This window comes from Streptoverticillium reticulum (genome assembly GCF_047456005.1).
Taxonomy (GTDB): Bacteria; Actinomycetota; Actinomycetes; order Streptomycetales; family Streptomycetaceae; genus Streptomyces; species Streptomyces reticulum.
This window is the reverse complement of record NZ_CP179755.1, coordinates 2329408-2385321: the sequence shown is the minus strand read 5'-3', so window position 1 is coordinate 2385321 and position 55914 is coordinate 2329408. Positions and strand designations below refer to the sequence as shown.

Annotated in this window: 51 protein-coding genes and 1 riboswitch (2 of these 52 cut by a window edge); of the genes, 36 read left to right on the top strand and 15 right to left on the bottom strand. The window is 72.7% G+C overall.

Going from position 1 to position 55914, the window contains the following annotated elements; all coding sequences use genetic code 11:
- The 3 genes in view from ACMATS_RS10630 to ACMATS_RS10620 are tightly spaced (at most 28 nt apart) and all read left to right on the top strand, a layout consistent with a single transcriptional unit that may run on beyond the window.
- On the top strand, positions 1 to 345 hold the 3' portion of the coding sequence (locus tag ACMATS_RS10630; protein WP_390778388.1) for a DUF1453 domain-containing protein. The gene continues 144 nt to the left of window position 1, outside the view; 345 of the gene's 489 nt are visible here — the last part of the coding sequence; its start codon lies off the left edge, out of view; the stop codon is at positions 343 to 345.
- Positions 346 to 373: 28 nt separating this feature from the next.
- Positions 374 to 1537, top strand: coding sequence for a sensor histidine kinase (locus tag ACMATS_RS10625; RefSeq protein ID WP_414170693.1), 1164 nt, complete (start codon positions 374 to 376; stop codon positions 1535 to 1537).
- The gene (locus tag ACMATS_RS10620; protein WP_414167788.1) at positions 1534 to 2262 is read left to right on the top strand and encodes a response regulator; all 729 of its coding nucleotides are present in this window, start codon (positions 1534 to 1536) and stop codon (positions 2260 to 2262) included. Before ACMATS_RS10625 ends, ACMATS_RS10620 begins: the two co-directional genes overlap by 4 nt.
- A gap of 18 nt (positions 2263 to 2280) precedes the next feature.
- Here ACMATS_RS10620 and ACMATS_RS10615 read toward each other — a convergent pair whose 3' ends face one another.
- Both ACMATS_RS10615 and ACMATS_RS10610 read right to left on the bottom strand, forming a co-directional pair.
- Complete coding sequence (locus tag ACMATS_RS10615; RefSeq protein ID WP_414167787.1) at positions 2281 to 2961, bottom strand: response regulator; 681 nt, start codon at positions 2959 to 2961, stop codon at positions 2281 to 2283.
- Entirely contained in the window at positions 2958 to 4568 is a 1611-nt protein-coding gene (locus ACMATS_RS10610) for an ATP-binding protein (protein ID WP_391150636.1), read from the bottom strand. Before ACMATS_RS10610 ends, ACMATS_RS10615 begins: the two co-directional genes overlap by 4 nt.
- Before the next feature lie 325 nt (positions 4569 to 4893).
- Here ACMATS_RS10610 and ACMATS_RS10605 point away from each other — a divergent pair, with 325 nt between their 5' ends.
- The 3 genes from ACMATS_RS10605 (at position 4894) to ACMATS_RS10595 (ending at position 7758) form a co-directional block, all read left to right on the top strand.
- Entirely contained in the window at positions 4894 to 5745 is an 852-nt protein-coding gene (locus tag ACMATS_RS10605; RefSeq protein WP_414167786.1) for an ABC transporter ATP-binding protein, read from the top strand.
- The gene (locus ACMATS_RS10600; protein ID WP_414167785.1) at positions 5735 to 6604 is read left to right on the top strand and encodes an ABC transporter permease; all 870 of its coding nucleotides are present in this window, start codon (positions 5735 to 5737) and stop codon (positions 6602 to 6604) included. The genes ACMATS_RS10605 and ACMATS_RS10600 overlap by 11 nt, the downstream gene beginning before the upstream one ends.
- Before the next feature lie 92 nt (positions 6605 to 6696).
- On the top strand, positions 6697 to 7758 hold the full coding sequence (locus ACMATS_RS10595; protein WP_390778382.1) for an ABC transporter substrate-binding protein: 1062 nt from the start codon (positions 6697 to 6699) through the stop codon (positions 7756 to 7758).
- Here ACMATS_RS10595 and ACMATS_RS10590 read toward each other — a convergent pair.
- Both ACMATS_RS10590 and ACMATS_RS10585 read right to left on the bottom strand, forming a co-directional pair.
- Positions 7722 to 8666, bottom strand: coding sequence for a sucrase ferredoxin (locus ACMATS_RS10590; protein ID WP_390778381.1), 945 nt, complete (start codon positions 8664 to 8666; stop codon positions 7722 to 7724). The two genes, ACMATS_RS10595 and ACMATS_RS10590, sit on opposite strands and share 37 nt — an antisense overlap.
- A 44-nt stretch (positions 8667 to 8710) precedes the next feature.
- A complete protein-coding gene (locus ACMATS_RS10585) occupies positions 8711 to 9979 on the bottom strand; it encodes a citrate/2-methylcitrate synthase (protein ID WP_414167784.1) in 1269 nt (422 codons plus the stop codon).
- Between the two features lie 88 nt (positions 9980 to 10067).
- Here ACMATS_RS10585 and ACMATS_RS10580 point away from each other — a divergent pair, with 88 nt between their 5' ends.
- Both ACMATS_RS10580 and ACMATS_RS10575 read left to right on the top strand, forming a co-directional pair.
- Positions 10068 to 11216: a citrate synthase/methylcitrate synthase gene (locus ACMATS_RS10580; RefSeq protein ID WP_390778379.1), complete on the top strand. Its 1149-nt coding sequence runs from the start codon at positions 10068 to 10070 to the stop codon at positions 11214 to 11216.
- A gap of 29 nt (positions 11217 to 11245) precedes the next feature.
- Complete coding sequence (locus ACMATS_RS10575; RefSeq protein ID WP_414167783.1) at positions 11246 to 12283, top strand: CobW family GTP-binding protein; 1038 nt, start codon at positions 11246 to 11248, stop codon at positions 12281 to 12283.
- A gap of 158 nt (positions 12284 to 12441) precedes the next feature.
- Here ACMATS_RS10575 and ACMATS_RS10570 read toward each other — a convergent pair whose 3' ends face one another.
- Positions 12442 to 14898 (bottom strand): DNA topoisomerase (ATP-hydrolyzing) subunit A, encoded by a 2457-nt coding sequence (locus tag ACMATS_RS10570; RefSeq protein WP_390778377.1) that lies wholly within the window; start codon positions 14896 to 14898, stop codon positions 12442 to 12444.
- A 225-nt stretch (positions 14899 to 15123) separates the two neighbouring features.
- On the opposite strand from ACMATS_RS10570, the gene ACMATS_RS10565 reads away from it, so the two are divergent.
- The 4 genes from ACMATS_RS10565 (at position 15124) to ACMATS_RS10550 (ending at position 19933) form a co-directional block, all read left to right on the top strand.
- Positions 15124 to 16485: a M16 family metallopeptidase gene (locus tag ACMATS_RS10565; protein ID WP_390778462.1), complete on the top strand. Its 1362-nt coding sequence runs from the start codon at positions 15124 to 15126 to the stop codon at positions 16483 to 16485.
- Between the two features lie 44 nt (positions 16486 to 16529).
- Entirely contained in the window at positions 16530 to 17897 is a 1368-nt protein-coding gene (locus ACMATS_RS10560; RefSeq protein ID WP_414170692.1) for a M16 family metallopeptidase, read from the top strand.
- Positions 17898 to 18102: 205 nt separating this feature from the next.
- A riboswitch (cyclic di-AMP (ydaO/yuaA leader) is annotated at positions 18103 to 18259 on the top strand.
- A 13-nt stretch (positions 18260 to 18272) separates the two neighbouring features.
- Positions 18273 to 19076, top strand: a complete 804-nt coding sequence (locus ACMATS_RS10555) for a M23 family metallopeptidase (protein WP_336412756.1) — start codon at positions 18273 to 18275, stop codon at positions 19074 to 19076.
- A 140-nt stretch (positions 19077 to 19216) separates the two neighbouring features.
- On the top strand, positions 19217 to 19933 hold the full coding sequence (locus tag ACMATS_RS10550) for a GntR family transcriptional regulator (RefSeq protein WP_414167782.1): 717 nt from the start codon (positions 19217 to 19219) through the stop codon (positions 19931 to 19933).
- A 271-nt stretch (positions 19934 to 20204) separates the two neighbouring features.
- Here the strand turns inward: ACMATS_RS10550 and ACMATS_RS10545 are convergent, their stop codons facing one another.
- Positions 20205 to 20486, bottom strand: a complete 282-nt coding sequence (locus ACMATS_RS10545) for an HPr family phosphocarrier protein (RefSeq protein WP_336412754.1) — start codon at positions 20484 to 20486, stop codon at positions 20205 to 20207.
- A gap of 125 nt (positions 20487 to 20611) precedes the next feature.
- Between ACMATS_RS10545 and ACMATS_RS10540 the strand changes: the two genes are divergently transcribed.
- The 4 genes from ACMATS_RS10540 (at position 20612) to ACMATS_RS10525 (ending at position 26603) form a co-directional block, all read left to right on the top strand.
- Positions 20612 to 24016, top strand: coding sequence for a GNAT family N-acetyltransferase (locus tag ACMATS_RS10540; RefSeq protein ID WP_414167781.1), 3405 nt, complete (start codon positions 20612 to 20614; stop codon positions 24014 to 24016).
- Between the two features lie 58 nt (positions 24017 to 24074).
- On the top strand, positions 24075 to 24662 hold the full coding sequence (locus ACMATS_RS10535; protein ID WP_336412752.1) for a DUF5998 family protein: 588 nt from the start codon (positions 24075 to 24077) through the stop codon (positions 24660 to 24662).
- A complete protein-coding gene (locus tag ACMATS_RS10530; RefSeq protein WP_390778374.1) occupies positions 24662 to 25870 on the top strand; it encodes an alkaline phosphatase family protein in 1209 nt (402 codons plus the stop codon). The genes ACMATS_RS10535 and ACMATS_RS10530 overlap by 1 nt, the downstream gene beginning before the upstream one ends.
- A 70-nt stretch (positions 25871 to 25940) precedes the next feature.
- Positions 25941 to 26603, top strand: a complete 663-nt coding sequence (locus ACMATS_RS10525) for a thymidine kinase (RefSeq protein ID WP_414167780.1) — start codon at positions 25941 to 25943, stop codon at positions 26601 to 26603.
- A 12-nt stretch (positions 26604 to 26615) separates the two neighbouring features.
- Here the strand turns inward: ACMATS_RS10525 and ACMATS_RS10520 are convergent, their stop codons facing one another.
- The gene (locus ACMATS_RS10520) at positions 26616 to 27410 is read right to left on the bottom strand and encodes a VOC family protein (RefSeq protein WP_390778372.1); all 795 of its coding nucleotides are present in this window, start codon (positions 27408 to 27410) and stop codon (positions 26616 to 26618) included.
- A 282-nt stretch (positions 27411 to 27692) separates the two neighbouring features.
- Between ACMATS_RS10520 and ACMATS_RS10515 the strand changes: the two genes are divergently transcribed.
- The gene (locus tag ACMATS_RS10515) at positions 27693 to 28553 is read left to right on the top strand and encodes a sulfurtransferase (RefSeq protein WP_414167779.1); all 861 of its coding nucleotides are present in this window, start codon (positions 27693 to 27695) and stop codon (positions 28551 to 28553) included.
- Positions 28554 to 28738: 185 nt separating this feature from the next.
- Here the strand turns inward: ACMATS_RS10515 and sepH are convergent, their stop codons facing one another.
- Positions 28739 to 29767: a septation protein SepH gene (gene sepH / locus ACMATS_RS10510; protein ID WP_390778370.1), complete on the bottom strand. Its 1029-nt coding sequence runs from the start codon at positions 29765 to 29767 to the stop codon at positions 28739 to 28741.
- A 385-nt stretch (positions 29768 to 30152) separates the two neighbouring features.
- Between sepH and ACMATS_RS10505 the strand changes: the two genes are divergently transcribed.
- Positions 30153 to 31190 (top strand): hypothetical protein, encoded by a 1038-nt coding sequence (locus ACMATS_RS10505; protein ID WP_414167778.1) that lies wholly within the window; start codon positions 30153 to 30155, stop codon positions 31188 to 31190.
- A gap of 3 nt (positions 31191 to 31193) precedes the next feature.
- Here the strand turns inward: ACMATS_RS10505 and ACMATS_RS10500 are convergent, their stop codons facing one another.
- Positions 31194 to 32537, bottom strand: a complete 1344-nt coding sequence (locus tag ACMATS_RS10500) for a D-arabinono-1,4-lactone oxidase (RefSeq protein WP_391150667.1) — start codon at positions 32535 to 32537, stop codon at positions 31194 to 31196.
- Positions 32473 to 33768 (bottom strand): MFS transporter, encoded by a 1296-nt coding sequence (locus ACMATS_RS10495; RefSeq protein ID WP_390778367.1) that lies wholly within the window; start codon positions 33766 to 33768, stop codon positions 32473 to 32475. The genes ACMATS_RS10500 and ACMATS_RS10495 overlap by 65 nt, the downstream gene beginning before the upstream one ends.
- Before the next feature lie 141 nt (positions 33769 to 33909).
- On the opposite strand from ACMATS_RS10495, the gene ACMATS_RS10490 reads away from it, so the two are divergent.
- Positions 33910 to 35037: a ferrochelatase gene (locus ACMATS_RS10490; protein WP_390778366.1), complete on the top strand. Its 1128-nt coding sequence runs from the start codon at positions 33910 to 33912 to the stop codon at positions 35035 to 35037.
- Positions 35038 to 35051: 14 nt separating this feature from the next.
- Positions 35052 to 35885, top strand: a complete 834-nt coding sequence (locus ACMATS_RS10485; protein WP_414167777.1) for an inositol monophosphatase family protein — start codon at positions 35052 to 35054, stop codon at positions 35883 to 35885.
- A 210-nt stretch (positions 35886 to 36095) separates the two neighbouring features.
- Here the strand turns inward: ACMATS_RS10485 and ACMATS_RS10480 are convergent, their stop codons facing one another.
- Positions 36096 to 36260, bottom strand: coding sequence for a hypothetical protein (locus ACMATS_RS10480; protein WP_171083094.1), 165 nt, complete (start codon positions 36258 to 36260; stop codon positions 36096 to 36098).
- Between the two features lie 257 nt (positions 36261 to 36517).
- Between ACMATS_RS10480 and ACMATS_RS10475 the strand changes: the two genes are divergently transcribed.
- The 4 genes from ACMATS_RS10475 (at position 36518) to ACMATS_RS10460 (ending at position 39956) form a co-directional block, all read left to right on the top strand.
- Positions 36518 to 37171 (top strand): response regulator transcription factor, encoded by a 654-nt coding sequence (locus ACMATS_RS10475; RefSeq protein ID WP_171083092.1) that lies wholly within the window; start codon positions 36518 to 36520, stop codon positions 37169 to 37171.
- 6 nt (positions 37172 to 37177) lie between these two features.
- On the top strand, positions 37178 to 38446 hold the full coding sequence (locus tag ACMATS_RS10470) for a sensor histidine kinase (protein ID WP_414167776.1): 1269 nt from the start codon (positions 37178 to 37180) through the stop codon (positions 38444 to 38446).
- A gap of 396 nt (positions 38447 to 38842) precedes the next feature.
- Positions 38843 to 39139: a DUF4193 domain-containing protein gene (locus tag ACMATS_RS10465; protein ID WP_109284094.1), complete on the top strand. Its 297-nt coding sequence runs from the start codon at positions 38843 to 38845 to the stop codon at positions 39137 to 39139.
- A gap of 13 nt (positions 39140 to 39152) precedes the next feature.
- Entirely contained in the window at positions 39153 to 39956 is an 804-nt protein-coding gene (locus tag ACMATS_RS10460; protein WP_390778364.1) for a hypothetical protein, read from the top strand.
- On the opposite strand, the gene ACMATS_RS10455 is transcribed toward ACMATS_RS10460, so the two are convergent.
- Positions 39940 to 40389, bottom strand: a complete 450-nt coding sequence (locus tag ACMATS_RS10455) for a DUF3093 domain-containing protein (protein WP_414167775.1) — start codon at positions 40387 to 40389, stop codon at positions 39940 to 39942. The genes ACMATS_RS10460 and ACMATS_RS10455 overlap by 17 nt on opposite strands.
- A 59-nt stretch (positions 40390 to 40448) precedes the next feature.
- Between ACMATS_RS10455 and ACMATS_RS10450 the strand changes: the two genes are divergently transcribed.
- From ACMATS_RS10450 to kdpC, 7 genes are all read left to right on the top strand, one after another.
- A complete protein-coding gene (locus tag ACMATS_RS10450; RefSeq protein WP_390778362.1) occupies positions 40449 to 41033 on the top strand; it encodes a PaaI family thioesterase in 585 nt (194 codons plus the stop codon).
- The gene (dut, locus tag ACMATS_RS10445; RefSeq protein WP_390778460.1) at positions 41030 to 41530 is read left to right on the top strand and encodes a dUTP diphosphatase; all 501 of its coding nucleotides are present in this window, start codon (positions 41030 to 41032) and stop codon (positions 41528 to 41530) included. Before ACMATS_RS10450 ends, dut begins: the two co-directional genes overlap by 4 nt.
- A gap of 1 nt (position 41531) precedes the next feature.
- Positions 41532 to 42299 carry a DUF3710 domain-containing protein gene (locus ACMATS_RS10440; protein ID WP_414167774.1) on the top strand — a complete coding sequence of 256 codons (768 nt, stop codon included), beginning with the start codon at positions 41532 to 41534 and terminating at the stop codon, positions 42297 to 42299.
- A gap of 323 nt (positions 42300 to 42622) precedes the next feature.
- The gene (gene kdpF / locus ACMATS_RS10435; RefSeq protein WP_116214304.1) at positions 42623 to 42712 is read left to right on the top strand and encodes a K(+)-transporting ATPase subunit F; all 90 of its coding nucleotides are present in this window, start codon (positions 42623 to 42625) and stop codon (positions 42710 to 42712) included.
- A gap of 8 nt (positions 42713 to 42720) precedes the next feature.
- On the top strand, positions 42721 to 44412 hold the full coding sequence (gene kdpA / locus ACMATS_RS10430) for a potassium-transporting ATPase subunit KdpA (RefSeq protein ID WP_414167773.1): 1692 nt from the start codon (positions 42721 to 42723) through the stop codon (positions 44410 to 44412).
- Positions 44409 to 46517 (top strand): potassium-transporting ATPase subunit KdpB, encoded by a 2109-nt coding sequence (gene kdpB / locus ACMATS_RS10425; protein ID WP_390778359.1) that lies wholly within the window; start codon positions 44409 to 44411, stop codon positions 46515 to 46517. Before kdpA ends, kdpB begins: the two co-directional genes overlap by 4 nt.
- Positions 46518 to 46521: 4 nt before the next feature.
- Complete coding sequence (gene kdpC / locus ACMATS_RS10420; protein WP_414167772.1) at positions 46522 to 47169, top strand: potassium-transporting ATPase subunit KdpC; 648 nt, start codon at positions 46522 to 46524, stop codon at positions 47167 to 47169.
- Positions 47170 to 47232: 63 nt separating this feature from the next.
- On the opposite strand, the gene ACMATS_RS10415 is transcribed toward kdpC, so the two are convergent.
- Entirely contained in the window at positions 47233 to 47769 is a 537-nt protein-coding gene (locus ACMATS_RS10415; RefSeq protein ID WP_390778357.1) for a GNAT family N-acetyltransferase, read from the bottom strand.
- A 184-nt stretch (positions 47770 to 47953) separates the two neighbouring features.
- Here ACMATS_RS10415 and ACMATS_RS10410 point away from each other — a divergent pair, with 184 nt between their 5' ends.
- The 4 genes from ACMATS_RS10410 (at position 47954) to ACMATS_RS10395 (ending at position 52849) form a co-directional block, all read left to right on the top strand.
- The gene (locus ACMATS_RS10410; RefSeq protein ID WP_414167771.1) at positions 47954 to 50506 is read left to right on the top strand and encodes an ATP-binding protein; all 2553 of its coding nucleotides are present in this window, start codon (positions 47954 to 47956) and stop codon (positions 50504 to 50506) included.
- A gap of 103 nt (positions 50507 to 50609) precedes the next feature.
- Positions 50610 to 51299, top strand: a complete 690-nt coding sequence (locus ACMATS_RS10405; RefSeq protein WP_171086978.1) for a response regulator — start codon at positions 50610 to 50612, stop codon at positions 51297 to 51299.
- 431 nt (positions 51300 to 51730) lie between these two features.
- Complete coding sequence (locus ACMATS_RS10400; protein ID WP_336412729.1) at positions 51731 to 52129, top strand: OB-fold nucleic acid binding domain-containing protein; 399 nt, start codon at positions 51731 to 51733, stop codon at positions 52127 to 52129.
- A gap of 3 nt (positions 52130 to 52132) precedes the next feature.
- Positions 52133 to 52849, top strand: coding sequence for a DUF3159 domain-containing protein (locus ACMATS_RS10395; RefSeq protein WP_390778355.1), 717 nt, complete (start codon positions 52133 to 52135; stop codon positions 52847 to 52849).
- A gap of 142 nt (positions 52850 to 52991) precedes the next feature.
- Here the strand turns inward: ACMATS_RS10395 and ACMATS_RS10390 are convergent, their stop codons facing one another.
- Both ACMATS_RS10390 and ACMATS_RS10385 read right to left on the bottom strand, forming a co-directional pair.
- Positions 52992 to 53663: a potassium channel family protein gene (locus tag ACMATS_RS10390; RefSeq protein WP_390778354.1), complete on the bottom strand. Its 672-nt coding sequence runs from the start codon at positions 53661 to 53663 to the stop codon at positions 52992 to 52994.
- Positions 53660 to 54328: a potassium channel family protein gene (locus ACMATS_RS10385; RefSeq protein WP_390778353.1), complete on the bottom strand. Its 669-nt coding sequence runs from the start codon at positions 54326 to 54328 to the stop codon at positions 53660 to 53662. The genes ACMATS_RS10390 and ACMATS_RS10385 overlap by 4 nt, the downstream gene beginning before the upstream one ends.
- A 543-nt stretch (positions 54329 to 54871) precedes the next feature.
- Here ACMATS_RS10385 and ACMATS_RS10380 point away from each other — a divergent pair.
- Positions 54872 to 55914, top strand: the 5' portion of a protein-coding gene (locus ACMATS_RS10380; RefSeq protein WP_414167770.1) for an ATP-binding protein. It continues 364 nt past the right edge of the window; 1043 of the gene's 1407 nt are visible here — the first part of the coding sequence; the start codon lies at positions 54872 to 54874; its stop codon lies off the right edge, out of view.

Genomic DNA, 55914 nt, shown 5'->3' with positions numbered 1-55914 from the left:
CCGGGCCTGATCGACGCCGGACACCGGGCGGCCTCGGCCGGGCTGCTGGCCGCCGGGGTGCTGGCCGGGCTCGCCACGGGAGCGGCCTGGGCCTGGACCAGCCGCATCTGGACCGACTCCTCGGGAACGGTCTGGGCCAAGGGCGGCAAGGCGACAGCGGCGGTGTGGGCCGGCGGCCTGGTGCTGCGGCTCGTGCTCTACGGGATAGGAACGCTGGCCGGGGTCCACCAGGGCGGGCCGGGCGTCATGGTCACCGTGGCGGCGATGCTCCTCGCCCGCACGGGGGTGCTGGCCCACCGGGCCCGTGGGCTGGCCCCGGCGTACCGTGTCCCTGCCGGTGGCTGAGGCCGGCGTCGTGGCGGAAGGACCGTACGTGCCGATGCAGAGCTGGACCGTGTGGCCGGCCCGCGAAGCACTGTCCCCGGTGGGGGTTCCGCCGGCGCGCAGAACGATCTCGTGGGCGGTCCGGATCGTCTTCGCCTGCATGTTCCTGTGGAGCCTGCTGCACCAGGGCGTGTTCCAGGGGTGGGGTTACGGGGCCTTCGCCGCAGGTGTCCTGCTCGGCGTCGTCGCGGTCTGGCGGTACCGGCTCACGACGCTCGGGCAGCGGCTGTGGCCGTCGGTCGGGTGGCTGGGCGTGCTGTTCGCGGTGGGGGTGCTCGCCGAGGCCGGCGGGGCGCACCTCGCGGCCACCGGGTTGTGGTGCCTGTGCGGCGGTATCGCCATCGAGCGGCTTCCCCTGGCGTATGGGTTCGGTGCCGCGGCCGTCGTCATGGGGACGTACGCCCTGGTGAACACGGGCAGCTTGGCGGGGACGGCTCTCACGGTGGGGCTGGTGGGGCTCATCGGGTACACGCTGAGGCTGGACGAGGAGGCGCGCGGGGCCGGATTCCGGCTGCTGGCCCAGGAGCGGGCCGCGCGCAGTGCCGAGGCCGAGTCGGCGGCGCTGGCGGAGCGGGCCCGGATCGCCCGGGAGATCCACGACGTGCTCGCGCACAGCCTCTCCGCGCAGATGGTCCACCTGGAGGCGGCGCGCCTGCTGATCGAGGGGGGAGGGGAGCGGGAGCAGATCCTGGAGCGGGTCACCGCGGCCCGGCGCATGGCGCGTTCGGGGCTGGCCGAGACGCGGCAGGCGCTGTCGGCCCTGCGCGGCGAGATCGCCCAGGTGGAGGACTTCCTGCGGGAGGTGGCGGCTGCGGAGGGAGCGGTGCTGGAGGTGACGGGCGAGCCCCGGAGGGTGCCGGCCGAGGCCGGGCTGGCGGTGCGCAGGGTGGCGCAGGAGGCGCTGACCAATGTGCGCAAGCACGCCCCGGGGGCGCGGGTGGAGATGAAATTCGCCTATCTGGAGGGAGAGGTGGAGCTGTCGGTCCGTGACAGCGGGGCGCGTCAGCCCGTGGGCGGTCTCGCGGTCTCCGGCGCCGGGTACGGTCTGATCGGGATGCGGGAGCGTGCGGAGCTGTTGGGCGGCACGCTGGAGGCCGGGCCGGCCGGGAGTGATGAGGAGGGGTTCGTGGTGCGTCTGCGGGTGCCGGCGTGACGGGCGGCACGGGCGACGGTGCCGGGGGAGAGCAGCGTCGGCGGGCGCGGGTCGTGGTCGTCGACGACCAGACCGTGGTGCGCGAGGGCATTGTGATGCTGCTGGGGTTGCTGCCCGGTATCGAGGTCGTCGGTGCGGCGGCGGACGGCCTGGAGGCGGTGCGGCTGGTCGCCGAACAGGCCCCGGACGTGGTGCTGATGGACCTCAGGATGCCCCGCTGCGACGGGGTGGAGGCCACGCGCCGGATCCGTCGTGACCACCCGGGCACCCAGGTCGTGGTGCTCACCACGTTCGGCGACGACGGCTCGCTGTTCCCGGCGCTGCGGGCCGGGGCGCGGGGCTATCTCACCAAGGACGCCGGCGCGGAGGAGATCGTCCGGGCCGTCGAGCAGGTGATGTCGGGCGAGGCGGGGCTGTCGCCGAAGGTGCAGATGCGGCTGCTGGAAAGCCTGTCCGCGCCGGTGGCCGAGGTGCCCGGGGCCGGGCCCGTGGCTCCCCGGGAGCTGCCGGACGGGCTGACGGCCCGTGAGGCGGAGGTGCTCTCCCTGGTGGCCGACGGGCTGTCGAACACCGAGATCGCGCGGCGCCTGCACGTGAGCACGGCGACGGTCAAGACGCACATCAACAACCTCTTCGCCAAGGCCGGGGTCCGCGACCGCGCCCAGGCCGTGCGCTACGCCTACCGTCACGGCATCGCCCGGCCCCCGGGCGCGCAGGTCACCTGAGCGTGCCGGAAGGGGAGTTCAGCTCCGGCCCGCCCAGGTGTAGCGGTGTTCCGGGCGGCCCGTCTCGCCGTAGCGGAGGGTGAGGTCGAGCCGGCCGGACTCCTCGAGCCGCTTGAGGTAGCGCTGGGCCGTGGAGCGGCTCAGGCCCGAGCGCTCCGCGACCTCGTGTGCGGACAGGGGGGACGCCGCGTCCGAGAGGACCCGGCGGATCAGTTCGGCCGTCGGTGCGGAGTGGCCCTTGGGCAGGGGAGCGGTGACGGCCGCGGTGCGCAGGGTGCCGAAGATCCGGTCCACTTGGTCCTGTTCGGCCTCCTGGGTGCCCTCCAGGGCCCGGCGCAGCTGGGCGTACGCCTCCAGCTTCACCCGCAGCCCCGCGAATGTGAACGGCTTGACCAGGTACTGCAGCGCGCCGTAGCGCATGGCGGTGCGCACGGTCGTGATGTCGCGGGCTGCGGTCACCATGATGACGTCCGTGTGGTGGCCGAGCTGGCGGATGCGGCGGACCAGGGACAGGCCCGACTCGTCGGGCAGGTAGTGGTCGAGGAGCACCAGGTCGACGCCGCCGCCCGCGAGTTCGGCCAGCGCCTGGGCCGCGCTGTGGGCGGTGGCGCGGATGCGGAAGCCCGGAACGCGGGACACATAGGCGGCGTTGATCTCGGCGACGCGGAAGTCGTCGTCCACGACCAGGACTTCGATCACCGGGCCACCTCCTGCAGCGGTACCGTGACCCTGAGCGCCTCCGGCAGCTCCACTGTGAACACCGCACCTCCGCCGTCCCGTTCGCCCACCCGGGCCGATCCGCCGTACCGCTCCGCCAGCCGTTGCACCAGCGGGAGCCCCAGCCCCCGTGGCCGGTTCGGGGCGGCCTGTTTGGTGGACCAGCCGTCGGTGAACACCAGCTCCCGTGCCGCGGCGGGGACCCCCGGCCCGTTGTCCGCGACCCGCATCACGACCGTCGTCCCCACCGTCCGCACCTCCACCTCCACGCATGCCCCGGCGCGCCCTGCGGCCGCGTCCAGTGCGTTGTCCACGAGATTGCCCAGCACCGTGACCAGGTCCCGGGGGTCCACCACCTGCTCGGGCAGCTGTGTCGCCCCGCTCACCCGCAGGGCCACCCCGTGCTCGGCCGCGACCGCGCTCTTGCCCACCAACAGGGCTCCGACCAGCGGCTCGTGGACCTTTTCGAGGACCTGCTCGGCCGTGGCCCGGTGCGCGCCGGTCACCTCGGCCACGAAGTCCACGGCCTCCTCGTACAGCCCCAGTTCCAGCAGTCCCACGATGGTGTGCATGCGGTTGGCGTGCTCGTGGTCCTGTGCGCGCAGCGCCTCCGCGAGGCCCCGGGTGCCGTCCAGTTCCCGGGCGAGCTGCTCCAGTTCGGTCCGGTCGCGCAGGGTGGCCACGGTGCCGCCGTCGCGGGTCTCCATCCGGTTGGCGACCAGCACGCGCCCGTTCCAGACGGTGAGCAGGTCCGTCCCCGACACCCGTCCCGCCAGCACGTCGGCGGCGCGGCCGGGCGGCAGGACGGCGTCGATCGGCCGTCCGGTGGCCCCGGGGCCGATGCCCAGCAGCCGTTGTGCCTCGTCGTTGACCAGCCGCACCCGGCCGCGCCGGTCGAGGGCGACGACGCCCTCGCGGATGCCGTGCAGCATCGCCTCGCGCTCGTCCAGGAGGGCGGAGATCTCGGAGAGTTCGATGCCGTGCGTCCGGGCGCGCAGCCGCCAGGAGACGGCGAACACGGCCAGTGCACCGACCGCGAGCGCGGCGCCCGCGTACGTCAGGATGCCGGGAAGCGCCCTGATCACCCCGCCGCGTACGTCGTCGTAGGCGATGCCCACCGACACGGCGCCCACGATGGCGCCCTCGGTGTCGCGCAGCGGCACCTTGCCGCGCGCGGAGCGGCCCAGGGTGCCGTTCTCGATGCCTGTCCACTCGCCCCCGGCGAGCGCGGGCCCCGGATCGCTGCCGACGTGGCGGCCGATCTCCCCGGGGGTGGTGTGCGACCAGCGGATGCCCCGGGTGTCGACCACCACGACGTAACGGGCGCCGGTGGCCAGGCGGATGCGTTCGGCGGCGGCCTGTACCGGGCCGTCGGCGTCCGGCCGCCCGGCGAGGATGTCGTGGGCGATGCCCGGCTGGGCGGCGGTGGCCTGCGCGATCGCCAGCGCCCGGCGCTTGGCCTGTTCGTCGAGCTGGGACCCCAGGGGCGCCAGGAGCAGTCCGGTGGTGAGCGCGATGACCCCGGTGGTGATCAGCAGTTGCACGGACAGCACATGGGCGAAGACGCGGCGGGGCCACCGGGGGCGCATGTCGGTCCCTTTCGTCTCGGCACCACCCCGTAGCGGTTGTTGCAGGGTGTCGCATTCCGTCCGTTCCGTTGCGCTGCGATGCAGCAGCATGAACCGAACGTAGCCGGATCACACCGCTTTCCTCAGCCCCTGTGGCGCTTTGTTGTCCTGACTGTTGTTCTAATGCGCGCAAAACGAGCAGAACAGGGTTCGTGCACTCAAGCCGCACAGCGCTCACAAGGCTGCCCCTGTGCCCTGGGTCACTCCTAGCCTCCACCTCCGGCCGCCCCGTCACGGAGCGCGGGGCCGGACGGCCGGTGCAAGGTGCAAGTGCAAGGAGGCGGACGTGAACAGCGGCAATCGGCCGGGCAGTGTCCCGGCGATCGAGCTGCGCGGTGCGAGCAAGGTGTTCCGGACGCCGTCGGGCGGGGTGCACACGGCTGTGCGCGATCTCGATCTGACCGTCGGGCGGGGCGAGTTCGTGGCCGTCGTGGGTCCCACGGGGTGCGGGAAGTCCACCACGCTGACCCTGGTCAGCGGGCTGGAGGAGCCGACCGAGGGCGAGGTGCTGATCGACGGCGGGCCGGTGGAGGGGATCCGGCCGGAGGTCGGTTTCGTCTTCCAGCAGGACGCGGTGTTCCCCTGGCGGACGGTGCTCTCCAACGTGGCGGCGGGCCCCCGGTTCCGCGGCGTGCCCAAGGCGGAGGCCCGGGCGCGGGCCCGCGACTGGCTCGGCCGGGTGGGGCTCGCCGCCTTCGCCGACCGCTATCCGCACCAGCTCTCCGGCGGTCAGCGCAAACGCGTGGCCCTGGCCCAGACGTTCGTCAACGACCCGGCGATCCTGCTCATGGACGAGCCTTTCTCCGCGCTCGACGTGCAGACCCGCGCGCTGATGTCGGACGAACTCCTGGAGCTGTGGGGCGGATCCCGCGGATCCCGCCCCGGCGCGCAGGCCGCCTCCGTCGTCTTCGTCACCCACGACCTGGAGGAGGCGATCGCGCTGGCCGACAAGGTCGTGGTGATGACCGCGGGACCGGCCACTGTCAAAGAGGTCTTCCCCATCGGCCTGCCGCGCCCCCGCAAGGTCGAATCCGTGCGTCTGGAACCGCAGTTCATCGAGCTCTACCGGGAGATCTGGGCCTGCCTCGGCGAGGAAGTCCGCATCACCCGCGAAAGGGGTGCCGCCCGTGTCGCCTGAAGCCGTCTCCGCCGCCGTGGCCGTCCGGGGAAGGAAGGAGGGCCGCGCGGAGGCCCGGGCGCGGGCCGCCCGGCAGTACCGGCTGCTGGTCCTCGGCGCCCGGGTGCTGCTGCTGGCCGTCGTCCTCGGCGCCTGGGAGGTCCTGGCCCGGACCGAGGTCATCGATCCCTTCAACTTCTCGATGCCGTCGAGGATCTGGGGCCAGATCGTCCAGTGGACCATGCACGGCACCGCCCAGGGGTCGCTCGGGGAGCAGATCTGGTACACGCTCCAGGAGGCCCTGCTCGGCTGGGTCATCGGTGTGACGGGCGGTGTGGTGCTCGGCATCGTGCTCGGCCGGGTGCGCTTCCTGGCCGACGTCCTCGGTCCGTACATCAAGGTCCTCAACGCGCTGCCGAGGATCGTGCTGGCACCGATCTTCGTGATCTGGTTCGGCCTCGGGCCCGGCTCCAAGATCGCCTCGGCCGTGGTGCTCGTCTTCTTCCCGGTCTTCTTCAACGCCTTCCAGGGCGCCCGCGAAGTGGACCGCAACCTGGTGGCCAACGCCCGCATCCTGGGCGCGAGTCACCGCCAGGTCACCCTCCAGGTCGTGGTCCCGTCCGCCACGTCGTGGATCTTCACCAGCCTGCACGTCAGCTTCGGCTTCGCCCTCATCGGCGCCATCGTCGGCGAGTACCTCGGTGCGTCCAAGGGCATCGGTCTGCTGGTCTCGGCATCTCAAGGGTCCTTCAACACGGCCGGCGTCTATGCGGCGATGGCGATCCTCGCCGTCGTGGCGCTGCTCGCCGAGGGGCTGCTGACCTTCGCCGAGAAGCGGCTCTTCCGCTGGAAGCCCGGCGCGCCGGGCGACGCGCGCTGAAACGGTTTCACCGACGGCCCCCCACCGGCCGGACCACCCCACCCCCCTGTACGGGCAACTGCCACCGACTTTCTGACCGTGAGGAACGTGTGATGCGTACGTTCGGCAAGTGCACCAAGGTATCCGCGGCGGCCGTCGCGGGGGTGATGTGTCTCGCGCTGTCCGGCTGCGCCGACGACGCGTCGGCCGGCAGCAACAAGGCGGGCAACGAGGCGCTGAAGGGCGAGGCCGTCAAGATCATGGTGGGCGGCCTGGACAAGGTGATCTACCTGCCGGTGGTGCTCACCCAGCAGCTGGGCTACTTCGAGAAGGAGGGCCTGACGGTCAAGCTGCTGACCGAGCCGGCCGGCGTGCAGGCCACGACCTCCCTCGTCTCCGGCGACGTGCAGGGAGCGGTGGGCTTCTACGACCACACCCTCGACCTGCAGGCCAAGGGCAAGCAGGTCGAGTCCGTGGTCCAGCTGGCCCAGACGCCGGGCGAGGTGGAGATCGTCTCCAAGAAGGCGGCGTCCGAGGTCGCTTCGCCGAAGGACTTCAAGGGCAAGAAGCTCGGGGTGACCGGACTCGGCTCCTCCACCGACTTCCTGACGAAATACCTGGCGGTGAAGAACGGGCTGACCACCAGCGACATCACGCCGGTCGCCGTCGGCGCCGGGCAGACCTTCCTCGCCGCCCTGCAACAGGGCTCCATCGACGCCGGCATGACCACCGACCCGACCGTCGCCCAGGCCCTCGCCAAGGACCTCGGCACGGTGCTCGTCGACATGCGCACCCCCGAGGGTTCGCGGGCGGCGCTCGGCGGGCTCTACCCGTCGTCGAGCCTCTACATGAACACCAGTTGGGTCGAGAACAACAAGGACACCGTCCAGAAGCTGACCAACGCACTGGTGAAGACCCTCAAGTGGATGTCCTCGCACTCGCCGGAGGAGATCGCGGCGAAGATGCCCGAGGACTACGCGAAGGGCGGCAAGGAGCTCTACGTCAAGTCCATCGAGAGCACCCTGCCGATGTTCACCAAGGACGGCGTGATGCCCGCCGACGGGCCGAAGACCGTCCTGGAGGTCCTCAAGTCCTTCAACCCCGCCCTCAAGGGCGCCTCGGTGAACCTGGAGAAGACCTACACCACGGAGTTCGCCAAGAAGGCCGCGGGCTGAGGCCGGGCGAGCGGGGCGACGGACACGACGTCCATCCGGGCCGGCGAGCCCGGCGCCCTGCCGCAGCTCTCCGGGCGCGGCGTCTCGGCGGCGCCCTGCTCGACGACCGCCTGCCAGGCGCGGCCGTCGGTGTGGGCGACGGTGACGGTCCAGCGGGGAGCCGCGCCCTCGGCCGCCGTGACGTCCAGGGCGTCCGCGCGCTCCTCGCCGGTCAGGTCGCGGACGGCCAGCTCGGCGGCCTGGGCGGGCCGCTCCCAGGCGGAGCGGCCCCGGCAGCCCGTGGTCGTGATGCGGCCGTCGCGGGCCGCTTCCAGGGCCTCCTTGACGTCCTGCGCGGTGGCCCGCCCGTACGCGTAGCCGTAGGGGAGCACCATGAGGGTCGGGGCGAAGCGGTGGCCGCCGAGGTGGGTGATCTCCCAGACCTCGCCGCAGGCCGAGGCGGCCAGCTCCGCGGCGAGCGGCCGGCCGAGCAGGGCGCAGCAGCGGTCGCGCCTGCCGTTCGTGCACACGAGGGCGAGCGGATCGCCCTCGTACGGCTCCCACAGGCCGCCGTGCCTGCCCGCGCCGAGCGCCGCGAAGTCCAGGCCGGGCAGCTGCGCGGGGTCCGTGACGACCGTGGTGCGGATCCAGGAGTTGCCGGGTGCGGTGTGCGCGGCGAAGACGCGCCGCCCGGCGGGGTGGTGGCAGTCGGCGTGCCGTCCGGGGCGGCGGATCAGTGCGATCCGCACGCCGGTGCCCGCGGCCGCCTCGTCCAGGGCGCGGCTCACGGCCGGGTCGAGGTGGCTGGAGGCGAGCGCGTCGGAGCCCCACGGCCCGGGCTGCTCGATCAGCAGCCACGTGCGGGCGGTGGCGGCGGTGCCTGCCAGGGGTTCGGCCAGAAGGCGGGAGGCGCTCGCGCAAGTGCTCACGTAGGTGAGCCTAACCTGGCCCGGCAGAGTTGCCGCATCGGGCCTCAGGGCAGCGGCTGCGGGGGCCGGGGACCGCAGTATTCGCCGGACGGGCGCAGCCGCATCGGGCGCTCGGCGTACTCCTCCAGCGCGTGGGCGATCCAGCCGGCCGTGCGGGCCACCGCGAACACCGTCTCCCCGGCCTCGGGCGGCATGCCCGCGGAGACGGACAGGACGGCGAGCGCGAGGTCCACGTTGGCGTGCAGGGGCGTGTGCCGGGCGGTGGTCGTCTCCACCTCGCGGGCCGCGGCCAGGGCCTGTGCCGCGGCGGGCACGGACTCCAGCCGGGCGAACAGCGCCTCCGCCCGCGGGTCCGGCCCCGGGTAGAGCCGGTGGCCGAGGCCCGGCACCCGCCGGCCGCCGCGCAGGTGGTCCGCCACCACCGCGGCCGCGCTGCCCCGCTGCAGCACCTCGGTCAGCATCCTGTGCGCCAGGCCGCTGGCCGCGCCGTGCAGCGGGCCGTCGAGGGCGCCGAGCCCGGCCGAGACGACGGCGTACGGGTGGGCCTGTGACGACGCCGCCACGCGCGCCGCGAGGGTCGACGTGGCGAGGTCGTGGTCGATGAGCAGCACAAGTGCCGCCTCCAGCGCGGACAGTGATGCCTCGTCGGGTGCCTGCGCGCTCAGCCGCGACCACAGCCGCCACGCGAGCCGTCCGTCGCCGCGGTGCGGCTGCCCGGCGGGCGGCAGCGCGTCGACCAGCGTCGGGATCAGGCCCCGGGCGGTGCCCAGCACGGCCTCGGGCGACAGGTCGAAGCGCAGCGGGTCGGCCGCCGCCGCGGCGATCGCGGCCACCCGCAGCCGGTCGACGGTCCCGCTGTGCGCGGGCAGCGCCGCCACCGCGCTGCGGGCGGCGGCCAGGGTCTCGGCGGGGGAGACGAACCGGACGCCGCGGCGCAGTTCGCCGGTCCACAGCCAGTCGGCGACCTCCTCGTAGCCGTACCGCCCGGCGAGCGCGGTCGCGTCGACGCCGCGGTAGTAGTGCCGGTCCGCGGTGATGAGGGTGACGCCCGTGCGGATGGCGCTCTCGCCGCCGAAGGAGGGCTCGCGGCGGGTGCCGCCGCGGCGCACCAGCGCCTCGACCTCGCGCGGGTCGAAGGTGCTGCCCCTGCCGCCCGGCCCGCGGCGGGCGGTGAGCCGGCCCCGGCTCACGTACGCGTAGACCGTCTCGGGCTTCACCCCGAGCCGCTCGGCGACCTCGCGCGTGGTCAGCCGCTCCCTGTCCGGGGGCTCCGGTCCCGTCCCCTGCTCCACCATGCGCCCACGGTAGTCCATGCTCTTATATTGATTCAATCAATATTGACACCGTTTGAGTCAAGCATGGACAGTCGTCATCAAGTTCGAGGATGCAAGGAGGCACGAGATGACCCTCACCGAGGTGCCCCGCGGGCTCGCGGGCGTCGTCGTCACCGACACCGCCCTGGGCGACGTCCGCGGCCGCGAGGGCTTCTACCACTACCGCCAGTACTCGGCCGTCGAGCTCGCGCAGAACCGCACGTTCGAGGACGTCTGGCACCTGATGTTCCACGGCCGGCTGCCGGACGCGGCGGAGTCCGCGGCCTTCGCGGCACGCACCGCCGCGCTGCGCCGGCTCCCCACGGACGTCCGCGCGGCCCTGCCCGGCATCGCCCGCGCCTGCGCCGAGGCGGGACCGCTCGCCGGGCTGCGCGCCGCGCTCTCGCTGCTCGGCGGCGCCCACGGGATGCGTCCGCTGTACGACATCGGCCCCGCCGACCGCTCCACCGACGCCCTGGCCGCCTGCGCCGCCGTGCCCGTGCTGCTCACCGCGCTGCACCGGCTGGGCCGCGGTCTGGAGCCCGTCGAACCGCGCGACGACCTGCCGTACGCCGCCAACTACCTGTACATGCTCACCGGAGAGGAGCCGGACGCGCGGCGCGCCCGCGCCGTCGAGCAGTACCTGATCTCCACCGTCGACCACGGCTTCAACGCCTCGACCTTCACGGCCCGCGTCATCGCCTCCACCGGAGCCGACCTCGCCGCCTGCCTGTGCGGAGCGATCGGCGCCCTGTCCGGCCCGCTGCACGGCGGCGCCCCCAGCCGGGCCCTGGACACCCTGGACGCCATCGGCACCCCCGACCGCATCGGCCCCTGGGTCCGCGAACAGGTGCTCGCCGGCGAGCGGATCATGGGCTTCGGGCACCCCGTCTACCGCACCGAGGACCCGCGCTCGCGGATGCTGCGCGGCATCGCGCAGGAATTCGGCGGCCCGCTCGTGGAGTTCGCCGTCGAGGTCGAGCGACAGGTCGAGGGGATCCTGGCGGAGCTCAAGCCGGGGCGCGAACTGCACATCAACGTGGAGTTCTACGCCGGAGTGGTCATGGAGCTGTGCGGACTGCCCCGGGAGATGTTCACCCCGACGTTCTGTGCGGCCCGGACGGTCGGCTGGAGCGCCAATATCCTGGAGCAGGCGGAAGACTCCAAGATCATCCGCCCGGCGGCCCGCTACGTCGGCCCGCCCCCGCCGCAGCCGGTGCCCGCCGCGCTCGGCTGACGACGCCCGCACGACGAGGAGGCGCCCCCGTGGCCAAGCGACAGATCCCGGTCATCGTGCTCGCAGGATTTCTGGGATCGGGCAAGACCACCCTGCTCAACCACCTGCTGAGCAGAAGCGGGGGCAGCCGGATCGGCGCGGTCGTCAACGACTTCGGCAAGATCGAGATCGATGCCATGAGCATCGCCGGCCAGGTCGACTCCATGGTCTCGCTCGGCAACGGATGCCTGTGCTGCGCCGTGGACACCAGCGAACTGGACGTGTTCCTGGAGAAGCTGGCCCGCCCGTCCGCCCGCCTCGACGTCATCGTCATCGAGGCCAGCGGACTGGCCGAGCCGCAGGAGCTCATCCGCATGATCCTCGCCAGTGAGAACCGCAACATCGTCTACGGCGGTCTGGTCGAGGTGGTCGACGCGGCGGAGTTCGAGCGCACCCGGACCACCCACCCCGAGCTGGACCGGCACGTGGCCATCGCCGACCTGGTGGTCCTCAACAAGGCCGACCGGGTCGCGGACGGCGTCCGTGACCGGCTCCTGGGGACGCTGGGGGAGCTGAGCCCCGGGACCCCCGTCGTCCCGGCCTCCTACGGGCGCATCGACCCCGAGCTGCTCTTCGACCGCAAGCCGCGCGAGGAGCACCTGGAGGCGGTACGGCAGCTCTCGTTCGAGGACCTCTGCCACGGGGACGACGGGCACGATCACCACAGCCATCTCCACGCGGCCTACGAGAGCGTGGAGTTCGTCTCCGACGAGCCCATGCACCCGCGCCGGCTGATGGAGTTCCTCGACAGCAGGCCCGAAGGGCTGTACCGCATCAAGGGGTTCGTCCACTTCGGGATACCCGGCCACCGGCAGAAGTTCACCGTCCATGCGGTCGGGGACTTCCTGCGCTTCTATCCCTCGTCGTGGGCGCGCGGGGAGCAGCGCGTCACGCAGTTGGTGATGATCGGGCGGGGGGTCGATGCCGGGGCCCTCCGGGGGAGGCTGGACGCCTGCCGGGGCGGTGACGCACCGCAGGACGCCGACCCGAACAGCATGTGGGGCGTTCTGCGGTACGCGCAGTCCTGACCTGCAGGTCGGCTGTGGTTGCTCGCGCCCACGCGGCGGAGCCGCTGGGGGTACCTCCTGGGGGCACCCCCAGCGGTAGCTGGGGGAGGTAGCTGGGGGAGTAACAGCCCCGCGCCCCTTCGGGGCGCGGGGTGCGGGGAACGGGGCGCGCGGGTTGTTTACACCGGCCCCGCCACCGACAGCACCGGCTTTGCCAGCGGGACGCCCGAGCCGTCGCGGCGCGGGTCGATGGGCGGCAGCTCGGCCGGGACGCCGCCCGCCTGTGCCGCGCGGGCCGGTGCGGTGCCCGCCCAGCCCAGGACCAGGCAGTCCTCGCCCTTGAGGAAGCGCTGGCAGCGCACGCCGCCCGTCGCCCGCCCCTTGCGCGGGTACTGGTCGAAGGGCGTCAGCTTCGCCGAGCCCATCGAGGCCGCACCGGGCAGGCCGCCCCGGGCACCGGCCACCGTGAACACCACCGCGTCCTCCGCGGGGTCGACGGCCGTGAAGGAGATGACCTTCGCGCCGGACGACAGCTTGATGCCCGCCATGCCGCCCGCCGGGCGGCCCTGCGGCCGGACCTGGGAGGCCTGGTAGCGCAGCAGTTGGGCGTCGTCCGTGAGGAAGACCAGATCCTCCTCGCCCGTGCGCAGTTCGACCGCGCCGATGATGCTGTCGCCCTCCTTGAGGGTGATGACCTCCAGCTCGTCCTTGTTCGCCGGATAGTCGGGGACCACGCGCTTGACGACGCCCTGCTCCGTGCCGATCGCCAGACCGGGCGAGGACTCGTCCAGCGTGGTCAGGCACACCACCCGCTCGCCGTCCTCCAGCGACAGGAACTCCGAGACCGGGGCGCCGCCCGACAGATTCGGCGCGGCCGCCGTCTCCGGCAGCTGCGGCATGTCGATGACCCGGATCCGCAGCAGCCTGCCGCCCGAAGTGACCGCGCCGACCTCGCCCAGGGCCGTCGCCGGAACCGCCGAGGCGATCACGTCGTGCTTGACGCGCTTGGCCTCCTCGGCACCCGCGAACGGCTCGCCCGTGGCCGTACGGGCCAGCAGGCCCGTGGAGGACAGCAGCACGCGGCACGGGTCGTCCGCCACCTGCAGCGGCACCGCGGCCGCCGGCGCACCGGCCGACTCCAGCAGCACCGTGCGCCGGTCGGTGGCGAACTTCTTGGACACGTCGGCCAGTTCGGCGGAGACCAGCTTGCGCAGCTCCGCGTCGGACTCCAGGATCTCGGTGAGGCGCTCGATCTCCTCGGTCAGCCGGTCGCGCTCCGACTCCAGCTCGATCCGGTCGAACTTGGTCAGACGGCGCAGCGGAGTGTCGAGGATGTACTGGGTCTGCACCTCGGAGAGCGAGAAACGTTCGATGAGTGAGGCCTTCGCCTCCGCGGCGTTCTCGCTCGATCGAATGATTCTGATGACCTCGTCGATGTCGACGAGCGCCACCAGCAGACCCTCGACCAGGTGCAGCCGGTCGCGCCGCTTGCCGCGCCGGAACTCGCTGCGCCGGCGGACCACCTCGAAGCGGTGGTCGACGTAGACCTCCAGGAGCTCCTTGAGGCCCAGCGTCAGCGGCTGGCCGTCGACCAGCGCCACGTTGTTGATGCCGAAGGACTCCTCCATCGGCGTCAGCTTGTAGAGCTGCTCCAGCACGGCCTCGGGGTTGAAGCCGTTCTTGACCTCGATGACCAGCCGCAGGCCGTGGGCGCGGTCGGTGAGGTCCTTCACATCGGCGATGCCCTGGAGCTTCTTGGAGCCGACCAGATCCTTGATCTTGGAGATGACCTTCTCCGGGCCCACCGCGAAGGGCAGTTCGGTGACCACCAGGCCCTTGCGGCGGGCGGTCACGTTCTCCACGGAGACCGTTGCGCGCATCTTGAACGTGCCGCGGCCCGTCTCGTACGCGTCGCGGATGCCGCTCAGCCCCACGACGCGGCCGCCGGTGGGCAGGTCCGGGCCGGGGATGAACCGCATCAGGGTGTCGAGGTCGGCACCCGGGTGCTTGATCAGGTGCCGGGCGGCGGCGATCACTTCGCCCAGGTTGTGCGGGGGCATGTTCGTCGCCATGCCGACCGCGATCCCGGACGAGCCGTTCACCAGCAGGTTGGGGTAGGCGGCGGGGAGGGCGACGGGCTCCCGCTCGCTGCCGTCGTAGTTCGGGGCGAAGTCGACGGTGTCCTCGTCGATCGACTCCGTCATCAGCGACGAGGGCGACGCCATGCGGGCCTCGGTGTACCGCATGGCCGCGGGCGGGTCGTCGTTGCCCAGCGAGCCGAAGTTGCCGTGGCCGTCGACCAGGGGCAGCCGCATCGAGAAGGGCTGCGCCATGCGCACCAGGGCGTCGTAGATCGAGGCGTCGCCGTGCGGGTGGAGCTTGCCCATCACCTCGCCGACGACGCGGGCGCACTTCACATGGCCCCGCTCGGGGCGCAGGCCCATCTCGTTCATCTGGAAGAGGATGCGGCGCTGGACGGGCTTGAGGCCGTCGCGGGCGTCGGGCAGGGCGCGGGAGTAGATGACGGAGTAGGCGTACTCGAGGAAGGAGCCCTGCATCTCGTCGACGACGTCGATGTCGAGGATGCGCTCCTCGAACTCTTCCGGCGGCGGGGTCTTCGTGCTGCGGCGGGCCATCGCGGCTGCTGCTCCTTCGATCGGTTGCCGGTGCGGGTGTGCTGACGCCGACCATTGTGGACCGCGCCACCGACAACGCCGACCGCGACCCGTCCGCAGGGAGTGAGGCGGCCGGGAACTTCGCCAGAAGCCGACGCGCTTGCATACAGTGACAGGACTGTTCATCACGCGCGCCGCCGCGAGGCACCGCGGGATTTTCGAGCAATCGAAGGGACGTACATGCCCATGGGTCACACGGCCACGCAACAGGCCGGTTCCGGCGGCCTGAAAGCGACCGAGCACCGCCTGGCCAACGGCCTGCGGGTGGTGCTCTCCGAGGATCATCTGACCCCGGTCGCCGCCGTCTGCCTCTGGTACGACGTCGGCTCGCGCCACGAGGTCAAGGGCCGCACCGGCCTCGCCCACCTCTTCGAGCACCTCATGTTCCAGGGCTCCGCCCAGGTCGAGGGCAACGGCCACTTCGAGCTGGTGCAGAACGCGGGCGGCTCGCTCAACGGCACCACCAGCTTCGAGCGCACCAACTACTTCGAGACCATGCCCGCCCACCAGGTGGAGCTGGCCCTGTGGCTGGAGGCCGACCGGATGGGCTCGCTGCTGGCCGCCCTGGACGACGAGTCCATGGAGAACCAGCGCGACGTCGTCAAGAACGAGCGCCGCCAGCGCTACGACAACGTGCCCTACGGCACGGCGTTCGAGAAGCTGACGGCCCTGGCCTACCCCGAGGGCCACCCCTACCACCACGTGCCCATCGGCTCCATGGCCGACCTGGACGCCGCCTCCCTGGAGGACGCGCGCGCGTTCTTCCGCACGTACTACGCGCCCGGCAACGCCGTGCTGTCGGTCGTCGGCGACATCGACCCGGAGCAGACGCTCGCCTGGATCGAGAAGTACTTCGGCTCCATCCCCGCGCACGACGCCAAGCAGCCCCCGCGCGACGGCGCCCTGCCCGACACCATCGGCGAGGAGCTGCGCCAGGTGGTGGAGGAGGAGGTCCCGGCCCGCGCGCTGATGGCCGCCTACCGCCTCCCGCACGACGGCACGCGCGAGTGCGACGCCGCCGACCTGGCGCTGACCATCCTGGGCGGCGGTGAGTCCTCCCGCCTGCACAACCGCCTGGTGCGCCACGACCGCTCGGCCGTCGCCGCCGGCTTCGGCCTCCTGCGGCTGGCCGGCGCCCCCTCGCTCGGCTGGCTGGACGTCAAGGCCTCCGGCGGCTTCGAGGTGCCCGCGATCGAGGCGGCCGTCGACGAGGAGCTCGCCCGCTTCGCCCTGGAGGGCCCGACCCCGGAGGAGATGGAGCGCGCGCAGGCCCAGCTGGAGCGCGAGTGGCTGGACCGGCTGGCCACCGTCAGCGGCCGGGCCGACGAACTGTGCCGCTTCGCCGTGCTGTTCGGCGACCCGCAGCTCGCCCTGACCGCCGTGCAGCGTGTCCTGGAGATCACCCCCGAGGAGGTGCAGGCGGTCGCCAAGGCCCGGCTGCACCCGCAGAACCGCGCCGTGCTCGTCTACGAGCCCACCGGCCAGGCCGGCGGCGACGCCGACGAGAACGCAGACGCACCCGCAACCGAAAGCGAGACGGACCGGTGAGCGACACCGCAGCCGCGAACGGCACGGACACCGCAGCCCCCACGATGCAGTTCCACCCGCAGCCCGCGCCGGGCACGGCGACCCCCTGGGCCTTCCCCGCCCCCGAGCGCGAGGCGCTGCCCAACGGCCTGACCGTGCTGCGCTGCCACCGCCCGGGCCAGCAGGTCGTCGCCGTCGAGGTGAACCTGGACGCGCCCCTGGACGCCGAGCCCGAGGGCCTCGACGGCGTGGCCACGATCATGGCCCGGGCCTTCTCCGAGGGCACCGACAAGCTCAGCGCCGAGGACTTCACGGCCGAACTGGAGCGCTGCGGCGCCACCTTGGACTCGCACGCCGACCACCCCGGCGTCCGGCTCTCCCTGGAGGTCCCCGCCTCCCGCCTGGCCAAGGCCCTCGGCCTGCTGGCCGACGCCCTGCGCGCCCCGGCCTTCCCCGACGACGAGGTCGAGCGGCTCGTGGGCAACCGCCTGGACGAGATCCCGCACGAGCTGGCCAACCCCGCCCGCCGGGCCGCCATGGCGCTCTCCGCGGAGCTCTTCCCGGCCGGCTCCCGGATGTCCCGGCCCCGCCAGGGCACCCAGGAGACCGTCGAGCGCATCGACGCCGCCGCCGTGCGCGCCTTCTACGAGGCCCACGTGCGCCCGGCCGCCGCCACCGTCGTGGTCGTCGGCGACTTCACCGGCGTCGACCTGGACCAGGCCCTCGCCGGCACCCTCGGCGCCTGGACCGGCTCCGCCGCCGAGCCCCGGCTCGTGCCGCCCGTCGCCGGGGACGACACCGGCCGCGTGGTGATCGTGGACCGCCCCGGCGCCGTCCAGACCCAGCTGCTCATCGGCCGCACCGGCCCGGACCGGCACGACCGCGTCTGGCCGGCCCAGGTGCTCGGCACCTACTGCCTCGGCGGCACCCTCACCTCCCGCCTGGACCGGGTGCTGCGCGAGGAGAAGGGCTACACCTACGGCGTGCGCGCGTTCGGCCAGGTCCTGCGCTCCGGGCCGGACGGGACGGGCGCCGCCATGCTGGCCATCAGCGGCTCGGTGGACACCCCCAACACCGGTCCCGCGCTGGAGGACCTCTGGACGGTGCTGCGCACCCTCGCGGCGGAGGGCCTGACGGAGGCCGAGCGGGACGCGGCCGTGCAGAACCTCGTCGGCGTCGCACCGCTGAAGTTCGAGACGGCGGCCGCCGTCGCGGGCACGCTGGCGGACCAGGTCGAGCAGCACCTGGCGGACGACTTCCAGGCGCGGCTGTACGAACGCCTCGCGGACACGGGCACGGTGGAGGCCACGGCGGCCGTCGTGAGCGCCTTCCCGGCCGACCGTCTGGTGACCGTCCTCGTCGGCGACGCGGCACAGATCGAGGAGCCGGTCCGGGCGCTGGGCATCGGCGAGGTGACCGTGATCCCTGCCTGACGGATCGTCAGAAAAGAGCGCAGCGAGGGAGGTGCGCGGGTCCACAGGGGCCCGCGCGCCTCCCTTATGTCCAATTTCGGGCAGAGGTTGCATGTTGGCGGTGTGGCGTACGTCATAAAACCCGGCTTCTGTTTGCCGTTCGAATCTGACGGCGATTAGCGTCGGGGCGGCAGTCCGTCAGACCGGAACCGCAACCGCGGCTCCCGGACCGCCATCGCCGAGTCCCCGTACGGCGCGAGCCAGGGGAGCCGGGGAACCACCGTTCCCTTGGGGTGAATCGGGTCCCTCTCGCGAGGGAGCCGTAGGAGACCTTCCTGCTCCGAACCCGTCAGCTAACCCGGTAGGCGAGAAGGAAGGAAAGGAAAAAGCCTCAGCATGGCGTTCACCCGTCCCACCGGGAAGCACCGCCGTCCGAGCCGCGCCGTCCGTTCCGGCGCCAACGTCGCCGGCATAGCCACCCTCACCATGGGCGGTGTGGTCGCGGGCTTCGCCGCCCCGGCGATCGCCGCCGCGGACGAGGCGCACCGCACCGAGGACACCGGCCTCACCCAGGCCATCGTGATGAGCGACGCCATCTCCGGCAACGTCGACGCCCAGGCCCAGACGCAGCGCAGCGCGGCCGACGAGGCCAGCGTCCGGCAGCAGGCCGAGAAGGACGCCAAGCAGCGGGCCTCCGAGGCCAAGAAGCGCGCGGACGAGGCCCAGCGCAAGGCGGACGCCGAGCGCGCCGAGAAGGAGCGCGCCGCCCGCGAGGAGGAGCGCAAGCGCCTCAACCTCTTCGTGATCCCGATCGACGGCTCCTACGTCTCCACCCCGTACAAGGCCTCCAGCGGCCTGTGGTCCTCCGGCAGCCACACCGGCGTCGACTTCCATGCGGAGTCGGGCACTTCGGTGCACGCCGTGGGCGCGGGCACCATCGTCGAGGCGGGCTGGGGCGGCGCCTACGGCAACAACATCGTCATCAAGATGAACGACGGCACGTACACCCAGTACGGCCACCTGTCGTCCATCGGCGTCTCCGTCGGCGACACGGTCACCGCCGGTCAGCAGATCGGCCTCTCCGGCGCCACCGGCAACGTCACCGGACCGCACCTGCACTTCGAGGCCCGTACGGCCCCGACCTACGGTTCGGACATCGACCCGGTCGCCTACCTGCGCTCCCACGGCGTCAGCCTGTAACGGCCCGCTCCGCAGACTCTCGGGACCCCGGCTCCGGCCGGGGTCCTTTGCGTCGGCGTGCGGCCCGGCTGGCCAAAACATTTCCATGGCGACGGCGGCGCCATCGGAAACCGGATGCGATTGCCATAGAGTCGCCGGACATGAACGGAGACGGCGGAGAGACGCGCGAGGGCAGCCGCATTTCCCCGCACGCGGTCTGCACCGCGATCCGCGACGACATCGTCTCCGGCACCTTTCCGCCCGGCAGCCGGCTCATCGAGGAACTCCTCGCCCGCCGTTACGGCGTCTCCCGGGTCCCCGTGCGCGAGGCCCTGCGCACGCTGGCCTCCGAAGGCTTCGTGACCACCCGCCGGCACGCCGGGGCGTGCGTGGCCGAGCCGACCGCCCAGGAGGCCGCCGACCTGCTCGAAGTACGGGCCCTGCTGGAACCGTTGGGCGCCGCGCGCGCCGCGCAACGCCGCACGGAGGCGCATCTGAAGGTGCTGCGCGGCCTCGTGCGCCTCGGCCAGGAGCGGGCGCGCGCCGGGCGCACGGGCGAACTGCGGCCGCTGGCCGACTGGTTCGACGAGACCCTCGCCCAGGCCTCCTGCAGCCCCAGCCTCACCACGCTGCTGACCCAGCTGCGCCGCAAGATCGCCTGGGTGTACGCGGCCGAGCCGCCGGCGCGCCCGGCGGAGACCTGGGAGGCCTACGGGGCCCTGGTGGACGCCGTCGCCCGCGGCGACGCGGAACGGGCGCGGGCGCTGGCCGCCGCCCGTACGGACCGGGCGCCGGGCGCCTACCGGCTGCGGCGGCCGGTGCTGCAGGCCGTGCCGGGCGCGAAACCGTCCGCAAGCACGGCGGGCGCACGCGCCTAGGGCCTGCCCGGCGGATCGTGCAGCGCCCCAAAGGGGCGCGGGGCTGTTTCGATGTGCGGCTCCGCCGCGTGGGCGCGACCAGCCCCCACCGGCCTGCAGCCGATGCGCCACCCCAGGGGTCCGGGGCGAAGCCCCGAGAACCTCGACTGCGGGTGCGTCGTGGCTGATCGCGCAGTTCCCCGCGCCCCTTTGGGGCGCAGACCCTAGGCGACAGTGGGGCCGCGGCCGCCTCGGTCGGCGGCCGCGGCCCCACTGCAGGGAAACCGGTGGATCAGACGGTCTCGGGGAGCTCCTCGAGACCCTCGGCGACCAGCTTGGCCAGACGGTCGAGCGCGGCCTCGGCACCGTCCGCCTCGGAGGACAGGACGAGCTCCTCGCCACCCTGGGCGCCCAGGCCCAGCACGGCCAGCATCGAGGCGGCGTTGACGGGGCTGCCGTCCGCCTTGGCGACGGTCACGGGGACGCCGGCGGCGGTCGCCGCACGGACGAAGATCGACGCCGGGCGGGCGTGCAGGCCCTCGGCCCAGCCGACGTTTACGCGGCGCTCAACCATGGTGTTGCCCTTCGAGTCGTGAGCGGTTGTCTAGACCAGTGTCGCACGCGCCGTGCGGTGCTCGGTCGCACGGTCGCGCTGGTCGCGTTGGCCGTACTGTCAGGGCCTCGCCGTACTCTGGCCCCATGCAGACGCCGTCCGAGCACGCGTACCCGACGCACTGGGAAGCCGATGTCGTGCTGCGCGACGGCGGCACCGCGCAGATCCGTCCCATCACCGCCGACGATGCGCAGCGCCTGGTCAGCTTCTACGAACAGGTCTCGGACGAGTCCAAGTACTACCGCTTCTTCGCCCCCTACCCCCGGCTCTCCGACCGGGACGTGCACCGCTTCACCCACCACGACTACGTGAACCGGGTCGGCCTCGCCGCCACCGTCCACGGCGACTTCATCGCCACCGTGCGCTACGACCGCGTGCCCGCGTCGGGCGCCACCGACGAGGCCGAGGTCGCCTTCCTCGTGCAGGACGCCCACCAGGGCCGCGGCGTCGCCTCCGCCCTCCTGGAGCACATCGCGGCCGTCGCGCGCGAGCGCGGCATCCGGCGCTTCACGGCCGAGGTGCTGCCGGCCAACACGAAGATGATCAAGGTCTTCACGGACGCGGGCTACACCCAGAAGCGCAGCTTCGAGGACGGCGTCGTGCGCCTCGAGCTCGACCTGGAGCCCACTGACCGCTCCCTGGCCGTCCAGCGCGCCCGCGAGCAGCGCGCCGAGGCCCGCTCCGTCCAGCGCCTCCTCGCGCCCGGCTCCGTCGCCGTCGTCGGCACCGGCCGCGAGCCCGGCGGCATGGGCCGCACCGTCCTGCGCAACCTGCTCGCGGGCGGCTTCACCGGGCGCACCCACGCGGTCAACCACGCCTTCCCGGAAGGGCTTTCGAGGCTGGAGCCCGAGGGCGTCCCCGCCCACCGGTCGGTGCGCGGCATCGCGGAGCCGGTCGACCTGGCGGTCGTGGCCGTGCCCGCGGAGCAGGTGCCGTCCGTCGTGGCCGACTGCGGGGAGCACGGGGTGCAGGGCCTCGTCGTCCTCTCCGCCGGGTACGCCGAGAGCGGCCCCGAGGGCCGCGAGCGCCAGCGCGAGCTCGTCCGGCAGGCCCGCTCGTACGGGATGCGGATCGTCGGGCCCAACGCCCTCGGCCTGATCAACACCGCCGGGGGCGTCCGGCTCAACGCCTCCCTCTCGCCCGAACTCCCCGCCGCCGGGCGGCTGGGGCTCTTCAGCCAGTCCGGCGCCATCGGCATCGCCCTGCTGGGCGGGCTGCACCGGCGCGCCGCCGGTCTGGTCGGCATCTCCACCTTCGTCTCCGCCGGCAACCGCGCGGACGTCTCCGGCAACGACTTCCTCCAGTACTGGCACGACGACCCGGAGACGGACGTCGTCCTGATGTACCTGGAATCCATCGGCAACCCCCGCAAGTTCACCCGCCTGGCCCGGCGCACCGCCGCCCGCAAGCCGGTCGTCGTCGTCAAGGGCGCCCGGCACGGCGCCGCTGCCCCCGCCGGGCACACGGTGCCCACCACCCGCATCCCCGACGCCACCGTCTCCGACCTGCTGCGGCAGGCGGGCGTCATCCGCGTCGACACCGTCACGGAGCTGGCCGACGCCGGGCTGCTGCTCGCCTCCCAGCCCCTCCCCGAGGGCCCGCGCGTGGCCATCCTGGGCAACTCCGAGTCCCTCGCGCTCCTCACGTACGACTCCTGCCTCACCGAGGGCCTGCGGCCGCTGCCCCCGCACGACCTGACCACCGCCGCCACACCGGAGGACTTCCGCACGGCCCTGGCCGAGGCCCTGGAGGACCCGTCCTGCGACGCGATCGTCGTCACCGCCATCCCCTGGGTCGGCGACACCTCCGCCGAGGACCTGGCGTCCGCCGTCCGCGAGGCGGCGACCGCGGCCCCGGCCGCGAAGCCGGTGGCGGTCGTCCACCTGGAGATCCCGGGCCTGGCCGAGGCGCTGGCGGCTCCGCCGGACCGCCTTGCGGCGGAGCCGGGAGCGCCGGGGTGCGGCCCGAGGCCGGAGGGGGGTGTGCCGGGTGCCCCGGCTCGCCCTGCAGCGGAGCAGGGGCGTGGCCCGAGGCCGGAAGACGTCGCACCGGCTGCGTCGGACCGCCTTGCGGCAGAGCCGGCGTCGACGGGCCGTGGATTGTCGACGGAGGAGGGTGAGTCGGGTGTGGGGGGCGGGCCTGCGGCCGAGCCGGCCCCGCCGGGCAGGCACGCGCCGCAGACGCGGGATGCCGCGGCTCGCCTTGCGGCGGAGCCGGGGGCGCCAAGGCGGGAAGTACCGCAGTCATCGGGTGCCGCGTGGGCGGCTGTTCCGTCTCCCGGCGCACAGGCCGGAGTTGTGCCTGCGGCGCCGGGACGGCCGATGCCGGGGGCGTCGCCCGAGGCCGCGCCCGGGGCGAGGCGGCCGGAGCCCGGCGCATCGGCCGGGGCCGTGCCGCCCGGGTCGGGCCGGTCCGACGCGCCGGGTGGCGCCGTGCCTGCTGCGTCGGGGCGCCCGGAGTCCGGCGCATCGGCCGGGGCACCGGGGCGGGGCGAGGAGGGCGGAGCGCCGACCGGGCGGGCGGCGTCCGGCGGTGGTGCGCCGCATTCCCCCGGCAGCGACCGGTCCGCCCCCTGCGCCGCCGACCCCGCGCAGGCCCTCCGTGCGGACCGGTCCGCACGGATACCGGCCTATCCCGCCGCCGAGCGTGCCGTCCGGGCCCTCGCGGAGGCGGTGCGGTACGCGTGGTGGCGGCGGCAGGCCGCCGAGCCGGGGCGGGTGCCGGAGTTCGAGGACGTCGACGAGGCGGGGGCCGCCGCCGACATCGAGGTGCTGCTCGCGGCCCACGGGGCCCGCGCGGAGCGGGCCGTCACCCTGTCCGCCGCCGACACCCAGCGCCTCCTGGCGCGCTACGGCATCGCCGTGCTGCCCGCCGTGCCCGCGCCGGACCCGGAGGCCGCGGTCCGCGCTGCGCAGCGCCTCGGCTTCCCCGTCGTCCTCAAGCCGACCGCCCCGCACCTGCGGCACCGCGCCGACCTCGGCGGCGTCCGCCTCGGCCTGGGCAGCGAAGCGGAACTGCGCCGCGCCTACGGCGAGTTGACCGGGCTGTTCGGCCCGGGCGAGGAGTCCCGGCTGGTCGTGCAGGCGATGGCGCAGCGTGGCGTCGACACCGTGGTCCGGGCCGCCATCGACCCCGCCGCCGGTGCCGTGCTCTCCTTCGGCCTGGCCGGAGCGCCGTCCCTGCTGCTCGGGGACACCGCCCACCGGCTGATCCCCGCCACCGACCGGGACGCCGCCGAGATCGTCCGCTCCATCCGCACCGCCCCGCTGCTCTTCGGCTGGCGCGGCGCCGCCCCGGTGGACACCGCGGCCCTGGAGGAGCTGCTGCTGCGCGTCTCGCGCCTGGTCGACGACCACCCCGAGGTCGTCGGCGCGGACCTGGAGCCCGTGATCGTCGCGCCGCGCGGGGTGCACGTTCTCGGCGCCTCCCTCCGGCTCGCCCGGCCCCCCGCCCGGACGGACCTGGGCCCGCGCAGTCTGCCGCACTACTGACGCCCGTCGACGGCAAGGGCCCGGCGGCCGGGCCCCGTACGCCCCGTAGGATGGGCGTATGGCGAAGACCGGTACGACGACCCAGGGGCTGCGCGCAGCCATTGAGCGCAGCGGCTACTACCCGGCCCTCGTGGCCGAGGCGGTGGAGGCCGCCGTGGGCGGGGAGCCGGTCGTGTCGTACCTGGTCCACCAGGAGACGACCTTCGATTCCAACGAGGTCCGCCGCCATGTGACGGTCCTGGTCCTCACGGGCACCCGCTTCATCGTCAGCCACACCGACGAGCAGGCCGCCGACAACACCTCCCCCTCGCCGTACGCCACCACGTCCACGGAGTCCGTCAAGCTCGACCGGATCTCCTCGGTCGTGGTCAGCCGCGTCGTCGCCAACCCCGAGTCCTACACCCCGGGCATGCTGCCCCGCGAGGTCGTCCTGACCATCGGCTGGGGCGCGGTCTCCCGGATCGACCTGGAGCCCGCCGCCTGCGGCGACCCCAACTGCGACGCCGACCACGGCTACACCGGCTCGTCCACCGCCGACGACCTGAGCCTGCGGGTCAGCGAGGCGGGCGACGGCCCGGACAGCGTCCGCCAGACGCTCACCTTCGCCCAGGCCCTGTCCGAGGCGACCGTGGTGACCGCCCGCTGATGCATCAGCCGACCACCACGGGCTCCGGCTGGCACGAGCCGGTCCCGCTCGACCCCCGCACCGCCCCGCTGCCGCGCTACGGCACGGGCGCGCTCGCGGACCTGCTGCCGGCCGTCGCCTCCGGCATGGGCGTGCCCGGGCTCACGACGGGCCTGGAGCTGGCGCCCGCCGACCGGGTCTGCGTCTTCCTGATCGACGGCCTGGGCTGGGAGCTGCTGCGCGCGCACCCGGCCGAGGCGCCGTTCCTGCACTCGCTGATGGCGAGTTCGATGAACGGCACCGGCACGCCGATGACCGCCGGCTTCCCGTCCACCACGGCCACCTCGCTCGCCTCGGTGGGCACGGGCCTGCCGCCCGGCGCCCACGGCCTGGCGGGGTACACCGTCGCCGACCCGGGCACCGGGCAGCTGATGAACCAGCTGCGCTGGCGGCCCTGGACCGACCCGCACGTCTGGCAGCCCTACCCCACGGTCTTCCAGCTCGCCGACGCGGCCGGGGTCGCCACCTGCCAGGTCTCCGCACCGGACTTCCAGCACACCCCGCTGACGAAGATCGCGCTGAGCGGGGGCACCTTCCACGGCCGCCTCTCCGGCGAGGAGCGGATGGACCTCGCCGCCGACCGGCTGGCCGCCGCCGACCGTGCGCTCGTCTACACCTACTACAGCGAGGTCGACGGCAAGGGGCACCGCTTCGGCGTCGACTCCGACGAGTGGCGCGGCCAGCTGATGTACGTCGACCTGCTCGCCCGGCGGCTGGCCGAACAGCTGCCGCCCCGCTCGGCGCTCTACGTCACCGCCGACCACGGCATGATCGACATCCCGTTCGACCCCGAGTCGCGCATCGACTACGACGAGGACTGGGAGCTGCGCGCCGGCGTCGCCCTGCTGGGCGGCGAGGCCCGGGCCCGGCACGTCTACGCGGTGCCCGGCGCGGCCGCGGACGTACTGGCCGTGTGGCGCGAGGTCCTCGGCGAGCAGATGTGGGTCGCCGGGCGCGACGAGGCCATCGAGGCCGGGTGGTTCGGACCGCCGGGCGCGGGCGTCGACGACCGGGTGTACGCCCGCATCGGCGACGTGGTCGCCGCCGCGCGCGACGACGTCGCGGTGGTCGCCACGGAGACCGAGCCCAACGAGTCCGCGATGGTCGGGCTGCACGGCTCGATGACGCCCGTCGAACAGCTCGTACCGCTGCTCGAAGTGCGCTCCTGACGGCGCGCAGGACCGTCCCCCCCAGCACCCCCACGCAAGTCCCCACGACCGAAAGGCAGTCGGCCTTCCCATGCCCGAGCTGGTGTTCTTCTCCGGAACCATGGACTGCGGAAAGAGCACCCTCGCTCTGCAGATCGAGCACAACCGCTCGGCCCGCGGCCTGCAGGGCCTGATCTTCACCCGCAACGACCGCGCGGGCGAGGGGAAGCTGTCCTCCCGGCTCGGTCTCGTCACCGACTCCGTGGAGGCGGGCGAGGGGTTCGACTTCTACGCGCACGTCGTCGCACAGCTGTCCGCGGGCGGCCGGGCCGACTACGTCATCGCCGACGAGGCGCAGTTCCTCGACCCCGAGCAGATCGACCAGCTGGCCAGGATCGTCGACGACCTCGACCTCGACGTCTTCGCCTTCGGGATCACCACCGACTTCCGCACCCGGCTCTTCCCCGGCTCCCGGCGCCTGGTCGAACTCGCCGACCGGATCGAGGTCCTCCAGGTCGAGGCCCTGTGCTGGTGCGGGGCGCGGGCCACCCACAACGCCCGTACGGTCGGCGGGCAGATGGTGGTGGAGGGCGCGCAGGTCGTCGTCGGCGACGTCAACCAGCCGCAGGCCGAGGTCGGTTACGAGGTGCTGTGCCGGCGCCACCACCGCCGCCGGATGACGGCGGCCGCGGCCCATGCCGCCGCCCTCTCGCCCGACGTGCTGCCGGTGGACCCCGACGGGCCGTCCGCCTGACGGTCCGCACGGTCAGCGGCCGGACTGCAGCAGGGTGAAGACCGCGCCCTCGAGGTCCTCGACCGTGGCCTGGTGCCCCGCGGGGCCCCGGTGCGGGGCCTCGTCGATCCGTCCGCCCAGCTCCACGACCCGGCGGGCGGCGGCGTCGACGTCCGTCACCTCGAAGTACGTCATCCACAGCGGCATCCGCAGCTCCGGGCCCGCACTGCGGATCGCCGCGACCGGGCGGCCCTCCAGGTGCAGGGTGAGCGTGTCGGACTCCAGGCCCCCCGAGGCCTTGGTCTCGTAGCCGAACAGGGACTGGTAGAACTTGACCACGCTGGTGCCCTGATGGGTCACCAGTTCGTGCCAGACGGGGACGCCCGGCGTGCCCGCGGGGCCTTGGCCCACCAGGTCCTGGCCCTGCCAGACGCCGAAGAGCGCACCGGCCGGATCGGACGCCAGTACCAGCCGCCCGGCGTCGTCCGCCGCCAGCGGGCCCACGCCGACCGTGCCGCCGCAGCAGCGGATCCACTCCGCGGCGGCGTCCGCATCGTCGCTCGCCAGATAGGTGGTCCAGGCGATGCGGAGTTGACGGTCCGGCGGCAGCTCGCCGATGCCGGCCACGTCGCGTCCGTCGATCGTGGCACGTACGTACGGGCCCAGTTGACGCGGACCCGGGTTGTAGTAGTCCCAGCCGAACAGGCCGCTGTAGAAGTCCTTGGTGGCCTCCAGGTCGTGCACCAGGAGGCTGGTCCAGCACGGCGTGCCCGGTGCGTGCCGCGTCTCCTCCTCGTGGCTCTCGGAGAATCCCCATACCTCGGTCATCGTCACTCTCTCCTCGGCCATTCGCGGCGGCAGCGCGACCGCGGCGATCCGCGGCGCGCGGGGGTGGTACGGGACGGTGCCCGACCAGATGCTTGCACCACCCGTCGCGGCGCGCTCCCCGGCCGCGCCGAATGTCACGGGTTCGCGCAGGAGAATGCCCGAAATCGCGTTTCGCTTCCGTTTCCGCGGCATTGCCGTCCAGTATCTGTCCGTCAGGTGCCGTCCCGCCAGGGGGCCATGGGGCGTAGAGACCTCCGGTCCGTCTGCGCCAGGATGGTGGCCATGGATGCGATCATCACGGCAAGCCGATGGGCGGGCGAGGCGGCGGGGGAGCGGCCGCCGACGCTCCTGGACGTCCGCTGGGAGATGACCCTCGCGAAGGCGGGCGGCTCGCCGGCGGGGCCGACGGGCCGGGCCGCGTACGAGGCCGGGCACCTGCCCGGCGCGATCTTCGTGGACCTGGACGCCGAGCTCGCGGGACCTCCGGGGCCGCAGGGCCGTCACCCGCTCCCGGACCTCGCGGTGTTCGGCGCGGCCATGCGCCGGGCCGGCGTCTCCGCGGACCGGCCGGTGGTCGTGTACGACGGCGGCCAGGGGTGGGCCGCGGCGCGCGCCTGGTGGCTGTTGCGCTGGGCGGGGCACCCGGACGTCCGCGTCCTGGACGGCGGCGTCGCCGCGTGGACCGCGGCCGGCGGCGCGCTGACCACCGAGGTCCCGGCGGTGCCGGAGGGCGACTTCGCGCCCCGGCCCGGAGCGCTGCCCGTGCTCGACGCGGACGGCGCGGCGGTGCTGGCGCGCCGGGGCGTGCTGCTGGACGCGCGGGCGGGGGAGCGGTACCGGGGCGAGGTGGAGCCGGTCGATCCGGTCGCCGGGCACATCCCCGGGGCGGTCTCGGCCCCGACGACGGAGAACGTGGCCGCGGACGGACGCCTGCGCCCCGCGGCGGAACTCGCTGCCCGCTTCGCCGCCCTGGGCGCCGGCCCGGACGCCGAGGTCGGCGTCTACTGCGGCTCGGGCGTCTCGGCCGCCCACGAGCTCCTGGCCCTGACCGTGGCCGGGGTGCCGGCGGCGCTGTACGTGGGCTCCTGGAGCGAGTGGTCGGCCGCGGGGCGGCCGGTCTCCACGGGGGCCGAGCGGGGCTGAGGGTTTCGGATCTTCGCGCCCCGTAAGGGGCGCGGGAAACTGCGCGACCAGCCACCGACGGCCCGCAGTCGACGCACTGCCCCGGAGTCCGGGGCGAAGCCCCGAGGCAACATGTCATCTGCGGGTGCGTCGTGGCTTGTCGCGCAGTTCCCCGCGCCCCTTACGGGGCGCGACCCGACCGGAGGTCACTCCGGTTTCTTGCGCCGGGTGCCGAACACGATCTCGTCCCAGCTCGGCACCGCCGCCCGGCGCCCGGGGCGGACGCCGTCCGCCTCGGCCTGGCGGTCCGTGGTGCCGACGAGCCGCTCCCGGTGCCCGGCGACGGAGCGCGGCATGAGCACGTCCGCATAGGCGGACCCCGCACTGGCCGCCGGGGCCGGCGGCTCCGCGGCCTCCGGCTCGTCCGCTGGCGACTCGGGCGCGGCGGACGGGGTCTCCGGCACGATCATGTCGCCCCGGAAGCTGGGCACCGCTTCGAGCAGGCTCGTCAGGGAGTCCCGCTCCTTCTCCGGCGGCTCCTCCGAGGAGGAGCCCGCACCGGAATCCGGGGCGGCGGAGGCCGGCTGGCGGTCGCGGTCCAGCGGCCGGTCCCGCGGCAGCCGCGCGATGCGCGGCACGAACGGGAAGCTCGGCTCGGGGGTGTCCTCGGCCTCGCCGATGAGCGCCCGCGCCTCGTCGTCCAGCGCCTGAACGATCCGGCGCGGCGGGTCGTACGTCCAGCTCGCCGCGCGCGGCTCGCCGGAGGCGCGGTAGACGAGGAGCACCTCCCAGGTGCCGTCGTCGCGCCGCCAGGAGTCCCACTGTGCGCTGTCCTTGTCGGCGCCGCGCACGATCAGCCGCTCGGCGACCGTCTCGCCCAGCTGCGGCCCGGTGCTCTCGCCGGGGCGGCGGACGGGCGTCTTGCGGGCCCGCTCCGCCATGAAGGCGCGCTCGGCGAGCACGGGGCCCTCGAAGCGCCGGACCCGCTCCACGGGGATGCCGGCGTGCTGGGCGACCTCCTCCGCCGACGCGCCGGCCCGGATGCGGGCCTGGATGTCGCGGGGCCGGAGGTGGCTCTCCACCTCGATCTCGATCTGGCCCAGCCGTGCACGGTCGTTCCGCACGGCGGCGCGCAGTCGCTCGTCGATGGGAAGCGTGTACTCCGTGCTGTCCGCAGCCTTGAGCACCAGACGTGTGCCGTCGTTGGAGACTGCCACGACACGCAGTTCGGGCATGGGGACCTCCCGGGTGGTGCCTGCCGACGTCACCTGCGTCGCTGCTTCCGCTAGTCGAGTGTGGCCTGCCCGGGTAACAGCCTGCCACAACATTGCCGAGTTGACGGGGCGAGAGCCGCCCGGGCCCCTCCCGTCGGGTCCGTCCGGGCAGCCGGACGGGATATTGGGGCCAGGGCTCGTCACAGTACTCCATTCGGGCCACTGGGCGTGGATCGGCGCGCCAGTGAAGTTCACGTGCCGCAAGGGAGTTGAGCGCGCCCCTCGAACCGTAGGACGTTGTCGCAGGTGGCGAGGTTCACACAATCGCCCGATTCGGAACTGTTCGTTACTCTCGAATGTCCCTTCTAGCTGCAAGACGGCATGAAAGGACCGACAGAGGCGGGAGATGGACGACAAAGCCGAAACTGAGGCAAAAGCCAAGGGCAAGCGGCTGGACCTGAGTGTTGCGCAGGTGGCCGGTAGTGCCCTTGCGGCGGTCGTCGCCGCCATGCTCGCGGGCAAGCTCGGCGTGTATGGCACGGTGATCGGCGCCGGTGTCGTCAGCGTGGTCGCCACCACGGGTGGAACGGTCTTCCAGCACGTGTTCAGACGTACGGGCGAGCAGGTGCGGGAGGCGACCACCCAGGCGGCCAGGCCCAAGCTGCGCCAGGTTCCCGTCAGGGATGCCGGCCGGGCCGTGGGGCGCGGCGGGCCCGACCTCGACCGCACCCAGCTCCTCGGCCAGGTCGACGCGACGCGGGCGCTCCCCGTCGACGCGGACCGTACGCAACTGCTGCCCCAGGCGGCACACCCGGAGGACGGCCCGGCGCAGCCCGGGGCGCACGCCGGTGCGCGCCCCGGCGCGCAGGACGCGGCGTACACCGATCGCTACTCCGGGGAATACACGGACGGCACAACGCACGGCACCAGGCTGCGCGGCTGGAAGCGCACGCTGCCCGCCGCCGGTGCGATCTTCGTGCTGGCGATGGGCACGGTGACGACCGTCGAGCTGGTCTCGGGCTCCAGCGCGGACGGCAGCAAGGACGGCACGACGGTCGGCCGGATCTTCAACCCGGGCTCGGACGGGAAGAAGCAGGACCCGGGCCCGTCGAAGCCCCCGACGCACCACCCGCAGGACGACTCGGGCGACGGCGGCCAGGGCGGCACGGCACCGTCCCCCGACGCCTCCCCGCAGGGCGGCGGTTCGGGCAAGCAGAGCCCGGGCCCGACGCCCACGCCGTCCTCCGGCGGCGGCTCCTCGCCCTCGCCGCAGCAGCCGACCCCCGGCCCCAGCGGCTCCCAGGGCGGCGGCAAGGGCGACGACGGCAAGAGCGGCGGCACGACCGGCGGCCAGGGCACCGGCGGCCAGGGCGGGGCGAGCCCGCCCCCCGCGCAGGGCGCCGCGGCCGGTGCGGCCGGCACGGGCACCGGCCCCGTCTCGTAGGGCTCAGTCGCCCAGGACGCGCCGCAGGTAGTCGTTGCCGAAGACGCGGTGCGGGTCCAGCCGGTCCCGCACCGCGGCGAACTCCGCGAAGCGCGGATAGGCCTCCGCCAGGTAGGCGGCGTCCCGGGTGTGCAGCTTCCCCCAGTGCGGGCGCCCGCCGTGGGCCGTCATGATCCGCTCGGCGGCCGTGAAGTACGCCCGGTGCGGGGTGCCCCGGTACAGGTGGACGGCGAGGTAGGCGGTGTCCCGGCCGGAGGCGGTGGACAGCGGGATGTCGTCGGCGGGCGCGGTGCGCACCTCGACGGGGAAGCCGACCCGCAGCCGCATCCGCTCGATCGTGGCCCGCAGCTCGTGCAGCGCCGTCATCGCGGCCTCGCGCGGCAGCGCGTACTCCATCTCCAGAAAGCGGACGCGGCGCGGACTCGTGAAGACCTTGTAGGGGACGTCCGTGTAGCTGCGGGCGGACAGCGCGCTGCCGCTGACCCGCGCCAGCCCCGGAACCGTGGCGGGGACGGCCCGGCCCAGGGCGCAGACGGCGGCGAAGAGCCCGTTGGAGAGCAGCTCGTCGTCCACCCAGGCACCGATGCGACCCAGCGGATCGGCGGGGCCCGCGCTGCGGTTGTTGCGCTTGGTGATGCAGTTCTCGGTGTGCGGGAACCAGAAGAACTCGAAGTGCTCGTTCTCGTCGGTCAGTTGTCCGAACTCCGCCGTGACCCGGCCGAGCGGCATCGGTTCCTCCTGCGCCCGGAGCAGGAACTCCGGCTCCACCGCGAAGGTCACCGCGGTGATCACGCCGAGCGCGCCGAGGCCGGTCCGGGCCGCGGCGAAGACCTCGGGGTTCTCCTGCGCGGAGCAGGTCAGTACGGAGCCGTCCGCCGTCACCAGCTCCAGGGCCCGGATCTGAGCGGCGATGGCGGCCGAGTCGCGGCCGGTGCCGTGGGTGCCGGTGCTGACGGCGCCGGAGACGGTCTGCTCCATGATGTCGCCCATGTTCGTCAGCGACAGGCCGTGTGTGGACAGCGTCTCGTTGAGCCGCCTGAGCGTGGTGCCGGCGGCGACCGTCACCGTTCCTGCGGCGCGGTCGACGGCGCGGACGCCGGTCAACCGGCCGGGGCGGACGAGGAGTCCGTCGGTGACGGCCGCGGTGGTGAAGGAGTGGCCGCTGCCGACCGCCTTCACCCGCAGCCCGTCCGCGGCGGCCGAGGCGACCGCCGCGGCCACCTCCTCCGCCGAGGCGGGGGCCACGGTCCGCCGGGGCCGGGCGGTGACGTTTCCCGCCCAGTTACGCCAGGTGCTGCTCGTTCCGGTCGCTCTGCTCGGTGCGGTGGTGCCGGTCTTTCCCGTCATACGCGTCGGACCCTCCCCTTGCCAGCGGCACGGATGCCTCCGCCCGCTCCGGCGCCGGCCGCAGCCGGCGGTATCCGAGGAACGCGACCGCCGCCGCGAGCACACCCGCCGCGCCGGGCACCGCGTACCCCGCGCGGGCGCCCGCGGCGTCCACCACCCATCCGGCGGCCGACGACCCGAGCGCCACGCCGACCGCGAGTCCGGTGCTCGTCCAGGTCATGCCCTCGGTCAGCTTCGCGCGCGGTACGTGCTGCTCGACGAGGGCCATCGTGGTCACCATCGTGGGTGCGATGGACAGGCCCGCGACGAAGAGCGCCACGGCCAGGAGCGGCAGGTTCCCGACCAGTTGGAGGGGGATCATACTCACGGCCATCGCACACACGCCCAGAACCCAGCGACGTGCCGGATCGCCCTTGAGGTGCAGCAGCCCGAAGACCGCGCCGGCCAGGCAGGAGCCCAGCGCGTAGACGGCGAGGACCAGGCTCGACGCGGCCTTGTGCCCCTGCTCGTCGGCGAAGGCCACGGTCACCACCTCCATCGCACCGAAGAGCGCACCCGTGGCCACGAAGGCCACCACCAGCACCTGGAGTCCCGGCGCGCGCAGCGCGGAGCCGCTGCTGTGCTCGCTGCGCGGGTGCGGGACGGGCTCGGTGGCGCGCTGCGCGGTCAGCCAGAAGACCCCGATGCCCAGGAAGCACGCGGCCAGCAGCGGCCCGGCCTCCGGGAACCAGGCCGTGGACAGCCCGATCGACAGGATGGGCCCGAGGATGAAGACCACCTCGTCGACGACCGACTCGGCCGAGTACGCGGTGTGCAGCTCGCGCGGGGACCCGGCGTAGATCGCCGCCCAGCGCGCCCGCACCATCGAGCCCACGCTCGGCACGCAGCCGACGCCCGCGGCGAAGACGAACAACGTCCAGTCGGGCCACCGCTGCTGAGCACTCACCAGCAGCCCGGCGACCGCGGCCAGCGAGATCAGCGTCGCCGGGCGCAGCACGCGCCGCTGCCCGTGCCGGTCGACCATCCGGGAGACCTGCGGGCCGATGAGCGCGGCGGACAGCGCCAGCGCCGCGGAGACCGCGCCGGCCAGCCCGTACCGCCCGGTGAGCTGGGAGATCATGGTCACGACACCGATGCCCAGCATCGACAGCGGCATGCGGCCGAGCAGGCCTGCCGCGGAGAACCCCTTGGCACCGGGGGCGGCGAATATCGCGCTGTAGGGACTGGACAAGACCGGCTCCGCTGACGTGGACGAGAGGGACGTGACGAGGGTGCCGTAAGGCGCGTAGGTGGCCGATACAGCTTACGGCCGGACGTCCGTACGACGCACGGCATTTCCCGGCTGTCGGTGCCGGGTGGCAGGATCGGAGCCATGCCGGATCAGCCAGCCCATGCCCCGTACGACGCCCTGTTGCTGCTCTCCTTCGGCGGACCGGAGGGCCCGGACGACGTCGTCCCGTTCCTGGAGAACGTGACGCGCGGCCGTGGCATCCCCCGTGAGCGGCTCAAAGAGGTCGGGCAGCACTACTTCCTCTTCGGCGGCGTCAGCCCCATCAACGACCAGAACCGGGAGCTCCTCGCCGCCCTGCGCAAGGAGTTCGCCGCGGCCGGCACGGACCTGCCGGTCTACTGGGGCAACCGCAACTGGGCGCCCTACCTGACCGACACGCTGCGCGAGCTGGTGGCCGACGGGCACCGCCGCGTGCTCACGCTCGCCACGAGCGCCTACGCCTCCTACTCCGGCTGCCGCCAGTACCGGGAGAACCTCGCGGACGCACTGGCCGCTCTGGAGGCCGAGGGCCTGCCGCTGCCGCGCATCGACAAGCTGCGGCACTACTTCAACCACCCGGGCTTCGTGCAGCCGATGGTGGACGCCACGCTCGCCGCCCTGGCGGAACTGCCCGAGGGCGTGCGCGCGGGGGCCCGGCTGGCCTTCACCACGCACTCCATCCCCACCGCCGCGGCCGACGCCTCCGGCCCGCCGGCGACCCACGGCGACGGCGGGGCCTACGTCGCCCAGCACCTGGAGGTCGCGGGGCTGATCGCCGACGCCGTCCGCGAGGCCACGGGCACCGACCGGCCGTGGGAGCTGGTGTACCAGTCGCGCAGCGGCGCCCCGCACATCCCCTGGCTGGAACCCGACATCTGCGACCACCTGGAGGCCGAGCACGCCGCGGGCGCGCCGGCCGTCGTCATGGTCCCCATCGGCTTCGTCTCGGACCACATGGAGGTCAAGTACGACCTCGACACCGAAGCCATGGCCAAGGCGGAGGAGCTGGGCCTGCCGGTGGCCCGGGCGGCCACGGTCGGAGCGGACCCGCGGTTCGCCGCCGCCGTGCGCGAGCTGGTGCTGGAGCGCGCCGCGAGCGAGCGCGGCGAGCGGCCGGAGCGGTGCGCGCTGGGCGCCCTCGGCCCGTCCCACGACCTCTGTCCCGTCGGCTGCTGCCCCGCCCGGGCCCCGCGCCCGGCCGCCGCCGGCGCCGACAGCCCGTACGCGTAAGGAGCACCCCGCACGTGACCGAGAACGCCGAGAACGCCGAGAACGCAGCCGGATCGACGGCCGAACTGCTCGCCGTGGCCCTGGAGGCCGCCGACCGGGCCGGCGCCCTGCTCAAGGACGGCCGCCCGGCCGACCTGGGCGTCGCCGCGACCAAGACCAGCCCCATCGACGTCGTCACCGAGATGGACATCGCCGCCGAGAAGATCATCACCGGCTTCCTGGCCGAGCGGCGCCCGCACGACGGGCTGCTGGGCGAGGAGGGCGCCAGCACCGAGGGCACCAGCGGGGTGCGCTGGGTGATCGACCCGATCGACGGCACGGTCAACTACCTCTACGGGCTGCCCTCCTGGGCCGTCTCCATCGCCGCCGAGATCGACGGCGAGGCGGTCGTGGGAGTCGTGGCCGCGCCCATGCGGGGCGAGACGTACCGCGCCGTGCGCGGTGAGGGCGCCTTCGCCGGGGACCGGCGGCTGGAGGCGCGGTCCGCGCCCGCGGGCGGGCTCGCCCAGGCGCTGATCGGCACCGGCTTCGGCTACCTCACCGAGCGCCGGGCCGCGCAGGCGCGGGTGCTGCACACGCTGCTGCCGGAGGTGCGGGACATCCGGCGCGGGGGATCGGCGGCGATCGACCTGTGCGACGTGGCCTGCGGCCGGCTGGACGGGTACTACGAGCGGGGGCTCAATCCCTGGGACTTCGCGGCGGGGGCGCTCATCGCACGGGAGGCCGGTGCCCTGACGGGCGGCCGGCCCGGGGCCCCGGAGTCGGGGGAGCTGACGGTCGCGGCTGCGCCGGGGGTCTTCGAGCTGCTGCAGGGGAGGCTGGAGGAGCTGGGGGCCTGGCACGACTGAGTGCTCCGCAGGAAGCGCAGCGCGTCGACTGCGGGTCCGTCGTGGCTGGTCGCGCAGTTCCCCGCGCCCCTGACGGGGCACGGCCCCCGGTGATCGCGCCCCGAAGGGGCGCGGGGAACTGCGCGAGCAACCACAGTCGGCCCGCAGCAAAAAGGGGGCGCCCCCGGTACCGCCAGGACGGCGGTACCGGGGGCGCCCCGGAACAGCAGGTCAGGCGCTGACTCGTACGCCGTGTTCCGCCGCCAGGCGGTGGAGGTCGGCCAGTTCGGCCTCCTCGACGTCGGCGAGAAAGTCGTCGCCGCTGCGGCGGGCTCGGTCGAGGTCGGTCCGGGTGTTCTCTATGCGCTGCAGAATGCCAGCGGTGAACGCGTCCATGGTGCTGCGCCCCCTTGTCGTGGGTCGGCGGCACGGGGGTGTGCCACGGCAGAAACGATCACGCCCGAGGGGTTTCCGGGTACACGCGTACCCCGTGGGGAGCGTGATCGCGGGTGTGCAGACGTCTTCCCCACCCCCGTCCGACGGGAAACCTGTGACCGCCGGGCAATCCGGAACCGGGCCTCTTACGGCCGGTTTATCGACGTTCAGGGCAGGATGGAGGGACCTACAGGAGTCTCGAAGGAAGGACCAGCGCCGTGCGCGTACTCGTCGTCGAGGACGAGCAGCTGCTCGCCGATGCCGTCGCCACCGGACTGCGCCGGGAGGCCATGGCCGTCGACGTCGTGTACGACGGGGCCGCGGCACTGGAGCGGATCGAGATCAACGACTACGACGTCATCGTGCTCGACCGCGACCTGCCGGTCGTCCACGGCGACGACGTCTGCCGCAAGGTCGTCGAGCTCGGCATGCCCACCCGCGTCCTGATGCTGACCGCCTCGGGCGACGTCAGCGACCGCGTGGCGGGCCTGGAGCTCGGCGCCGACGACTACCTGCCCAAGCCGTTCGCCTTCAGCGAGCTGGTGGCCCGGGTCCGGGCCCTGGGCCGGCGCACCACCGTCGCCCTGCCGCCCGTCCTGGAGCGGGCTGGCATCAAGCTGGACCCCAACCGCCGCGAGGTCTTCCGCGACGGCCGGGAGGTGCAGCTGGCCCCGAAGGAGTTCGCGGTGCTGGAGGTGCTGATGCGCAGCGAGGGTGCCGTGGTCTCCGCGGAGCAGCTGCTGGAGAAGGCCTGGGACGAGAACACCGACCCGTTCACCAACGTCGTCCGCGTCACCGTCATGACCCTGCGCCGCAAGCTGGGCGAGCCCGCCGTCATCGTCACCGTGCCCGGTTCCGGGTACCGGATCTGATCCGCGATGCCGACGACACCCCCCACCCCCGCCCCGCCGGCCGGGGCGCCCACCGCGCCCCCGAAGCCGACCTGGGACCCGCGCCAGCCGGTCGTCCGGCCGTTCCCCTGGCTGCGCCCGACGATCCGCATAAGGCTCACGCTGCTGTACGGCGGCATGTTCCTGATGGCGGGCGTGCTGCTGCTGACGATCATCTACCTGCTGGCCGCGAACGCGCTGAGCACCGGCAGCCAGCCGCTGATCAAGCTCATCGAGGGCAGCAAGGTCCAGGTCACCGGCGACACCTGCCCGGACCTCAAGAGCCCCGGGCTCACCGCCGACCAGGCCAACAACATCCTCACCGCATGCATGTCCCACCAGCGCAGCCTGGCCCTGGAGGGCCTGTGGCGGCGCTCGCTGTTCGCGCTCCTCGGCCTCGCCGTGATCGCCTTCGCCTTCGGTTACGCGATGGCCGGCCGGGTGCTCTCGCCGCTGGGCAAGATCACCAGAACGGCCCGCAGGGTGGCCGGCACGGACCTGTCCCGGCGCATCGAACTGGGCGGCCCGGACGACGAGTTGAAGGAGCTCTCGGACACCTTCGACGAGATGCTCGACCGGCTGGAGCGGGCCTTCACCGCGCAGCAACGGTTCGTGGCCAACGCCTCGCACGAGCTGCGCACCCCGCTCGCGATCAACCGCACGCTGCTGGAGGTCAGCCTCTCCGACCCCGGAGCGTCCCCGGAGCTCCAGCAGCTCGGCAAGACGCTGCTGGCCACCAACGAGCGCAGCGAGCAGCTCGTGGAGGGCCTGCTGCTGCTCGCCCGCAGCGACAACGAGATCGTCGACCGCAAGCCCGTCGACCTGGCCGAGGTGGCCTCCCAGGCCATGGACCAGGCCCGGGGCGAGGCCCAGGAGCGCGGCGTGGAGCTCCGGGGCACCCGGCAGCCCGCGGTCGTCCAGGGCAACGGCGTGCTGCTGGAGCGGATCGCGCTGAACCTGGTGCAGAACGCCGTGCGCTACAACGTCCCGGACGGCTGGGTGGAGGTCACCACGCAGATCCGGCCGGGCCAGGCGGTGCTGGTGGTGGAGAACACCGGCCCGGTCGTCCCGGCCTACGAGGTGGACAACATCTTCGAGCCCTTCCGCCGCCTGCGCACCGAGCGCACGGGCAGCGACAAGGGCGTCGGCCTGGGGCTCTCCATCGTGCGCTCCGTGGCCCGCGCGCACGGCGGGCGGATCACCGCGGAACCCCGCGAGGGGGGCGGACTCGTGATGCGGGTGGTGTTCCCGCTGTAGTTCTCTGGGAGAATAGGGCGCCAACAGGTTCGCTTTGGGCGGAATTCATCCGGTCCGCCCGGCGCTGTGGGCGTGTGTGATCGATCACATGCGGCCAGTTCTGGCCATCTACTCTCCGTGACCGTATCGGCCGCCGGAACGCCGGGAAAATGCGGGTTTCCGGCAGCCTTGATCACGGGAAGTACACGGGATGGCGTTGCAGCACCCCGTACCGGGACCGTGTACGGTCCCCTTCGCCACCCCACCCCATCACCTCTTCAGGTGTGCGGTTGGGTGTCGATTGAGTAACAGACCTTGATGTGAGGCAAAATCTCCGCCTCGGGTCGGGCACAAGTCCGGCCTCTCATGCGTTACGTGCGCTGGAGATACCGCAACCACCCAGAGGGGGAGAGCGACATGGCAACGGACTACGACACCCCACGCAAGACCGATGACGACGTCGATTCCGACAGCCTTGAAGAGCTGAAGGCCCGGCGGAACGACAAGTCGGCGTCGTCCGTCGACGTGGACGATTTCGAGGCTGCAGAGGGCATGGAGCTGCCCGGCGCGGACCTCTCCAACGAGGAGCTGGCCGTCCGGGTCCTGCCCAAGCAGGCCGACGAATTCACCTGCATGAGCTGCTTCCTGGTGCACCACCGCAGCCAGCTGGCCCGCGAGAAGAACGGTCAGCCGATCTGCCGCGACTGCGATTGAGGCAGGGTCTGCCATGGCAGGCTCGACCCCGTTCCGGAAACGGCGCTCCCGCAGGCCCGGCCAGACCACCGGTGCCGCCGGGGGCGCCGCTTCGCCGACGGGTGACATCGTCCCCGCAGCGGTGACCGGCGGCCCGGTCGACGCGGACGCCGGGCGGGGCCGCACGGCCTCGCTCGCCGCAGCCGTCGGCCGCGGTGCCAGGAAGGGCGGCCGGGGGGCACGGGCGGGCCTGTCCGCCGTCGCCGACCGGATCATCGCGACCGCCCCGCGCATCCCCGTGCGCGACCTCGCGACCCTCCGCGCCCAGTTCCCCGGCCTCGGCCCGGAGGAGCTCGCGGACAAGCTGGTGGCCGGTGCCGCGCACGGCACCTCCACCGTCGGCGCCGGAGTCGGCGCCGCGGCCATGCTCCCGGTGCCGCCCGCCCTGCCGGCCGAGCTGGCGGCGGAGGTCGTCGGCGTCGCCGCCGTGGAGCTCAAGCTGATCGCCGAGCTGCACGAGGTCTACGGCCTGCCGGCCCCCGGCAGCCCGGTCCAGCGGTCCATGGCCTATCTGGGCGCCTGGGCCGACGAACGGGGCATCGATGTCACGGTCCCGTTGACGATCAATGCGGCGCTCGGCGTCCAGATGCGCCGCGAGCTGCGCCAGCGCGTCCTCAAGCGCACGTTCCGCAGCCTGCCCAACGTCACCCCCTTCATGATCGGGGCGACCGTGGGCGCGGTGATGAACCGCCGGGACACCCGGCGCCTCGCCGAGAAGGTGCGCAAGGACCTGCGCGCCCGGCAGATCCCCTGGGACGCCCCTACCGACCGGCCCTGACGGCTTCGAGCGCCGCGGCCAGCCGCTCGGGGGAGCGGGTGGAGAGGTACACGTACGGGGTGGGGTCCGCCGGGTCGGTGACGTCGATCTTCACCGCCGTCGGGATGTAGCCGCGCAGCAGCATGAAGGCCCGGGTGTCGGCCTTGTACGTCCGCCAGGCCCGCGCCTCCTCCGCGTCCAGGATCTCGGGCGCCCCCAGCGCCTCCGCCGGGATGCGCGCCTCGCCCGCGACGAGCGCACCCCCCACCACCCGGATCCGCACGGAGCCGTACGAGCTGACCGCCACCGAGGCCAGGGCCGCACCGCCGATGAGCCCGCCGAGCATCGGCAGCGAGCCCAGGGGCAGCAGGATCAGCGCCATCGCGACCCCGACGAGGACCGCGATGAACCACCAGGAACGGGGTGCGGTCAGGCGTTCTTCGTAAGGCTGCATGGGTCCAAGCTTGGCACGGGCGGGACCGGGTGCCGTCGGCGCGGGTAAGGTCAGCCCCTGTGAGTGGACGAACGACATCGCTGACACCGCCGGCCGGCGCCCGGCCTCCGGTGCGGCACCCCGAAGCCCCCGCGCCCGGAGAGATCATCGGGTCGCACTACGAACACTGCTTCGGCTGCGGCGGCGGCCAGCCGCACGGGCTGCACCTGGAGACGCGGGCCCGTGAGGGCGTGCGCGTCACGGCGGAGTTCCGGGTCAAGGAGGCCCACCAGGGCGCTCCCGGCCTGGCGCACGGCGGCGTGCTGGCCACCGCCCTGGACGAGACGCTGGGCGCGCTGGGCTGGATGCTGCGGGTGATCGCGGTGACCGGGCGACTGGAGACCGACTTCCTGCGGCCCGTCCCCGTGGACACCGTGCTGCACCTGGACGCCGAGGTGCTCGCGGTGCACGGCCGCAAGATCTTCTGCACGGCCACCGGCCGGATCGGCGGCCCCGAGGGCCCGGTCGCGGTGCGCGCGGACGCGGTGTTCGTCGAGGTCAAGATCGACCACTTCATCGAGAACGGCCGGTCCACCGAGATCCAGGCCGTGCTGGCCGACCCCGACCAGGTCAAGGTTGCACGAGCCCTTGAGGTGAACCCCTGATGCGCGAGCCCGTCGACGTCCTGATCCGCCGTGTGGACCCCGAGGTGCCGGTTCCCGCGTACGGGCACCCCGGCGACGCCGGGTGCGACCTGGTCACCACCGAGGCCGCCGTGCTGGCGCCCGGCGAGCGGGCGGTGCTGCCCACCGGCATCTCGATCGCGCTGCCCGACGGCTACGCGGCCTTCGTGCACCCCCGCTCGGGGCTGGCCGCCCGGTGCGGGGTCTCCATGGTCAATGCCCCGGGGACCATCGATGCCGGGTACCGTGGAGAGATCAAGGTGATTGTGGTCAATCTGGACCCGCGCGAGAGCGTGCGGTTCGAACGGTTCGACCGCGTCGCCCAGTTGGTTGTCCAGCAGGTCGAGAAGGTCCGCTTCCACGAGGTGGCGGAGCTTCCCGGCTCGGCGCGGGGCGACGGGGGCTTCGGGTCCACCGGTGGCCACGCTGCCGTGGGGAATGGATTCGCTTCGGTCGTAGCCGACCGGGAAGGACAGTGACGTGTTCGGTCGTCGCCGCAAGCGCAGCGAGGACGCCGTCGACCAGGTCGACGGCGTGACCTCCGAGGAGTTGGCCGAGAGCGGGGAGACCACCGCGGACGCCGCGGACGCCGGGCGGGTCCGGCTGGAGCCGGAGCCGCGCCCCGACGGGCCGTGGGACGTCTCCGAGGTGTCCGACCCCCCCGAGGGCCGGGTGGACCTGGGCGGGCTGTTCGTGCCCGGCGTCGAGGGCATGGAGCTGCGGGTCGAGGTGGCCGGCGATGCGATCGTCGCCGCCACGGTGGTGCTGCGCGACAGCGCCGTCCAGCTGCAGGCGTTCGCCGCGCCCAAGCGCGAGGGCATCTGGGGCGAGGTGCGCGCCGAGATCGCCGAGGGCATCACCCAGCAGGGCGGTGCCGTGGAGGAGGTCGAGGGGTCGCTCGGCTGGGAGCTGCGGGCCCAGGTGCCGGTGGCGCTGCCCGACGGCACCAACGGCGTGCAGCTGGTGCGGTTCGTCGGCTGTGACGGTCCGCGCTGGTTCCTGCGCGGTGTGATCTCCGGCCAGGGGGCCGTGCAGCCGCAGACCGCCGGGCTGCTGGAGCAGATCTTCCGGGACACGGTCGTCGTGCGCGGCGAGTCCCCGATGGCGCCCCGCGACCCGATCGTGCTGAAGCTCCCCGACGACGCCCAGATGGTCGCCGAGGGGCTGCAGCAGGAGGAGCAGGGCTCGCGCTTCGCGGGCGGCGTGGACCGTCTGCAGCGCGGCCCGGAGATCACCGAGGTCCGCTGAGAAAGGCCGTGAAAACGGCCGAAGAAGGTGTTCACAACGGCCTGAACAAGCCGTTTCGCTGGGCCGGAACCCGTATACCGGGTTCCGGCCCAGCGGCGTTTTCGCAGGTCCGAGCCATTCGCGTATGAATCCCGTCAAGGGGGCGCTAATGGCCGTAAGGGAGACGTCAACGAAACCTGTACCCGCCGGTAACGGAGGTTTCCTCTAGAGGTCCGTTCATCCGAACCTCTCTAGGAGCACACGATGGCCGACGTGGCCTTCGTCGTCACCACGATCGCGGTCTTCGCGTTGGTGGCTCTCGTCGCCAAGGGGGTGACCAAGCTGTGACCGTCGAGAACATCGTCGGCCTGGTCGTGGCCGTCGCCCTGCTGGGCTACCTGATCCTCGCCCTCGTCTTCCCGGAGAGGTTCTGAGCACCGATATGAGCCCCGTCCTCTCCGGCGTCCTCCAGCTGATCGCGCTCATAGCGGCGCTCGTGCTGGTCTACCGTCCGCTCGGCGACTACATGGCCGCCGTCTACACCTCCGACAAGCACCTGCGCGGCGAAAAGCTGCTCTACCGCCTCATCGGTGCCGACCCGAGTGCGGAAATGCGCTGGCCGGCCTATCTGCGCGGCGTCCTCGCCTTCTCCGCGATGAGCCTGCTGTTCCTCTACCTGCTCCAGCGGGCCCAGGGCGTGCTGCCGCACTCGCTGTCGCTCGGCTTCCACGCCATCAGCCCGGACCAGGCCTTCAACACCGCCGCGTCGTTCGTCGCCAACACCAACTGGCAGTCGTACTCGGGCGAGCAGTCCATGGGCCACGCGGTCCAGACGCTCGGCCTCGCGGTGCAGAACTTCGTCTCCGCCGCCGTGGGCATGGCCGTCGCCGTCGCCCTGGTCCGGGGCTTCGCCCGGTCCCGCACCGGCGAGCTGGGCAACTTCTGGGCCGACCTGGTGCGCGGCACGATCCGCATCCTGATCCCGATCTCGGTGATCGGTGCACTGATCCTGGTCGCCTGCGGCTCCATCCAGAACTTCTCGGGCATCCACGAGATCGGCCAGCTGGCCGGTGGCACCCAGCAGGTCAACGGCGGCGCCGTGGCCTCGCAGGAGGTCATCAAGGAGCTCGGCACCAACGGCGGCGGCTACTTCAACGCCAACTCCGCCCACCCGTTCGAGAACCCGAACGCCTTCACCAACCTCTTCGAGATCTTCCTGATCCTCGTCATCCCGTTCGCGCTCACCCGCACGTTCGGCAAGCTGGTCGGCAACGTCAAGCAGGGCTACGCGATCCTCGCGGCCATGGGCGTGATCTGGCTCGGCTTCACCGCGCTGATGCTGTGGACCGAGTTCGCCCACCACGGTGCGGCGCTCCAGGCGGCCGGCGGAGCGCTGGAGGGCAAGGAGCAGCGCTTCGGCATCGGGGGCACCTCGATCTTCGCCACCGCCACCACGCTGACCTCGACGGGTGCGGTGGACGGCTTCCACTCCTCGTTCACCGGCTTCGGCGGCGGCATCGCGATGCTGGGCATGATGCTCGGCGAGATCGCGCCCGGCGGCGTCGGCTCCGGCATCTACGGCATGCTCGTCATGGCGGTCATCGCGGTCTTCATCGCGGGCCTGATGGTCGGCCGTACGCCCGAGTACCTCGGCAAGAAGATCGGCACCCGCGAGATCAAGCTCGCCGCGTGCTACATCCTCATCACCCCGACCCTGGTCCTCGGCTTCACCGCCGTGTCGATGGTGATGCACACCCCGCCGAACTCGATCCTCAACACCGCGGCCAACTCCGCGAACGGCAGCGGGGCCCACGGCTTCTCCGAGGTCCTCTACGCCTACACCTCCGCCGCCAACAACAACGGCTCGGCCTTCGGCGGCCTGAACGCCAACACGGAGTGGTACAACACCACGACCGGTCTGGCCATGCTGCTCGGCCGCTTCCTCCCGATGGTCTTCGTGCTGGCACTGGCCGGCTCGCTCGCCGAGCAGAAGCCCGTCCCCGAGACCGCCGGCACCCTGCGCACGGAGAAGCCGCTCTTCGCCGGTCTGCTCGTCGGCGCGATCATCATCATCACCGGCTTGACCTACTTCCCGGCCCTGGCCCTTGGCCCGATGGCGGAGGGACTTTCATGAGCACCACCACCCCTGTCCGACCCACGTCCGGGGACCCCGAGAACGACCAGGAGCACGGTTCCGCAGGAGCCGGCCGGGTCTCCGGCGGCCTCTTCGACCCCGCGCAGCTGATCAAGTCGCTGCCCGACGCCTTCCGCAAGCTCGACCCCCGGGTGATGGTCAAGTCCCCGGTGATGTTCGTGGTCGAGATCGGCTCGGTGATGACCACCGTGCTGGCGCTGAAGAACCCGGGCGACTGGTTCGGCTGGGCCATCACGGTCTGGCTGTGGCTGACGGTCGTCTTCGCCAACCTCGCGGAGGCCGTCGCCGAGGGCCGCGGCAAGGCCCAGGCCGACACCCTGCGCAAGGCCAAGACGGACACGGTCGCGCGCCGCCTGAACGGCGACGCCGAGGAGTCGGTGGCGGGCACCGAGCTGCGCGTGGGCGACCTGGTCGTCTGCGAGGCGGGCGACATCATCCCCGGTGACGGCGACGTCGTCGAAGGCGTCGCGTCGGTCGACGAGTCGGCGATCACCGGTGAGTCCGCGCCGGTCATCCGCGAGTCCGGCGGCGACCGTTCGGCCGTCACCGGCGGTACGAAGGTGCTGTCCGACCGCATCGTCATCAAGATCACGACGAAGCCGGGCGAGACCTTCATCGACCGGATGATCAACCTGGTCGAGGGCGCGGCCCGGCAGAAGACGCCGAACGAGATCGCCCTCAACATCCTGCTGGCCTCGCTCACGATCGTCTTCCTGCTGGCGGTCGTCACGCTGCAGCCCTTCGCGATCTACGCGAAGGCCGAGCAGACGATGATCGTGCTCGCGGCCCTGCTGGTCTGCCTCATCCCGACCACCATCGGCGCCCTGCTCTCCGCGATCGGCATCGCGGGCATGGACCGCCTGGTGCAGCGCAACGTCCTGGCCATGTCCGGCCGCGCGGTCGAGGCCGCCGGCGACGTCTCCACGCTGCTGCTCGACAAGACCGGCACCATCACCTACGGCAACCGCCGCGCCTCCGAGTTCGTCCCGGTCAAGGGCACGATGGCCGCCGAGGTGGCCGACGCCGCACAGCTCTCGTCGCTCGCCGACGAGACGCCCGAGGGCCGCTCGATCGTCGTCCTCGCCAAGGAGAAGTACGGCCTGCGCGAGCGCCACGAGGGCGAGCTGGTGGGCGCCGAGTGGATCCCGTTCACCGCCCAGACCCGCATGTCGGGTGTGGACGTCGACGGGCGCAAGGTCCGCAAGGGCGCGACCGGTTCGGTCATCGCCTGGGTCGAGGAGCGCGGCGGCAGCGTCGCCGAGGACGCCCGCACGCTCACCGACGAGATCTCCCAGGCGGGCGGCACGCCGCTGCTCGTGGCGCTGGAGGACGAGAAGGGCGCGCGCGTCCTGGGCGTGATCCACCTCAAGGACGTCGTCAAGGAGGGCATGCGCGAGCGGTTCGACGAGCTGCGCGCCATGGGCATCAAGACCGTCATGATCACGGGTGACAACCCGCTGACGGCCAAGGCGATCGCGGAGGAGGCGGGGGTCGACGACTTCCTGGCCGAGGCGACGCCCGAGGACAAGATGGCCCTCATCAAGCGCGAGCAGGCCGGCGGCAAGCTGGTCGCGATGACGGGCGACGGCACCAACGACGCCCCGGCGCTGGCCCAGGCCGACGTGGGCGTGGCCATGAACACCGGCACCTCGGCCGCCAAGGAGGCCGGGAACATGGTGGACCTGGACTCCAACCCCACCAAGCTCATCGAGATCGTCGAGATCGGCAAACAGCTGCTGATCACCCGCGGTGCGCTGACCACCTTCTCCATCGCCAACGACGTCGCGAAGTACTTCGCGATCATCCCCGCGATGTTCGCGGTCGCCTACCCCGGCCTGGACAAGCTCAACATCATGAGCCTGCACTCGCCGCAGTCCGCGATCCTGTCGGCCGTCATCTTCAACGCGCTGATCATCGTGGCCCTGGTGCCGCTCGCCCTCAAGGGCGTGCGCTACCGGCCGATGAGCGCGGACGCGATGCTCCGGCGCAACCTCTTGATCTACGGACTGGGCGGCCTGATCTCCCCGTTCATCGGCATCAAGATCATCGACCTGCTCATCTCCCTCATCCCTGGCATCGGGTGACGTCATGAACAACTCCGTACGCAGCACGGCACGGCTGCTGATGGCGGGGCTCCGGGCCCTGCTGGTGCTCACCGTCGTCTGCGGTGTGATCTACCCGCTGGTCGTCACCGGCATCGCCCAGGCCGCGTTCCACGACAAGGCCAACGGCTCCGAGATCAAGGTCGACGGCAAGTCGGTCGGCTCCGAGCTCCTGGGCCAGAGCTTCTCGCTGGACAAGAAGGACAAGGACGGCAACCCGCTGCCCGACCCGCAGTACTTCCAGCCGCGGCCGTCGGCCGCCGGGCCCAACACCGAGAACACGCAGTACAAGCTGCTGGTCTCCGGGGCCTCCAACCTCGCCGCCGACAGCAAGGTCCTGCTGACGAGCATCCAGCAGCGCCGCGCGGACATCGCCGCCTTCAACGGCGTCGCGCCGAAGGACGTCCCCACGGACGCCGTGACCGCCTCCGGCTCGGGTGTCGACCCCGACATCTCCCCGGCGTACGCGCGGCTGCAGGCCGACCGCGTGGCCAAGACCAACCACCTGCCGGCGGCCAAGGTGCGTCAGCTGGTCGAGGACCACGTCGACGGACGCCAGCTGGGCTTCATGGGTGAGCCGCGGGTGAACGTCCTCAAGCTCAATGTCGCGCTGCGGGAGCTTGTGAAGAACTGACGGCCGGATGTGGTTGATCGCGCAGTTCCCCGCGCCCCTTACGGGCGCGGGGAACTGCGCGTTTCACCAGACGTCCCCCGGACGCCAGTCGCACACCAGCTCCCCGTCGAGGTCCAGCGCCGAGCGCATGGGCAGGACGTAGATGTGGCCCTCCTCCTCCGGCGTGCGCACGACGCCGTCCGGGGTGAGCACGGCGGTGCGTCCCCGCCACTGCTGCCAGCCGCGGCCCCTGTAGAGCGGGACGGCCTCCTCCGCGGCGCCGAGCGCGCCGAGGTGGTACCCGCCGGAGTGCAGCACCCGCTCCAGCGCCTCCATCACGGCGCTCGCCAGGCCCTGCCGCCGGTGGTCCGGGTGGACGGCCACGGCCTCCACGTAGCCCGTGCGCAGCGACCGCCCGCCGTGCAGCAGCCGGCGCTGCACCAGCGAACCGTGGGCGAGCAGCCTGCCGCCCTTGTGGACGGTGGCGTGGATGCCGCAGACGGTGTGGTCCCAGTCCTCGGCGGTGAAGTCGCCCTCGAAGGCGAGGTCGAGCAGGGCCCGGATCTTCTCCAGCCCGGCAGGCGTGAATGCGGACGTGTGAGCGGTGGATGCCCGGTGCATCGGGGCATCTTCGCAGAAGGACACGGCGGACGGCGTCAGAACTGCGTCAATACCCGGCCCGCGACCGGCTCCCGCCCGATATGTCCCGAACCTTGGCCGTAAGGTCGACGTGCGCGGCAGTGCTGCACCTCGCGGCGGAAAACCGCCCCGAACACGGCTGCGCATCGTGAAAGACAATGGGGCCATGGGACGCGGCAATCTCCGGATCTATCTCGGTGCGGCACCGGGCGTCGGCAAGACCTACGCCATGCTCTCCGAGGCACACCGCCGCGTGGAGCGCGGCACCGACGCCGTCGTGGGCTTCGTCGAGCACCACAACCGGCCGCGCACGGAGGTCATGCTGCACGGCCTGGAGGAGGTGCCGCGCCGCGAGATCGTCTACCGCGACTCCACCTTCACGGAGATGGACGTCGACGCCGTCCTCGCGCGCCGCCCCAAGGTCGTCCTCGTCGACGAACTGGCCCACACCAACGTGCCCGGCTCGCGCAACACCAAGCGCTGGCAGGACGTCGAGGAGATCCTCAAGGCCGGCATCGACGTCGTCTCGACCGTCAACATCCAGCACCTGGAATCGCTGGGCGACGTCGTCGAGTCGATAACGGGCGTGCGGCAGCGCGAGACCGTGCCCGACGAGGTCGTGCGCCGCGCCGACCAGATCGAGCTCGTCGACATGTCGCCGCAGGCCCTGCGCCGCCGCATGGCGCACGGCAACATCTACAAGCCCGACAAGGTCGACGCCGCCCTCTCCAACTACTTCCGGCCCGGCAACCTCACCGCGCTGCGCGAACTGGCCCTGCTGTGGACCGCCGACCGCGTCGACGAATACCTGCGCCAGTACCGCACCGACCACAGCGTCTCGACCATCTGGCACGCGCGCGAGCGCATCGTCGTCGGCCTCACCGGCGGGCCCGAGGGCCGCACCCTCATCCGCCGCGCCGCCCGCATGGCCGCCAAGGGCTCCGGCAGCGAGATCCTCGCCGTCTACATCGCCCGCAGCGACGGCCTGACCTCGGCCTCGCCCAAGGAGCTGGCCGTCCAGCGCACCCTGGTCGAGGACCTCGGCGGCACCTTCCACCACGTCATAGGCGACGACGTGCCCGCCTCGCTGCTGGAGTTCGCCCGCGGGGTCAACGCCACCCAGATCGTGCTGGGCTCCAGCCGCCGCAAGACCTGGCAGTACATCTTCGGCCCCGGCGTCGGCGCCACCGTCGCCCGCGACTCCGGGCCCGACCTGGACGTCCACATCGTCACCCACGACGAGGTCGCCAAGGGCCGGGGCCTGCCCGTGGCCCGCGGCGCCCGGCTGGGGCGCGGGCGGATCGTGGCGGGCTGGCTGGTCGGCGTGGTCGCGCCCGTCGCGCTCAGCATGCTGCTGACGACCGTCGTGCCCGAGGTCGGCCTCGCCAACGACATGCTGCTGTTCCTGTGCCTGACGGTCGGGGCGGCGCTGCTCGGCGGCCTGTTCCCGGCCCTCGCCTCGGCGGCCGTCGGCTCGCTGCTGCTCAACTACTACTTCGTCGAGCCGCTGCACGAGTGGACGATCACGGACCCGAAGAACATCGTCGCGATCGTGATCTTCGTGTTCGTCGCGGTGTCCGTGGCCTCCGTGGTGGACCTCGCCGCCCGCCGCACCCACCAGGCGGCCCGGCTGCGCGCCGAGTCGGAGATCCTCTCCTTCCTGGCCGGCAGCGTCCTGCGCGGCGAGACCAGCCTGGAGGCCCTGCTGGAACGGGTCCGGGAGACCTTCGCCATGGACTCCGTGGCCCTGCTGGAGCGGGCCAGCGAGGTGGACCCGTGGACCTGCGCGGCGAGCGAGGTGACCAACTCCGGCAGGCCGCTGCTGCGCCCCGAGGACGGCGACGTCGACATGCCCGTCGGCGACAACATGGCCCTCGTGCTCTCCGGCCGCGTCCTGCCCGCCGAGGACCGCCGCGTGCTGGCCGCCTTCGCCGCCCAGGCCGCCGTCGTCCTGGACCGGCAGCGGCTGGTCGGCGAGGCGGAGCGGGCCCGCGAGCTGGACGAGGGCAACCGCATCCGCACCGCCCTGCTCGCCGCCGTCAGCCACGACCTGCGCACCCCGCTCGCCGGCATCAAGGCCGCGGTGACCTCCCTGCGCTCCGACGACGTCGCCTGGTCCGAGGAGGACGAGGCCGAGCTGCTGGCCGGCATCGAGGACGGCGCCGACCGGCTCGACCACCTCGTCGGCAACCTGCTCGACATGTCCCGCCTGCAGACCGGCACGGTCACCCCGCTGATCCGGGAGATCGACCTCGACGAGGTCGTCCCGATGGCCCTGGGCGGCGTTCCCGAGGGCAGCGTCGCGCTCGACATCCCCGAGACGCTGCCGATGGTCGCCGTCGACCCCGGCCTGCTGGAGCGCAGCGTCGCCAACATCGTCGAGAACGCCGTGAAGTACAGTCCCGACGGCGTGCCCGTCATGGTCTCCGCCAGCGCCCTGGGCGACCGGGTGGAGGTCCGGGTGGCCGACACCGGCCCCGGCGTGCCGGACAGCGCCAAGAACCGGATCTTCGAGCCCTTCCAGCGCTACGGCGACGCGCCGCGCGGCGCCGGGGTCGGCCTGGGCCTGGCCGTCGCCCGCGGCTTCGCGGAGGCCATGGGCGGCACGCTCACCGCCGAGGACACCCCCGGCGGCGGCATGACCATGGTCCTCACCCTGCGGGCCGCAGCCGGCCTGGCGCCCGTGCGCGCCGACCTGCCGGCGCAGGTCACGACATGACCCGCCGGCGCACCGCCGCCCGCACAGCACAGCACGCACAGACCGACAGACCGAGACCGCGCGCCCAGCGGATGGGCCGCATGAACAGCAGAGGTGGTTCAGCATGAACCGGGTGCTCGTGGTGGATGACGAGCCGCAGATCGTCCGCGCTCTCGTCATCAACCTCAAGGCGCGGAAGTACGAGGTCGACGCCGCGCCCGACGGCGCCACCGCACTCCAGCTCGCCGCCGCCCGCCACCCCGACGTGGTCATCCTCGACCTCGGTCTGCCCGACATGGACGGCGTGGAGGTGATCAAGGGCCTGCGCGGCTGGACCCGGGTGCCCATCCTGGTCCTCTCCGCCCGCCAGACCTCCGACGAGAAGGTCGAGGCGCTGGACGCCGGCGCCGACGACTACGTCACCAAGCCGTTCGGCATGGACGAGCTGCTGGCCCGGCTGCGGGCCGCCGTGCGGCGCGCCGAGCCGACGGGGCCGTCGGCCACGGGCGACGACGCGATCGTCGAGACGGAGGTCTTCACGGTCGACCTCGCCGCGAAGAAGGTCAACCGCGACGGGAGAGACGTCCGGCTGACCCCGACCGAGTGGCACCTGCTGGAGGTCCTGGTCCGCAATACGGGCCGTCTCGTCAGCCAGAAGCAGCTCCTCCAGGAGGTCTGGGGCCCGTCCTACGGCACCGAGACCAACTACCTCCGCGTCTACATGGCCCAGCTCCGCCGCAAGCTGGAGCGGGATCCTTCGCACCCGAAGCACTTCATCACGGAGCCGGGGATGGGGTACCGGTTCGAGGTGTGAGCGCCCCGGGGGCGTCCGGCCGGGGGGCCGGGGGTTGCCCCCCGGGAATTGCGGCATCACGGAGCCGGGGATGGGGTACCGGTTCGAGGTGTGAGCGCCCCGGGGGCGTCCGGCCGGGGGTCCGGGGGTTGCCTCCCGGGAATTGCGGCATCACGGAGCCGGGGATGGGGTACCGGTTCGAGGTGTGAGCGCCCCGGGGGCGTCCGGCCGGGGGGCCGGGGGGTGCCCCCCGGGAATTGCGGCATCACGGAGCCGGGGATGGGGTACCGGTTCGAGGTGTGAGCGCCCCGGGGGGCGTCCGGCCGGGGGTCCGGGGGTTGCCTCCCGGGAATTGCGGCATTACGGAGCCGGGGATGGGGTACCGGTTCGAGGTGTGACGCAGGTGGTCACGGGAGGGGATCGGGCACGGCTCGCCCCGGTACGCTGGGTTCATGAGCGCCGCACCACGTTCCGACAAGCCGACCGGCCGTTTCCGCCGGATGCTCGACAGGCTGTCCAGCTCGCAGGAGGAGCTGCACCACGCCGAGCTGCAGCAGGACACGGAGGCCGTGGGCTGCACCCGGATCTGTGACTGTGACGACCGTCAGATCGTCAAGGTCACCGGCACGCTGCGCACCGTCACGCTGCGCCCCCGCGCCGGCGTCCCCGCGCTGGAGGCCGAGCTGTTCGACGGCTCGGCCCCGCTGGACGTGGTCTGGCTGGGACGACGGTCCATCGCCGGCATAGAGCCCGGCCGCAAGCTGATCGCCTCCGGCCGGATCTCCATGAGCCGCGGCCGCCGGGTGCTGTTCAACCCCCGATACGAACTCCGACCCGTCGGACAGGAGTAGCTGTTGACGTCTCTCGACAAGCCGGTGGACCAGCAGGAGCAGGGCCCCGGCGGCGATGCGAGAGCAGCCACCGAGGCCGCTCTGTTCGAGGCCTTCGGCGGGGTGCGCGGCATGGTGGAGACCACCGTCCCCGGCCTCGTCTTCGTCGCCTTCTACACGGTCAAGCGGGACATCCACCTCGCGGCGATCGCCGCGCTGGGCCTGTCCGTGGTGCTGGGCGTGGCCCGGCTGGTGTCCCGGGACACCCTCAAGCACGCCTTCAGCGGCGTCTTCGGGGTGGCCTTCGGTGCCGTCTTCGCGATGATGTCCGGCGACGCCAAGAACTTCTACCTGCCGGGCATGCTCTACACCCTCGGTCTGGCGGTGGCGTACATCGTCAGCTCGCTCGCGGGCTTCCCGCTGCTCGGCGTGATCCTGGGCCCGCTGTTCAAGGAGAACCTCTCCTGGCGCACCCGTAACCCCGGCCGCAAGCTGGCCTACACCAAGGCCAGCTGGGCCTGGGGGCTGATCCTGCTCGCCAAGTCGGCGATCCTGTTCCCCCTGTACTGGTGGGGCGACGCCACCCAGCTGGGCTGGGTGAAGGTGGCCCTGGGCATCCCGCCGATGCTGCTGTCGGTCTACCTGACCTGGATCTTCCTGGCCAAGGCCCCCGCGCCGATCGACGTCTTCGCCGAGATGGAAGCGGCCGAGGCCGCGGAACGCGAGAAGGCGCAGGCCTAGCGAACAGCCGAAAGCCGAAGGGCCCGGGAACCGAAACGGTTCCCGGGCCCTTCGGCTGTCCGCGCCCCGCAGGGGCGCGGGGAACTGCGCGACCAGCCACAACGGGCCCGCAGCCGAAGCACCGGCACCCCCAGCGGAGCGCTCAGGCGTCCTCGCGACGCACCGACAGCAGGTCCTCCAGCTGCTCCTCCCGCGCCGGGGCGGCGACGAAGAGGAGCTCGTCGCCGGCCTCCAGCGCGTCCTCCTTGTTCGGAGTGAGCACGCGGTTGCCGCGGATGATGGTGACCAGCGAGGTGTCCTCGGGCCAGTCCACGTCCCCGACCCGGGTGCCGGCCAGGGCCGCCTCCGGCGGGAGGGTGAGCTCGACGAGGTTGGCGTCGCCCTGGCTGAAGCGCAGCAGCCGCACCAGGTCGCCGACGCTCACGGCCTCCTCGACCAGCGCGGACATCAGGCGCGGGGTGGAGACGGCGACGTCCACGCCCCAGGCCTCGTTGAACAGCCACTCGTTCTTGGGGTTGTTCACGCGGGCCACGACCCGCGGCACCCCGTACTCGGTCTTCGCGAGCAGCGAGACCACGAGGTTGACCTTGTCGTCACCGGTCGCCGCGATGACCACGTTGCAGCGCTGCAGCGCGGCCTCGTCGAGCGAGGTGATCTCGCAGGCGTCGGCCAGCAGCCACTCGGCGAGCGGCACCCGCTCCACGGAGATGGCGGACGGCGCCTTGTCGATCAGCAGGACCTCGTGCCCGTTCTCCAGCAGCTCGCCCGCGATGGAGCGGCCCACGGCACCGGCACCGGCAATAGCGACCCTCATCGGTGCGCCTCCTCAGGCCCCTGGGCGAAGGCCGCTTCGACCTTCTCCACATCGTCGGTGCGCATCATCACGTGCACCAGATCGCCTTCCTGCAGCACCGTCGAGGACGACGGCAGCATCGCCTCTCCCAGCCGGGTGAGGAACGCGACCCGCACGCCGGTCTCCTCCTGGATCAGGCTCACCTTGTGGCCGACCCAGGCCTCCGAGACGGGCACCTCGGCGAGCTGGACGCCGCCGCTCGGGTCGCGCCACAGCGGCTCGGCCCCGGAGGGCAGCAGCCGCCGCAGCATCTGGTCGGCCGTCCACCGCACGGTGGCCACGGTCGGGATGCCCAGGCGCTGGTAGACCTCGGCACGGCGCGGGTCGTAGATGCGCGCCGCCACGTTCTCGACGCCGAACATCTCGCGGGCCACCCGGGCCGCGATGATGTTGGAGTTGTCGCCGCTGCTGACCGCGGCGAAGGCGCCCGCCTCCTCGATGCCCGCCTCGCGGAGGGTGTCCTGGTCGAAACCGACCCCGGTCACCCGCCGCCCGCCGAAGCCGGAGCCCAGGCGACGGAAGGCCGTCGGGTCCTGGTCGATCACGGCGACGGTGTGGCCCTGCTGCTCGAGGGTCTGCGCGAGGGCCGAGCCGACCCGCCCGCACCCCATGATCACCACGTGCACGTCGATGCCCCCGTATTCCGGAATACCGCGCTGACCTGCACCAACACCCTGCTCACACTTCCTTGCTCCGGTTTGCGGCACACCCATCGGAGCATCATCCGAATCGGTGCACGACACCACCGTATCCGTTGTGCCGCGCCGACCGGAGGCCAGGACGGCCGACCGGGCGCGGGGACCATTTCATCACCCGGTGAAATGATCTCGTCCGACTCCGGGCCCCGCCGGGCCCGCGGCCGGAGCCGATCGTCGAGGACCGGCCACCCCGGTCGTGCAGCCGCCGGGGGCCGGTCGGGGGCTCACGAGGGGTAATGGTCCGGACCGGAACCGTCAACACGGCTGCAGAAGTCCGGAATTGGACTTCCCTTTCCGTGCAGTCCGTGCCGGACACGCCGAAAGCGGAAGCGTGTTCGTCTTTCGTGACGAAGATCGGACACACGGTCACCCGCGTGGTTAGGATGATCCGCGTATTCCGCTTCTGGACGGGACGTCAGGTCCTTCCCCTGTCCCGGCGCCCTCAATGCCCCCGTAGTCCAAGAGGAATTGATGTCACATCACATACCGGAGGTGGTGATCTGGTGTCTGGCCATCGCGCTGACCGTTGCGGTCGTGCTCCTGATGCGCCAGCGGACGATCACCACCGGTGTGCGCAGGCGAGCCGACCAGCTGGAGGACGGCATCCGGGCGCGTGACGAGGAGATCGGTCACCTCGTCCGGGTCCGGCTGCCCGCCGTCGCGGATTCCGCGGACCAGTCCGTGCCGCTGCCCGGGCTGCTCGACGAACGTCTCGCCGGCACCGTGTTCGCTCAGGGCATGCAGTCCGTGATGGAGCTGTTCACCCGGGCCGTGGACAAGGCGCAGTCCCGAGCGGACCAGTCCGCCAAGGCCGCGCTCAAGGCGTCCATGCGCGCCCTCCAGGGCCTGGCCCACGAGCAGCAGCTGGCCATCTCCGACATGCAGGACCGGCACGACAACCCCGACGTGCTGCGCGACCTGCTGGAGATCGACCACGCCAACTCCCAGTTCGGCCGCCGCGCCCAGGCCATCGCCGTGCTGTGCGGCTCCTGGCCCGGCCGGCAGCGCGTCGCCTCGCCGCTCACCGACGTCGTCCGCGGCGCGACCTCGCGCATCCGCGACTACCGGCGCGTCCGCGTGCACAGCCAGGCGGACATCGCCGTCGTCAGCCGGGCCGTGGAGCCCGTGGTGCTCGCCGTCGCCGAGCTCCTCGACAACGCCGCCCGGCACTCCCAGCCGAACACCACCGTCGAGGTCAGCCTCCAGCCGGTGCACAACGGCGCCTGCATCGTCATCGACGACGCGGGCGTCGGCATGGACGGCCAGGAGGTCCAGCAGGCCGTCGCCTTCCTCTCCGGACGCCGCACCGTGGACGTCTCCCGGCTCGGCGACCCGCCCCAGTTCGGCTTCCCGGTCATCGGCGTGCTCGCCGCCCGCTACGGCTTCAGCGTCTCCGTCGACACCCGCTCGCCGTACGGCGGCGTACGGACCGTCGTCTTCCTGCCCAGCGCCCTGCTGACCCAGCTGGAGGTCGACGGGCCGGACACCACGCCGCTGGCCCCGCCCAACCGGCA

What these genes read in the sequence shown, in the direction of transcription:
- ACMATS_RS10460 (WP_390778364.1), top strand. Translation starts at nt 39,153, where the DNA reads ATGGCAGGCTCGACCCCGTTCCGGAAACGGCGCTCCCGCAGGCCCGGC.
- ACMATS_RS10480 (WP_171083094.1), bottom strand. Translation starts at nt 36,260, where the DNA reads ATGGACGCGTTCACCGCTGGCATTCTGCAGCGCATAGAGAACACCCGG.
- ACMATS_RS10540 (WP_414167781.1), top strand. Translation starts at nt 20,612, where the DNA reads ATGCAGACGCCGTCCGAGCACGCGTACCCGACGCACTGGGAAGCCGAT.
- ACMATS_RS10525 (WP_414167780.1), top strand. Translation starts at nt 25,941, where the DNA reads ATGCCCGAGCTGGTGTTCTTCTCCGGAACCATGGACTGCGGAAAGAGC.
- ACMATS_RS10465 (WP_109284094.1), top strand. Translation starts at nt 38,843, where the DNA reads ATGGCAACGGACTACGACACCCCACGCAAGACCGATGACGACGTCGAT.
- kdpC (WP_414167772.1), top strand. Translation starts at nt 46,522, where the DNA reads ATGAACAACTCCGTACGCAGCACGGCACGGCTGCTGATGGCGGGGCTC.
- ACMATS_RS10405 (WP_171086978.1), top strand. Translation starts at nt 50,610, where the DNA reads ATGAACCGGGTGCTCGTGGTGGATGACGAGCCGCAGATCGTCCGCGCT.
- ACMATS_RS10555 (WP_336412756.1), top strand. Translation starts at nt 18,273, where the DNA reads ATGGCGTTCACCCGTCCCACCGGGAAGCACCGCCGTCCGAGCCGCGCC.
- ACMATS_RS10530 (WP_390778374.1), top strand. Translation starts at nt 24,662, where the DNA reads ATGCATCAGCCGACCACCACGGGCTCCGGCTGGCACGAGCCGGTCCCG.
- ACMATS_RS10545 (WP_336412754.1), bottom strand. Translation starts at nt 20,486, where the DNA reads ATGGTTGAGCGCCGCGTAAACGTCGGCTGGGCCGAGGGCCTGCACGCC.
- ACMATS_RS10585 (WP_414167784.1), bottom strand. Translation starts at nt 9,979, where the DNA reads ATGGACTACCGTGGGCGCATGGTGGAGCAGGGGACGGGACCGGAGCCC.
- sepH (WP_390778370.1), bottom strand. Translation starts at nt 29,767, where the DNA reads ATGCCCGAACTGCGTGTCGTGGCAGTCTCCAACGACGGCACACGTCTG.
- ACMATS_RS10610 (WP_391150636.1), bottom strand. Translation starts at nt 4,568, where the DNA reads ATGCGCCCCCGGTGGCCCCGCCGCGTCTTCGCCCATGTGCTGTCCGTG.
- ACMATS_RS10565 (WP_390778462.1), top strand. Translation starts at nt 15,124, where the DNA reads ATGGGTCACACGGCCACGCAACAGGCCGGTTCCGGCGGCCTGAAAGCG.
- ACMATS_RS10400 (WP_336412729.1), top strand. Translation starts at nt 51,731, where the DNA reads ATGAGCGCCGCACCACGTTCCGACAAGCCGACCGGCCGTTTCCGCCGG.
- ACMATS_RS10550 (WP_414167782.1), top strand. Translation starts at nt 19,217, where the DNA reads ATGAACGGAGACGGCGGAGAGACGCGCGAGGGCAGCCGCATTTCCCCG.
- ACMATS_RS10505 (WP_414167778.1), top strand. Translation starts at nt 30,153, where the DNA reads ATGGACGACAAAGCCGAAACTGAGGCAAAAGCCAAGGGCAAGCGGCTG.
- ACMATS_RS10520 (WP_390778372.1), bottom strand. Translation starts at nt 27,410, where the DNA reads ATGACCGAGGTATGGGGATTCTCCGAGAGCCACGAGGAGGAGACGCGG.
- ACMATS_RS10410 (WP_414167771.1), top strand. Translation starts at nt 47,954, where the DNA reads ATGGGACGCGGCAATCTCCGGATCTATCTCGGTGCGGCACCGGGCGTC.
- ACMATS_RS10595 (WP_390778382.1), top strand. Translation starts at nt 6,697, where the DNA reads ATGCGTACGTTCGGCAAGTGCACCAAGGTATCCGCGGCGGCCGTCGCG.
- ACMATS_RS10500 (WP_391150667.1), bottom strand. Translation starts at nt 32,537, where the DNA reads ATGACGGGAAAGACCGGCACCACCGCACCGAGCAGAGCGACCGGAACG.
- kdpA (WP_414167773.1), top strand. Translation starts at nt 42,721, where the DNA reads ATGAGCCCCGTCCTCTCCGGCGTCCTCCAGCTGATCGCGCTCATAGCG.
- ACMATS_RS10490 (WP_390778366.1), top strand. Translation starts at nt 33,910, where the DNA reads ATGCCGGATCAGCCAGCCCATGCCCCGTACGACGCCCTGTTGCTGCTC.
- ACMATS_RS10455 (WP_414167775.1), bottom strand. Translation starts at nt 40,389, where the DNA reads ATGCAGCCTTACGAAGAACGCCTGACCGCACCCCGTTCCTGGTGGTTC.
- ACMATS_RS10415 (WP_390778357.1), bottom strand. Translation starts at nt 47,769, where the DNA reads ATGCACCGGGCATCCACCGCTCACACGTCCGCATTCACGCCTGCCGGG.
- ACMATS_RS10570 (WP_390778377.1), bottom strand. Translation starts at nt 14,898, where the DNA reads ATGGCCCGCCGCAGCACGAAGACCCCGCCGCCGGAAGAGTTCGAGGAG.
- ACMATS_RS10560 (WP_414170692.1), top strand. Translation starts at nt 16,530, where the DNA reads ATGCAGTTCCACCCGCAGCCCGCGCCGGGCACGGCGACCCCCTGGGCC.
- ACMATS_RS10470 (WP_414167776.1), top strand. Translation starts at nt 37,178, where the DNA reads ATGCCGACGACACCCCCCACCCCCGCCCCGCCGGCCGGGGCGCCCACC.
- ACMATS_RS10535 (WP_336412752.1), top strand. Translation starts at nt 24,075, where the DNA reads ATGGCGAAGACCGGTACGACGACCCAGGGGCTGCGCGCAGCCATTGAG.
- ACMATS_RS10390 (WP_390778354.1), bottom strand. Translation starts at nt 53,663, where the DNA reads ATGAGGGTCGCTATTGCCGGTGCCGGTGCCGTGGGCCGCTCCATCGCG.
- ACMATS_RS10580 (WP_390778379.1), top strand. Translation starts at nt 10,068, where the DNA reads ATGACCCTCACCGAGGTGCCCCGCGGGCTCGCGGGCGTCGTCGTCACC.
- ACMATS_RS10515 (WP_414167779.1), top strand. Translation starts at nt 27,693, where the DNA reads ATGGATGCGATCATCACGGCAAGCCGATGGGCGGGCGAGGCGGCGGGG.
- kdpB (WP_390778359.1), top strand. Translation starts at nt 44,409, where the DNA reads ATGAGCACCACCACCCCTGTCCGACCCACGTCCGGGGACCCCGAGAAC.